Source organism: Pseudanabaena sp. PCC 9330, assembly GCF_055795045.1.
The window spans coordinates 1-57,671 of the sequence record NZ_JAYFES010000116.1; the positions used below are offsets into that span (position 1 = coordinate 1).

At 58.3% G+C, this 57,671-nt stretch carries 48 protein-coding genes, 1 tRNA gene and 1 rRNA gene (1 of these 50 running past the window's edge); 20 read left to right on the forward strand and 30 right to left on the reverse strand.

The features are described 5' to 3' along the window. Positions 1-92: ribosomal RNA gene (gene rrf, locus AC0QKW_RS20805) — 5S ribosomal RNA — on the forward strand; the annotation flags it as partial. Between the two features lie 213 nt (positions 93-305). On the opposite strand, the gene AC0QKW_RS20810 is transcribed toward rrf, so the two are convergent. From AC0QKW_RS20810 to AC0QKW_RS20830, 5 genes are all read right to left on the reverse strand, one after another. Continuing rightward, a complete protein-coding gene (locus AC0QKW_RS20810) occupies positions 306-1,460 on the reverse strand; it encodes a hypothetical protein (RefSeq protein ID WP_473153017.1) in 1,155 nt (384 codons plus the stop codon). 438 nt (positions 1,461-1,898) lie between these two features. Then, positions 1,899-3,086, reverse strand: a complete 1,188-nt coding sequence (locus AC0QKW_RS20815) for an alpha/beta fold hydrolase (RefSeq protein WP_473153018.1) — start codon at positions 3,084-3,086, stop codon at positions 1,899-1,901. Between the two features lie 224 nt (positions 3,087-3,310). After that, positions 3,311-3,460, reverse strand: coding sequence for a hypothetical protein (locus tag AC0QKW_RS20820; RefSeq protein WP_473153019.1), 150 nt, complete (start codon positions 3,458-3,460; stop codon positions 3,311-3,313). 112 nt (positions 3,461-3,572) lie between these two features. Further along, positions 3,573-4,418, reverse strand: a complete 846-nt coding sequence (locus tag AC0QKW_RS20825; RefSeq protein WP_473153020.1) for a hypothetical protein — start codon at positions 4,416-4,418, stop codon at positions 3,573-3,575. Between the two features lie 236 nt (positions 4,419-4,654). Next, positions 4,655-5,716, reverse strand: coding sequence for a mannose-1-phosphate guanylyltransferase (locus tag AC0QKW_RS20830; RefSeq protein ID WP_473153021.1), 1,062 nt, complete (start codon positions 5,714-5,716; stop codon positions 4,655-4,657). Between the two features lie 396 nt (positions 5,717-6,112). Here AC0QKW_RS20830 and AC0QKW_RS20835 point away from each other — a divergent pair, with 396 nt between their 5' ends. Beyond that, positions 6,113-7,552, forward strand: coding sequence for an LCP family protein (locus tag AC0QKW_RS20835; protein ID WP_473153022.1), 1,440 nt, complete (start codon positions 6,113-6,115; stop codon positions 7,550-7,552). A 29-nt stretch (positions 7,553-7,581) separates the two neighbouring features. Here AC0QKW_RS20835 and AC0QKW_RS20840 read toward each other — a convergent pair whose 3' ends face one another. After that, complete coding sequence (locus AC0QKW_RS20840; protein ID WP_473153023.1) at positions 7,582-8,451, reverse strand: aldose epimerase family protein; 870 nt, start codon at positions 8,449-8,451, stop codon at positions 7,582-7,584. A gap of 132 nt (positions 8,452-8,583) precedes the next feature. Then, positions 8,584-10,887: a CapA family protein gene (locus AC0QKW_RS20845; protein WP_473153024.1), complete on the reverse strand. Its 2,304-nt coding sequence runs from the start codon at positions 10,885-10,887 to the stop codon at positions 8,584-8,586. Positions 10,888-11,181: 294 nt separating this feature from the next. On the opposite strand from AC0QKW_RS20845, the gene argF reads away from it, so the two are divergent. Beyond that, on the forward strand, positions 11,182-12,099 hold the full coding sequence (gene argF, locus AC0QKW_RS20850; protein ID WP_473153284.1) for an ornithine carbamoyltransferase: 918 nt from the start codon (positions 11,182-11,184) through the stop codon (positions 12,097-12,099). A 56-nt stretch (positions 12,100-12,155) separates the two neighbouring features. Here argF and hisIE read toward each other — a convergent pair whose 3' ends face one another. The 3 genes from hisIE to AC0QKW_RS20865 form a co-directional block, all read right to left on the reverse strand. Beyond that, on the reverse strand, positions 12,156-12,806 hold the full coding sequence (gene hisIE / locus AC0QKW_RS20855; protein ID WP_473153025.1) for a bifunctional phosphoribosyl-AMP cyclohydrolase/phosphoribosyl-ATP diphosphatase HisIE: 651 nt from the start codon (positions 12,804-12,806) through the stop codon (positions 12,156-12,158). 160 nt (positions 12,807-12,966) lie between these two features. After that, a tRNA-Phe gene (locus tag AC0QKW_RS20860) sits at positions 12,967-13,039 on the reverse strand. Positions 13,040-13,170: 131 nt separating this feature from the next. Next, positions 13,171-13,614, reverse strand: coding sequence for a PPC domain-containing protein (locus tag AC0QKW_RS20865; protein WP_473153026.1), 444 nt, complete (start codon positions 13,612-13,614; stop codon positions 13,171-13,173). Positions 13,615-13,834: 220 nt separating this feature from the next. Here AC0QKW_RS20865 and AC0QKW_RS20870 point away from each other — a divergent pair, with 220 nt between their 5' ends. Continuing rightward, positions 13,835-15,850, forward strand: a complete 2,016-nt coding sequence (locus tag AC0QKW_RS20870) for an FAD-dependent oxidoreductase (protein WP_473153027.1) — start codon at positions 13,835-13,837, stop codon at positions 15,848-15,850. Between the two features lie 187 nt (positions 15,851-16,037). Continuing rightward, positions 16,038-17,201, forward strand: coding sequence for an esterase-like activity of phytase family protein (locus tag AC0QKW_RS20875; protein WP_473153028.1), 1,164 nt, complete (start codon positions 16,038-16,040; stop codon positions 17,199-17,201). Between the two features lie 116 nt (positions 17,202-17,317). Here AC0QKW_RS20875 and AC0QKW_RS20880 read toward each other — a convergent pair whose 3' ends face one another. Continuing rightward, a complete protein-coding gene (locus tag AC0QKW_RS20880) occupies positions 17,318-17,872 on the reverse strand; it encodes a hemerythrin HHE cation-binding protein (protein WP_473153029.1) in 555 nt (184 codons plus the stop codon). A gap of 210 nt (positions 17,873-18,082) precedes the next feature. On the opposite strand from AC0QKW_RS20880, the gene AC0QKW_RS20885 reads away from it, so the two are divergent. Together AC0QKW_RS20885 and AC0QKW_RS20890 are read left to right on the forward strand one after the other, a co-directional pair. Further along, on the forward strand, positions 18,083-18,787 hold the full coding sequence (locus AC0QKW_RS20885) for an SOS response-associated peptidase (protein ID WP_473153030.1): 705 nt from the start codon (positions 18,083-18,085) through the stop codon (positions 18,785-18,787). A 185-nt stretch (positions 18,788-18,972) separates the two neighbouring features. Continuing rightward, complete coding sequence (locus tag AC0QKW_RS20890; RefSeq protein ID WP_473153031.1) at positions 18,973-19,731, forward strand: GDSL-type esterase/lipase family protein; 759 nt, start codon at positions 18,973-18,975, stop codon at positions 19,729-19,731. 56 nt (positions 19,732-19,787) lie between these two features. Here the strand turns inward: AC0QKW_RS20890 and AC0QKW_RS20895 are convergent, their stop codons facing one another. The 4 genes from AC0QKW_RS20895 to AC0QKW_RS20910 all read right to left on the reverse strand — a co-directional run bounded on the left by AC0QKW_RS20895 (position 19,788) and on the right by AC0QKW_RS20910 (position 22,789). After that, on the reverse strand, positions 19,788-20,369 hold the full coding sequence (locus AC0QKW_RS20895; RefSeq protein WP_473153032.1) for an NADPH-dependent FMN reductase: 582 nt from the start codon (positions 20,367-20,369) through the stop codon (positions 19,788-19,790). A gap of 126 nt (positions 20,370-20,495) precedes the next feature. Further along, the gene (locus AC0QKW_RS20900; RefSeq protein ID WP_473153033.1) at positions 20,496-21,332 is read right to left on the reverse strand and encodes an ABC transporter permease; all 837 of its coding nucleotides are present in this window, start codon (positions 21,330-21,332) and stop codon (positions 20,496-20,498) included. Then, on the reverse strand, positions 21,289-22,098 hold the full coding sequence (locus AC0QKW_RS20905; protein WP_473153034.1) for an ABC transporter ATP-binding protein: 810 nt from the start codon (positions 22,096-22,098) through the stop codon (positions 21,289-21,291). The genes AC0QKW_RS20900 and AC0QKW_RS20905 overlap by 44 nt, the downstream gene beginning before the upstream one ends. Before the next feature lie 208 nt (positions 22,099-22,306). Continuing rightward, entirely contained in the window at positions 22,307-22,789 is a 483-nt protein-coding gene (locus AC0QKW_RS20910; RefSeq protein WP_473153035.1) for a MarR family winged helix-turn-helix transcriptional regulator, read from the reverse strand. A 264-nt stretch (positions 22,790-23,053) separates the two neighbouring features. On the opposite strand from AC0QKW_RS20910, the gene AC0QKW_RS20915 reads away from it, so the two are divergent. Both AC0QKW_RS20915 and AC0QKW_RS20920 read left to right on the forward strand, forming a co-directional pair. Continuing rightward, positions 23,054-24,208, forward strand: a complete 1,155-nt coding sequence (locus AC0QKW_RS20915; protein ID WP_473153036.1) for an NAD-dependent epimerase/dehydratase family protein — start codon at positions 23,054-23,056, stop codon at positions 24,206-24,208. A 91-nt stretch (positions 24,209-24,299) separates the two neighbouring features. Further along, complete coding sequence (locus AC0QKW_RS20920) at positions 24,300-25,433, forward strand: glycosyltransferase family 4 protein (RefSeq protein WP_473153037.1); 1,134 nt, start codon at positions 24,300-24,302, stop codon at positions 25,431-25,433. Positions 25,434-25,482: 49 nt separating this feature from the next. Here the strand turns inward: AC0QKW_RS20920 and AC0QKW_RS20925 are convergent, their stop codons facing one another. From AC0QKW_RS20925 to AC0QKW_RS20950, 6 genes are all read right to left on the reverse strand, one after another. Further along, positions 25,483-26,130: an ABC transporter permease gene (locus AC0QKW_RS20925; protein WP_473153038.1), complete on the reverse strand. Its 648-nt coding sequence runs from the start codon at positions 26,128-26,130 to the stop codon at positions 25,483-25,485. A 15-nt stretch (positions 26,131-26,145) separates the two neighbouring features. Beyond that, entirely contained in the window at positions 26,146-26,325 is a 180-nt protein-coding gene (locus AC0QKW_RS20930) for a hypothetical protein (RefSeq protein ID WP_473153039.1), read from the reverse strand. Between the two features lie 17 nt (positions 26,326-26,342). Beyond that, the gene (locus tag AC0QKW_RS20935; RefSeq protein ID WP_473153040.1) at positions 26,343-27,980 is read right to left on the reverse strand and encodes an acetolactate synthase large subunit; all 1,638 of its coding nucleotides are present in this window, start codon (positions 27,978-27,980) and stop codon (positions 26,343-26,345) included. A gap of 87 nt (positions 27,981-28,067) precedes the next feature. After that, positions 28,068-29,459, reverse strand: a complete 1,392-nt coding sequence (locus AC0QKW_RS20940; RefSeq protein ID WP_473153041.1) for an NAD-dependent succinate-semialdehyde dehydrogenase — start codon at positions 29,457-29,459, stop codon at positions 28,068-28,070. Positions 29,460-29,764: 305 nt separating this feature from the next. Further along, positions 29,765-32,332, reverse strand: a complete 2,568-nt coding sequence (locus tag AC0QKW_RS20945; protein ID WP_473153042.1) for an EAL domain-containing protein — start codon at positions 32,330-32,332, stop codon at positions 29,765-29,767. Between the two features lie 165 nt (positions 32,333-32,497). After that, positions 32,498-32,704, reverse strand: coding sequence for a hypothetical protein (locus AC0QKW_RS20950; protein WP_473153043.1), 207 nt, complete (start codon positions 32,702-32,704; stop codon positions 32,498-32,500). A gap of 915 nt (positions 32,705-33,619) precedes the next feature. Between AC0QKW_RS20950 and AC0QKW_RS20955 the strand changes: the two genes are divergently transcribed. After that, positions 33,620-34,645, forward strand: coding sequence for a septal ring lytic transglycosylase RlpA family protein (locus AC0QKW_RS20955; protein WP_473153044.1), 1,026 nt, complete (start codon positions 33,620-33,622; stop codon positions 34,643-34,645). A gap of 31 nt (positions 34,646-34,676) precedes the next feature. Here AC0QKW_RS20955 and AC0QKW_RS20960 read toward each other — a convergent pair whose 3' ends face one another. From AC0QKW_RS20960 to AC0QKW_RS20970, 3 genes are all read right to left on the reverse strand, one after another. Next, complete coding sequence (locus AC0QKW_RS20960) at positions 34,677-36,203, reverse strand: anthranilate synthase component I family protein (RefSeq protein ID WP_473153045.1); 1,527 nt, start codon at positions 36,201-36,203, stop codon at positions 34,677-34,679. A 154-nt stretch (positions 36,204-36,357) separates the two neighbouring features. Continuing rightward, complete coding sequence (gene psaD, locus AC0QKW_RS20965) at positions 36,358-36,786, reverse strand: photosystem I reaction center subunit II (protein ID WP_473153046.1); 429 nt, start codon at positions 36,784-36,786, stop codon at positions 36,358-36,360. 280 nt (positions 36,787-37,066) lie between these two features. After that, a complete protein-coding gene (locus tag AC0QKW_RS20970) occupies positions 37,067-37,876 on the reverse strand; it encodes a glucose 1-dehydrogenase (RefSeq protein WP_473153047.1) in 810 nt (269 codons plus the stop codon). A gap of 364 nt (positions 37,877-38,240) precedes the next feature. Here AC0QKW_RS20970 and AC0QKW_RS20975 point away from each other — a divergent pair, with 364 nt between their 5' ends. Beyond that, complete coding sequence (locus tag AC0QKW_RS20975; protein WP_473153048.1) at positions 38,241-38,918, forward strand: potassium channel family protein; 678 nt, start codon at positions 38,241-38,243, stop codon at positions 38,916-38,918. 205 nt (positions 38,919-39,123) lie between these two features. Here AC0QKW_RS20975 and AC0QKW_RS20980 read toward each other — a convergent pair whose 3' ends face one another. Further along, positions 39,124-40,761 (reverse strand): cation:proton antiporter, encoded by a 1,638-nt coding sequence (locus AC0QKW_RS20980; protein ID WP_473153049.1) that lies wholly within the window; start codon positions 40,759-40,761, stop codon positions 39,124-39,126. 396 nt (positions 40,762-41,157) lie between these two features. Here AC0QKW_RS20980 and AC0QKW_RS20985 point away from each other — a divergent pair, with 396 nt between their 5' ends. After that, positions 41,158-41,766 carry a CPP1-like family protein gene (locus AC0QKW_RS20985; protein WP_473153050.1) on the forward strand — a complete coding sequence of 203 codons (609 nt, stop codon included), beginning with the start codon at positions 41,158-41,160 and terminating at the stop codon, positions 41,764-41,766. Between the two features lie 208 nt (positions 41,767-41,974). On the opposite strand, the gene AC0QKW_RS20990 is transcribed toward AC0QKW_RS20985, so the two are convergent. Further along, on the reverse strand, positions 41,975-42,775 hold the full coding sequence (locus AC0QKW_RS20990; protein WP_473153051.1) for a hypothetical protein: 801 nt from the start codon (positions 42,773-42,775) through the stop codon (positions 41,975-41,977). Positions 42,776-42,962: 187 nt separating this feature from the next. Then, positions 42,963-44,057: a Gfo/Idh/MocA family protein gene (locus AC0QKW_RS20995; protein WP_473153052.1), complete on the reverse strand. Its 1,095-nt coding sequence runs from the start codon at positions 44,055-44,057 to the stop codon at positions 42,963-42,965. Positions 44,058-44,226: 169 nt separating this feature from the next. Between AC0QKW_RS20995 and AC0QKW_RS21000 the strand changes: the two genes are divergently transcribed. From AC0QKW_RS21000 to AC0QKW_RS21015, 4 genes are read left to right on the forward strand one after another with little or no spacing between them, the layout of a single operon-like run. Continuing rightward, positions 44,227-45,567, forward strand: a complete 1,341-nt coding sequence (locus AC0QKW_RS21000; protein WP_473153053.1) for an efflux RND transporter periplasmic adaptor subunit — start codon at positions 44,227-44,229, stop codon at positions 45,565-45,567. A gap of 31 nt (positions 45,568-45,598) precedes the next feature. Further along, complete coding sequence (locus AC0QKW_RS21005) at positions 45,599-46,093, forward strand: DUF29 domain-containing protein (protein WP_473153054.1); 495 nt, start codon at positions 45,599-45,601, stop codon at positions 46,091-46,093. Between the two features lie 7 nt (positions 46,094-46,100). Next, positions 46,101-47,324: an ABC transporter permease gene (locus AC0QKW_RS21010; RefSeq protein WP_473153055.1), complete on the forward strand. Its 1,224-nt coding sequence runs from the start codon at positions 46,101-46,103 to the stop codon at positions 47,322-47,324. A gap of 25 nt (positions 47,325-47,349) precedes the next feature. Then, positions 47,350-47,832, forward strand: coding sequence for a GNAT family N-acetyltransferase (locus tag AC0QKW_RS21015; protein ID WP_473153056.1), 483 nt, complete (start codon positions 47,350-47,352; stop codon positions 47,830-47,832). 69 nt (positions 47,833-47,901) lie between these two features. On the opposite strand, the gene AC0QKW_RS21020 is transcribed toward AC0QKW_RS21015, so the two are convergent. Next, entirely contained in the window at positions 47,902-48,588 is a 687-nt protein-coding gene (locus tag AC0QKW_RS21020; RefSeq protein WP_473153057.1) for a DUF938 domain-containing protein, read from the reverse strand. 358 nt (positions 48,589-48,946) lie between these two features. Between AC0QKW_RS21020 and AC0QKW_RS21025 the strand changes: the two genes are divergently transcribed. The 3 genes from AC0QKW_RS21025 (at position 48,947) to AC0QKW_RS21035 (ending at position 52,024) form a co-directional block, all read left to right on the forward strand. Further along, complete coding sequence (locus tag AC0QKW_RS21025; protein WP_473153058.1) at positions 48,947-50,611, forward strand: ABC transporter permease; 1,665 nt, start codon at positions 48,947-48,949, stop codon at positions 50,609-50,611. A gap of 69 nt (positions 50,612-50,680) precedes the next feature. Then, on the forward strand, positions 50,681-51,316 hold the full coding sequence (locus AC0QKW_RS21030; RefSeq protein ID WP_473153059.1) for a type I restriction endonuclease subunit R: 636 nt from the start codon (positions 50,681-50,683) through the stop codon (positions 51,314-51,316). Between the two features lie 75 nt (positions 51,317-51,391). Continuing rightward, positions 51,392-52,024 carry a type I restriction endonuclease subunit R gene (locus AC0QKW_RS21035; RefSeq protein WP_473153060.1) on the forward strand — a complete coding sequence of 211 codons (633 nt, stop codon included), beginning with the start codon at positions 51,392-51,394 and terminating at the stop codon, positions 52,022-52,024. 53 nt (positions 52,025-52,077) lie between these two features. Here AC0QKW_RS21035 and AC0QKW_RS21040 read toward each other — a convergent pair whose 3' ends face one another. Beyond that, a complete protein-coding gene (locus AC0QKW_RS21040) occupies positions 52,078-55,290 on the reverse strand; it encodes a tetratricopeptide repeat protein (RefSeq protein ID WP_473153061.1) in 3,213 nt (1,070 codons plus the stop codon). A 283-nt stretch (positions 55,291-55,573) separates the two neighbouring features. Then, a complete protein-coding gene (locus AC0QKW_RS21045; protein ID WP_473153062.1) occupies positions 55,574-56,647 on the reverse strand; it encodes a Fe(3+) ABC transporter substrate-binding protein in 1,074 nt (357 codons plus the stop codon). A 308-nt stretch (positions 56,648-56,955) separates the two neighbouring features. Between AC0QKW_RS21045 and AC0QKW_RS21050 the strand changes: the two genes are divergently transcribed. Beyond that, positions 56,956-57,671 carry the 5' portion of a hypothetical protein gene (locus tag AC0QKW_RS21050; protein WP_473153063.1) on the forward strand. 49 nt of this gene lie beyond the right edge of the window, so the window shows 716 of its 765 coding nt (coding positions 1-716); its start codon is at positions 56,956-56,958; the stop codon falls past the right edge of the window.

Here is a 57,671-nt window from a genome sequence, read left to right on the forward strand (position 1 = left end):
CACTCTGACCCATCCCGAACTCAGTCGTGAAACGCAGCTGCGGCGAAGATAGTGAGGGGGTTGCCCCTTGTCAAAATAGCTCGATGCCAGGTCCCTATTCAAACCCCCGTCCTCAAGGTACGGGGGTTTTGTTTTTCACATGAATCATAAGGGCTAGGATGGCTTAACTTTGGGAGTATTTCCTAACTATTCTGGACGTTGCAGGGGGCAGAATCATCACCCAAAACCCCTTTCCCCAGTTCAGGAAAGGGAGTTTGGGCTTTATAGGTTTTCAGGGCAAGGGCAGAGCAGGAGGCTACATAGGCTTAGCGGCAGTTACCCCGCGACCAACCCCACTCTTCTACCCCGATGGAGACCTGGGAGCCTTGGCGGGGATTGCCGCCACTGAGGTCAACCAGCGTCACCTCCGTTGCCGCCCGAAAAGCTCCTTTGTAGACGGGCTGACCCTGGGCATTATTTCGATAAAAACGCAGGGTCGATACGGTCGGTTCTACGCCCGATCGCTCCCAGTTGATTTGCGTGAACCGCTGGTTTCTGACTTCAGCCCGGTACTGCCAGCCATTCTGCATGCGCCCGGTACAAATTACTGTCCCCGCTGCCGGGGTGACGGCGGCGGGTAGGGGAGTGGGCTGTACGGCAGGCTGGGCAGCGCTGGTCTGACCGCTGAATTGGATGAAGAACGGTTGACCGTCTAGAGTGCCGTTAGAGGAGATGCTGACGATTGAGTTGTTGGGGCCGTAGCGGATGTTGGCGGGGCCTTGGGCATCGGCGTTACCCGAAGAGGTGATGTTGAGGACGATATCTTCAGCGGTTCTGCGGGTTTGTTGTCCGGCGAAGGCAATGTTGTTGCCGTTAGCCAAGCGGATTGTAAGTTCAGCGCTGTCATCGGGCTGAACCGTGACTGAGGCAAAGGTGATGGGTTGGTTGGGGCGGCCTTGAAGGCCGAAGGTGCCCTGGCCCGATTGAGCAAAGGTATCCACGGTTGCGACCGGGGGCCGGCTGACGCTGTCGTCGGCAATGGTGAAGCGTAGGGACAGGGCCTGGCCATCTAGAGTGCCGCTGCCGCTGATAGAGATCAGTGTGGAGTCTTGGTAGCGGACGGTGAAGGTGCCGGTGGCGTCGGCCCCACCGGCGCTGGTCAACCGAATCTGGGCTTCCCCGGTGCTGCGGCTGACTACCTGACCATTCCACCGCTGCAGGTTGCCATCCGTCAGGCGCAGGGTGATCTCGGCCTGTTGGTTGGTGGTGGTGACGGTGGCAAAGGTAACGGTTTGGCTGGGACGGGTGCCAATGGTGAGGGTGCCTTCGCCTTCGCCCACCAGGTTCAGGGGGGCTTGTTGGGCAATAACGGTGGCGGTGGAGAGGGGCACATTTGCCTTAACAATCTGAGGAGTGCTGATCACTGGAACGGCAGCGGCACAGACCAAAGCTGAATATGCCAAGATTGAGCGAATTTTCATTGTTGATAACCTTTCGACAACTGCTGAGCTATTTATATAGCGTCTTGCTTTGCGCTGGCTGCTAATTCTTAACGTACTGCAAGCCCTCAATAGTTGGTTGTTGTACTGGTTGCGAACAGCCTAGATGCCAAGCGCTACGGTACCTTAGCAAAACCTTATATGAAACAGATAAATCCGAAACAGATAAGCTGAACCTGGTGGAGGCGTTTGAGGTAGGACGGGGTAGACGAAGTATTGTGCCGCACCCGTGAGCAACTGATGCTGGGGGCCAGCCAGATTAAGGTAGCCGTTGGGGATGGAATCTACTCTAAATAATTGAAGACCCTGTTAATAACGTGACTGTGATTATGAAAGACGGGGTTCTCTTTAAAAAAATTCTGTCCTAGCAATGACGGTCTGATGCCTTTCTTCTGATGTTTAAGAAAGGCGATGTTGAGTCTATTGACTTATCTGGCTTCTCGCGCAGTTTGAAGCGGTGGGTCGCCCGGCAAAGCGATCGACTACCCAGCCCAGGATATGCACCGCTGTATCTTCGCGAGCGTCGTGAGACGAACCGGGATAGCGAGCAAACTGTACATCTTCTCCGGCCTCACAGCGGCGGGCGACCTCCGCTTCGCTCAGCTCTATAGGAATCAACGGGTCGGCAGTGCCGTGGGCAATGAGAATTGGTACGTCAATCGGGGCATGGGGTGTATTTTCCTTAAACAGGGTGCTCCATGGCTCGGTCTTGAGGATGTCTACACTCAGGTATTGCTCGGGTGTCCGCAGACTATCTTTCACTCGCAGAAAGCCCGCCAATGCCGTAAAGCAGGGTTCAATCATGCGGTCAAAGTTTCTTCGTTCCTCAGGTCGGATGATCGCATCGAGCTGGGCATCCGCATAAACCGTATCCCAAGCCGCGAAGACTAGACCCAGAAAGATGCCGCCAGCAGGTTTGTCTAAGTTAAATTCGACAATGCCGCGCAGATCGATGGCGGGTGCCGATGACGCTGTGCCCAATAGTGTTAGCTCAGGGGCGTAGTCTGCTGCTATCTGGGCTGTCCAGAGGGAACTATTGCCGCCTTGAGAGGCACCCCACACCACAAAACTATTCCCTGCGTTGACTTCAGTGATGTGGCGGGCGGCCCGCACTGAGTCGAGCACGCTCTGTGCTGCCACGGTGCCCACCATATAGGGGTGAGTGCCGGGGGTGCCGAGCCCTGGATAATCTGTGATTGTCACCACAAACCCTTCGGCCAGCATGCGGTCAATGATAGGGGTTTGTTGGTAAGGGTCTTTGGTGTGGCTGACGCCACACTCTGGCCGAATGCCGGTTGTACCGTGAGCCCAGGTGATGATATTACGGGGTTTAGTGCTCGTGCCAGCAGGGGCGACAACGGTGCCGGTGACGGCGATCGCATCTCCCTCTAGATCCGTCGATAGGTACATGACCCGCCATGCCTGGGCTCCTTCAGGTAGACGGCTCGGCAACGGTTCTTGGCGAAGGATGGTGCCGGGCTTACCCTGGGGCAGGGGCTCGGGTGGGGTGTAGAAGGCCGATGGCGTTTGGGGTGTTGCGGCGCGGTAGAATTTGAACAGAAATGCGATCGCGGCCCCGATACCCATAATAAAAAGGGTTGCAGCCAAGAGAACAATCCACCGGTTGGGGCTGTTCCAGGTGTTGGTAAGTCTCGTGCGCATGTAAGGGCTTAATGGGGAGCGATCGCAGCCATCTCGGCAATAGAATCGATTGTGTACCTACGCTTATCTCTCGTCAATGGGGCCTGGGTAGAGGAAAGACCCCTGAAAGACAATAAACCCCCGAATGCCTGACAAATCCGAGGGTCTCATCTACTCAATAGATGCATCGATCAGTTAGAGCGCTGACGCTTTTGTAGGGCAGCCAGCATTTGCTGTTTGACGGCCTCTGCCCAAAGGCTAAAGTCTTCACGATTTTTTAGAGCTTCGCGGGCTGATTTAGGCGAATGGGTAGACGATTGTTGTGATGTTAAAGAGGCCATAGCTGTACGCAGAATTGTTATACCTCTGATATAACAAATCCCCGCAGAACTTGGCCTGACCGATATGCAATCGCTGCATCGTCTGGGCTGAGTCCTGCATGAAGCCTCAAGTTTAGTTCGCTTGCTGACGTTTCTCGGCCTCGTTGAGGGCCATGGCCTTGTTGGCAGAGTAGGTCTCTACACGGTCTTGGGCGATAGGATAGCGATCGTCTTCGGGGGGAACTTCAGCCATCAGATCTGAGGCTCGTTGCCAACGTACCGCTAGGTCAAGCCAATCGGAGGCGGTAGTGGCAGACTGGCCGTCTTCTACAGATTGTTGGGCAATGCGCACCGCCAATACGAAGGGGTCTTGCCCCGCTGGCGCGGATGAACTGGGTGCGGCGGGCTCAGGGGCGGTGCCGAGCGATCGCAGACCTAGGTCAACCCCCAGCCAGTCTTTGGTCGCCCAGCCTACCAGCAGCAGCAGCAGTGCCAGACTGGCTCCGCCGATCAGCCCTCGCCAGAAGGCGCTGCGGCTAGAGACTGGTTTTTTCTGATAGACATCGTCGAGAAAGGGGTTGCGCTGGCGGGGTGCCCGCAGCTCTCGCCATAGCCGCACCACTGGGTTGGGGCGCTTAAGCACAATCGGCTCTGACCAGAGCAGACTCTTGCCTGGGTTGCGCTTAATTTCATCGAGCCAGAGCAGCTGATGCTCTTGCACAATACGGCTGTTGATGTTGACCCGACTAATGCCTCGTGGGCTGATCGATTCAAGCACTTGGCGCACCTCGTCGATCACCGATTCTTTGGGTAGGGCATCGGCGGTGGGTGCTTCAACTAGCAGTTGCAGTACCCCATTGTCTTGGATAGCGCGGGTGCGGATGCTCTCTTCGGCAAAGTGCTCATTTAAAAGCTGAATGATGGCAGCTACACTCCCCTGGCGAGCCTGAAAATCGATGTCATCAATGGTTGGAGGCATGACTCAATGTTGCGGAATGCCACGGAATTCCGCAGCACGGTGCATATAAACGTCTGATCATCGCATTATATCAACCGCCGCTGAAGGCAGAACGTTCTATATCAGAGTTGAAGGTATTTGAGCTGAGGATTACCCACTGGTTAAGCCTACCAATGCCTAACGTAGAACCTAATCCAGGTGACTTTGGAGCGTTACCAATAGGCAGCGAATCGGTTTGGGTCGGTTCATGGGCAAAGCTACAGTAGATGCTTAAAGCGTTCTTCTGACCCCAGCTGTTTGACAGCGGCCTTGATATCTTGGGTGCGATCTTTGCGCACAATCAGAGTGGCGTTGCCGTCGCGCACGATCACCACATCCTCTAGGCCAATGGTGACCACCACCTCCTCAGGGTCAGCTGAGTAGACAATGCTACCCTCAGTGTCGAGGGCCACATGGGTGGCCAGGTCTACATTTTTGTCACCGGGCTGCTTGAGCAGACGCTCGACGGCGTTCCAGTCGCCCAGGTCATCCCAGCCAAAGGTGACAGGCATGACGTAGGCGCGATCGGTGTGCTCCATGACGGCATAGTCGATGCTGAGCTTTTCTAGGCTGGGGTAGGCGTCGATGCCCTGACTGATCAGTGCTTGCATTAGCTTTGGGGCATGGTTTTTTAGCTCGTTGACCATGACCCCGGCGGGGAAGATAAACATGCCGCTGTTCCAGCTGAAGCGGCCGCTGTCGATGAAGGTTTGGGCAGTGGAGGCGTCGGGCTTTTCGGTAAAGCGGCTGACGGCGTAGGCGCTGAGAGAGTTGTAGGTGCCAGCGCTGTCACCCTGCTCGATGTAGCCGTAGCCGGTAGCGGGGTAGGTAGGGGTAATGCCGAGGGTGGCGATCGCCCCCTTGGCGGTGGCCGCTGCTGCTGCTGCCGCTAAGGTTTCGCAGAAGGCGTCCTGGTCGGCAATCCAGTGATCGGCGGGGAAGAAGCCCACGATGGCATCATTGCCGTAGCGCTGGACTACTTCTAGGGTGGCCCAGGCCACTGCTGGGGCCGTGTCGCGCCCCACGGGTTCGACCAGCAGGTTGGTGTCGGGTAGCTCGGGTAGCTGCTCGCGCACTCGGTCTGCTAGGTGAGATGCGGTGATCACCCAGAGATTTTCCCAGCCGTCAGCTAGGCTCAGCAGGCGATCGGCAGTGGCCTGGAGCAGGCTGCGATCGCTGCCGTCGAGACATAGAAACTGCTTGGGGTTGGCCAAGCGACTCACGGGCCAGAATCGCTCACCTTTACCCCCCGCCAAAATAATCGGAATCATTGTCGGCATAGTAGGTTTCCTAGGTGTCTTACATAGCACTCTGGGGATAGCGTTTCCCTGGGGCCGGGGCTACTGCTATGTTGGCCTAGGCCATCTCACCAAAGTGGCCCAATCCTACCCCGGGGCAGACCAGATCAGGCTATTGTTCGCTTAATATTGATTAATACATCAACCTGCTGCGAAGTTTTGAGGGAGTCTCGGCCAGGTGCGCTGGTGCTGTTGCCCAGTGACCTGAGCCCTGTGTCTCCATCGGTTTGATCTAGAAGCACACTCTAGGAGCTAGACCGAGAGGGGTTCAATCTAGACGAGCCAGCTCTATAGGAGCCAGAGCTACAACCGTGCTGCTGAGCAAGGTCGTAACAGGAGCTATGGTGGTACAGCGCAGCGGCAAGTTAGCAGGTATCTATGACGACCCCTCTCAAGCAAGTTGACTCTAGTGTGCTCCCGCCATTGCCCTCTGATACTAGCGAGTCATCGGCTGGAGAGCCCTGCGAATCTCAGGTAGATCACGCTGCTGTTCTACCATCTCAAACCCCAGCCAAGGCCACCCGCCGCTGGGTCAACTCGCTGCTGTGGGGTAGCCTGTTTGTGGGCACCGCTGCTGCCTCTGCGGTGCTTGGTGCTGTAGTAGCGCTGACCGTACCACTGCCTTCATCTCTGGGGACGACAGCCAGCCGACCAGCTAGCTTTGGTGACCTGTGGCAGTCGGGGTTTCGTTATCAGGTCACCCGCCCGGTCAATATCTTGGTCATGGGCATCGATGAAGTGCTTGAAGCCCAGCCAAACTCTGAGGAGGTGTTTGCGGGGCGCACTGACACCTTGCTGCTGGTTCGGGTCGATACCGCGACGGGGCGTCTCAATGTGATGTCGATTCCTCGCGATACGCGGGTGCAGATACCGGGCTTTGGCATGGATAAGATCAACCAGGCCAACGTGCTAGGGGGGCCAGAATTGGTGGCCCAAACTATTGGCTATAATCTGGGCAACATTCCTATCGATCGCTATGTGCGGGTCAACACCGCCGCCTTTCGTGAGATTGTCGACCTAGTGGGGGGTGTTGAGGTCAATGTGCCCAAGCGAATGGAGTACACCGATCGCACTCAGGGGCTCTACATTGACCTCTACCCCGGTTGGCAAACCCTCAATGGTGACCAGGCCGAGCAGTTTGCCCGCTTTCGCCAGGAGAATGGCGATATCGGTCGAGTGCAGCGCCAGCAGATGCTGCTGCGGGCACTGCGAGAGCGGTTGACTAGCCCAACGGTGATTCCTAAGCTGCCCCAGGCCATTCGGGTGGCGCTGCGCTATGTCGACACAAACCTGACCCTAGAAGAAATGCTGGCGATCGCCAACTTTGGCCTCGAACTAGAGCCTGACCAGCTGCAAATGGTGATGCTGCCAGGCCGCTTTAGTACCGCGGCTGAGTTTAATGCCAGCTACTGGCTGCCCGATTGGGATGCCTCGGCCAGCGTGGTGCAAGATTTCTTTCAAACCGGCAGTGTTGGTGTCTACGCCGATGGCGTAGGAGGGCGCTATGTGGCAGATCTGGCGATCGCCGTCCAAGACGCCTCGGGCAACCCCGACCAAGCCACAGCAGTAGCTACCTATCTGCGCGACAATGGGTTTAAAAATGTCTATCTGATTGATAACTGGGCTGGCACCCTAGCTCAGACTGAGGTCTTAGCTCAGCAGGGCGATATTAACAGCGCTCGCATGGTGGAGTCACTGCTGGGTGTGGGGCGCGCCCGGGCCGAGTCTACTGGCGCTCTGGGGTCTGATATCACTATTCGCGTGGGCCGAGACTGGGCCGATCAGAGCGATCGAGATACCAATGCCTCGTTCCAATAGTCTATGGCCGAGAGCCGGGTGGGGTCTGCTCAGAGAAATGCCACCGCCATACGTACCGTAGTTTCCCATGTTTGCTGAGGGGCTACAAACAGAAGATTTTCGCCAGTATTAAGGGCATTGCGGGGGGCTGTCCAGGGCTCTAGACAGTAGTAGTCTTTGCCCTTTACAGTCCAAAACACCAGTTTGGTGTAGTCTGCGCTCCACGATACTGTTAGGCGGCGTCTCAGATGGTGGTCAGTGACCGTAGCGGCCGGGGCGGTGAGCTGCTGAAAGGCTAGGTCAATTTCGTCCTGCTCAAAGTCAAAGCTGCCGTCAAAGCCCTCGACTTCACCGGTAAGGTGGTTGCGAAACTCCGTAGCCGGAATCTCAAACTCAAGCTGAGATTTGTCTTCAACCAAAAAGTAGGGGTGCAGCCCCGTGGAAAAGGGCATGGGCGCATCGGCCAGGTTGGTAAATTGCTGCTGCAATTCTAAGATGTGGCCCTTGAGCTTGAAGGTAAAGGCCAGCTTAAACGCAAAGGGATATTGGGCCAGGGTGGTCTCGTCACTGGTCAGCTCCAGGGTTAGGCTGGCGGCCTCAGTGACCCCTTGGTGGGTCACCTGCCAGGGTAGGTCGCGGGCAAAGCCGTGCTGCTTGAGGTGGTAGGTCTGCCCTTCTAGGCTGTACTGGTTGTTGGGCAGGTTGCCGCAGATGGGAAACAGGATGGGGATGCCGCCGCGCACCGAGAGGCTGGGGTCGGCAAAGCGATCGCGGTCAAAGTAAAAGATGTCCTGACCTTCTACTACCCACTGGGTAGCTAGGCCGCCGCGATCGGGCACTAGCTCCAGGCGAGCATCAGCCTCTGTATCCGACAACACATAGGTGGGCGAAGAGTCTGCTTTTAGAGCAACGGCAAACACAGGACAACCTCGGAGCAGTATGCCTAGACGTTACCACAGCGATCGCCTCCTCGCAGCGGCTGCGCCTTCAACCCGGCAAGCTACCCCAGGCAATGCGGGTTGCCTGGGGTTAACGCTGGCCCAAAAATGGCTTCAGTTGGTCGCCATTGCCACCGGGCTGGGAGGTAAAACATCGGCCCAATCGGCCTGGTCGAGGGCATCATTCTGGGACGGGGAGAGAGCGGCGAGTTCTTTTCCTTCCAGATCTTCTTCGCCCCAGAGGTGAGGCAGGGACGAACCGGCGTAGAGAGATTGTGCAGTGCTGTCCGGCACGGCTTCAGAACGCAGATCTGCCTCAGCACCACCCTGGCGCTGGGGCGGCACTGGCTTAAACTCTTGCTGCTGGGGCGACACCTTAGTGCCCCAGTCTGGCAGAGCTTCTTCAAACTCAACCTCTATCTCGGGTAAGACTCCAGGTTCAGACACCTCAGTCAGGGGGGCAGCGCCTTCTGGTACTACCGGCTGATTGTCCGGATTCTCCGTAGCCGGGAGGGGCACAGCCTCTGGACTGGTTTTTAGCTCCACTGGCACGATGTCTGCATCGTCGGGGGAGACAAAGGAACCACCCGGATCGCTAACGGTTTCTGGAGGTACCTCTGGAGCCTTCAGATCGAGGACAATCGGCGACTTGAGAGGCTGGTCAAACTGTGACGACGCCTGCTCAATGCGCTGGAGCACCGCCTGACTGGCTGACCCAGTGAGGGCTTTAGGGCGAGAATCACGCACCTGCACGGGCACCAGCTCGACTCGCATCTGGTCGTCTTTGAGGGCTACTTTGAGCACTGCCGAGTCTTGGTTTTCGATAGGCTCGTCGGGATGAAAGACAAAGTCACCTAGGGAGTAGGCAATGGGCCGGCCCTTATAGATTTCTCCCCCCTGAATGACGGTGGGGTGGTAGCCCACCACCACATCTGCCCCCTGATCGATGGCGAGGCGAGCCAGGTTGGTCTGCATAAAGTTGGGCTGCTCGCTGAGGTGGTCTACCCAGCGAAAGTTCACCACAATCCAGTCAACCTCGGGACGCAGAGCCTGGATGTCGGCCACGATTTCGGGCATGTTTTGGGCGTTGAAGCCAGCTCGCTCTTTAAAGGCGACGGCGGTTTTGAAGGTTTCAAGTTCCTTCGCGATCGCCTGGTCGTTGGCCCCGGCCCGTTCTCTGAGAATGCTACCGTCGTGGGCGGCGTTGTTGCCCCCCATGGCGTAGCTCAGGTAGGCGATGCGCTTACCCTTGACGTCGAGCACCTCGGGTCGGCGCGCTTCTAGGGCGTTGCGTCCAGCCCCAATGCGGTACAGCCCTCGGCTGTCCAGGGTGGTCAGGGTTTCGTCGAGCCCGGCGGTGCCGTAGTCCATCAGCCGGCTGTGGGTGAGGTTGACAATGTCTACCCCGCTGTTGACCAATAGGTCGGCGGCCTCGGTACGGTTTTGGTGGCGCAGTTCTTCTTGCAGGTTGGTGGCGGCGGAGGCTAGGGGGGTGGCCAGATTGACTAAGGCCAGATCGGCTTGGCTGTAATCGGCGACGTCAGCAAAGAAGCCTCCCGGCGCAGTGAGTGTCTCTGGCGCGATATCGTCTAGGGCAATATCGCCCCCAAACAGCAGGGTGACATCGCTAGAGGCGGCTGCCGTTGCCTTTTGATGGGTGAGCACCCCCACCGGCTCTAGGGCGGCATCGACAACGGTGGGGCGGTCAGCTACGGCTTCGGCGGGAGCCGCAGGGGACGTGGCCAAGGCTGGTATGGCTGCGCCTGGATCAGTCTTGCCAGCGGCTGACTCGGCGCTGCGTGGCGACACCTCGCCCTGGGCCTGGATCTGGGGCAGAGTAGGGGTGGCCCCAGACAGGATGGTTTCTAACAGACAACCCATAACAAAGGCTGCTACCGCAGAACCCGATAGCACAAAGGTGCGCAGCGATTGCAGGCGCTCGCGCGTCAGCTGTTTGGCCGCTGGGTTTGACGGAGCAGGACGGTGGAGTCGGGGGGGCAGGGGAGTAGGCGATCGCCTCGATGGGGCCTGGGCGGCTACCCCGGCCCGACGCTGCTTAAGGGCCGGGGTAGAAATCTTGATGCGCTGTTGCCACAGCACCCGGCGGTGACCGAGGGGGCGAGCCACGACGCAGATGCCCTCAATTAATTCTGAGTTGAGGAGCCAGACTCGGTGGCAGAGAAACCGCAACAGGTGGTCTTTGATGGGTGGTTGCTCAAACTCTACCACCAGCCCTAAACAGCCTGGACGATCGGCCAGCACCTGCACAAAAATGCCGTGGGGGGCCAGGGGCTGGTTGAGCCATAGAGCAATGTCGCGAAAGTAGCCCGCCGCTGCCCGCGATCGCACCGCAGAGAGATCAATCTGCGGCACCGACGGCAAAGGCCGAGGCTGGGGAGGAACAACCGCGCTAATCATAGGATGTGCAGACTTGAAAAGACAGCAAGGTCAAGTGTGGCCGTACCCAGTCTGCGGTGACAAAACCAAAGACCGAAACCGCCGCGGCAGATGCGATGCCCCAATCATAGTTCACAGTCAGGAGGGCGACACACTTGCAGCTAGACCATCGCTCTACTCTATCTCCACGACCAGGTGTGCGCAAAGGACGATCGTCCGTTTTGCCCCTCTGGCTACAGACCCGGCAGCGGCTTCCCCATAATGTTGCTCTAAATCTGCTAATCTCTTAGTTTTTATTGACCCTTGCCCATGGCTATGCCCCCCCTCAGCGGTCGCGATCTGCTCAGCCTCAGCGACCTCACCGCCCAGGAATTGCAAGACCTGCTAGCCTTTGCCGCCGAGCTCAAGGCGGGCAAGCAAAATCCTCAGTTTCCCAACAAGGTATTGGGGCTGCTGTTTCGCAAGGCCTCGACCCGCACTCGCGTCAGCTTTTCGGTGGCTATGTACCAGATGGGGGGGCAGGTGCTCGACCTGCACTCGGGGGTGACCCAGGTGGGCCGGGGCGAGCCCAATAGCGATACCGCGCGGGTGCTCGATCGCTACCTCGACGTGGTGGCCATTCGCACCTTCGACCAGGCCGAAGTTCAAGAATTTGCCGACTACGCCTCCATACCGGTGATCAACGCCCTGACCGATCTGGAGCACCCCTGCCAGATCTTGGCCGACCTGCTCACCATCCAAGAAAAATTTGGCGACCTGGCAGGCCTGACCCTCACCTATCTAGGAGACGGCAACAACGTCGCCCATTCTTTGCTGCTGGGCTGCGCCATGGTCGGTATGAATGTACACATTGCTGGGCCAGAGGGGTATGCGCCCGACCCGACGGTCGTCGCCCAGGCCAAAAGCCTGATGCAGGGCGACGGCAAAGTGCTGATCACCACCGACCCAGAGCTGGCGGTCAAAGATGCCCAGGTGCTCTACACCGACGTGTGGGCCAGCATGGGCCAAGAGTCTGAAGCGAATGAGCGCCTGCCGCTGTTTCAGCCCTATCAGGTCAATGACGCCCTGCTGGCCCAGGCCAGTGCCGATGCCATGGTGCTCCACTGTCTGCCCGCCCACCGGGGTGAAGAGATCACCCACGCGGTAATTGAAGGCCCGGCCTCCCGCGTGTGGGATCAGGCAGAGAACCGGATGCATGCGCAGAAAGCCCTGCTGGCGAGCGTTTTGGGATGACGGGGAGGAGTTTTGAATTCAATTGCTAGCGCAATATTCAAAACTGAAAACTCACCTTACCGCCTACGTTCCTGCAATTTACGATAGACAGCTTTTACATCGACGCCGTGGTGGGCCATGGCCACGAGGGTGTGGTAAAAGAGGTCGGCGACTTCTCCTGCGATCGCATCTCCGTCATCATCTTTACAGGCCATCACGACCTCGGCGGCTTCTTCGCCAATTTTTTTGAGAATTTTGTTGTCGCCCCCGGCCAGCAGTTTGCAGGTATAGGAGTCGGGGTTGGGATGGTCTCTGCGATCGCAGATCACCCCAAACACCTGGGATAGGGTATCGGCTGGTGGCGCAATTTTGCCGCCATCCACCTGGTGAAAGCAGCTGCGCTCCCCGGTGTGGCAGGCAATGTCGCCGACCTGCTCAACGGTCACCAGCAGGGCATCACAGTCGCAGTCGTAGCGAATCGACCGCATCCGCTGCACATGGCCCGAGGTCGCCCCCTTGTGCCAAAACTCCTGGCGCGATCGGCTCCAAAACCAGGTTTCGCCGCTGTCTAGGGTTTTTTGCACTGCCTCGGCATTCATCCAGGCCATCATCAGCACGGTGCCGTCGAGGTGGTCTTGCACAATGGCTGGCACCAACCCCTGGTCGTTGTAGCGAATGCGATCGACCGGCACAGCGGTGGCAAAGGGTGAGACCTGAGAAGTAACCATGACATCGAGCAGCGAAACAATCTCCTCTACTCTAGTACTTTGCTGCCCCTGTATATATCTATGGCCATAGCTATGGGTACAGCGATAGCCATTACGCCGAGGACGCCGATGCTCAGCCCTAGCAAGACCTAGGGCAGCACAACGACATAACTGAAACATATGCCAGGAGGCGGGCTTGAACCGCCGACACGAGGATTTTCAGTCCTCTGCTCTACCAACTGAGCTATCCCGGCTTGGGAGCGCAAATTTCAGCGCTCACTTAAGATAGCAAGCCAGTGTCCCCTATGACAAGCGCAGACCAAAAAAAACTGGGGTGGCCGACTGCCCAAGGGATAATTTGCCCTGGGCAAAGCCTCGCCAGCTCCTACTGCACTTCTCTCAGGCGGGCCACCTTTAGATAAAACTGCCCCGTACCCTGGCCGGCATAGGATTGCACGCGCACGGTATAAGAGCCCGCCTCACTGATGCGGGCAAACAGGAGAGAATTGGTGGTGCCATCGGGGCCATCGTCATTTTCGCCGACGGTGACGCCATCGCTATTCATCAAGATCACTAGGGTGTCAAACTCATCAGACACCACATCGATCGCTACCTGGTCACCGGCCTCTAAATTGACCGTATAGTCACGGGCAAAGCCGCCAACCCCGGTAGGGATGTCGCGACTGCTAAGGGCGTCATTTACCTCGCGGGATGTAGGGAGCGGAACAGGCGTATACACCAGAGTCTGCGCATTGACCTTGACTGAGGTAAGTGCCAGGGTCGTCAACGCCAGGGGGAGCAGCAGGCCGCGCCGAAGGTGAAGGTGCATAGAGTCAGAGGTAAGGGGAAACAAATTTGGCCGTTGAATGCGATTTTGAGACCATTATGGCCCAAATCATAGAATTGCTTGGGTAACTAAAAAAGTCTACACATACCCCTTAGGTACTGGTCTCAGCTACTAGATGCTCAGCCCTAAAACTGAAATAGACGCCTCGGTTCGCGGTTTCGTTGCTACACTCACAGACGACCAACCCCCAGGTTTGTAACCCTTGTCTACGTCGGAGCGCCGTTACCATCGTTCACCGCCGTCAAAGCCGTCAAAGACCAAGAAGGGTAAACGGCGGCGAGTCTCCCGTCGCCCTAGACGGTTGATGACCCTGGCGCTGCTGAGCAGTACGCTGCTGTTGCTAGCCTTTCGGAGTGCCAGTGAGTACTGGCGACCGCCGGTAGAGTTTGCTCAGCGACCCGTGGGGCAGATTGTCAACCGGGCCGAGGTGGCCACCGGCATTCGCCAGATTCAGACCGCCAATGGACGCCCTACTCTCTCACCCCTGCCCTTAGCCGAAGAAGTCTGGACCTGCGAGGTGGTAGTGATTGGCGGCACCCTGGGGGGGGTGTCAGCCGCATCTCACGCTATGAAAACTGGCGTTACCACCTGTTTAATTGAGCTGACTCCTTGGCTGGGGGGGCAGATGAGCTCTCAGGGGGTGTCGGCCATTGATGAGTCGCGGGCGATGCGATGGCGACGAAACTTTTCCCCCAGTTGGGAGTCGCTGAAGGCGCTGATTAAACGCCAGCCAGTGTATCTGCCCACCTGGACGGGGCTGCCCGCTGAGAAGACGGTAGAGCAGGTCAATAGCTGCTGGGTGGGCGAGCTGTGCTTTACCCCGCGTGCCGGGGCCACTGCTGCTGAAATGGTGATGCGTGAGGCTGCGATCGCATCACCCGATAGCCGCTGGGCCACCTCCACCGCCTTCAAAGGGGCTGCCTTTGACTTCTCGGGCCGCTACGTGACCGCGATCTACGGCGTCAAGCGCATTCCCTACGATGCTGACTATGTGCCCACCGGGCGGCTCTCCCAGGAGCTAGCGAGCTGGTATGACTGGTCTGACGATGCGACCTACAACAAAATTCCCATTCGCCTACAGCCGCCGCCCAATCGATCGATGATCGTGATCGACGCCACCGACACCGGTGAGCTGGTGGGCTGGGCCAACCTGCCCCACCGTCTAGGGTCTGATGCTCAATCTTTCACGGGGGAGGTCAATGCCCCGCCCAAAGAAAACCCCGACTGCACCCAGGCCTATACCTACCCCTTTGTGCTGGCTACCCTCAACGATAAAAACGAAAGCCTAAAAGCCCTGCAAAAGCTAGAGCCAGCCCTCTCCCGAGCTGACCACCGCAAGGAGTTTGACCTAGAAGGCTTTGCCTTCTTTAACTTTGGCAGCGTGTTTAACTACCGCCGCATTGTCAGCCAGCAGCCTGGGGCAGGAAACATCAACATCACCCGCCCTGGGGAGATGACCCTGATCAACTGGAACAAGGGCAACGATTGGCACTTTATGGATCCACCCTTGGTGTTTGGTGAGGAGGATATTCGCCTCTCGGGGCAGCAGCAAGACTGGATGGGCGGCCTGTCGGTAGAGTCGCTCTATCAGGGCGAGCTGCACGCGCTGATGTTTGCCGAATGGCTAATGGAAACCGAAGCCACCAACAAACTACCGCTGACCCTGCTTAAGGGTGGCGACGCGCCCCTGGGCACCCAGTCGGGCCTCAGCATGGTGCCCTACATTCGGGAGGGGCGGCGCATTTTAGGTCGCCCGGCCTACGGCCAAGATAGCTTTATGGCGGTAGAGGCCGACCTGCGCGAAGACATGACGGGTGGCCGCAACTTTAGCGCTACCGCTGTCGCCCTAGCCCACTACGACATTGACATCCACGGCTGCCGCTACCGGTCGTGGCGGCCCTCCTACGAGGCGGCGGGGGCCAGCATCAAGGAGTTTGTGGTGCGCCCCCTGCAGATTCCCCTAGAGGCGTTGGTGCCCCAGGGGGTCGACAATGTGCTGATTGGCGGCAAGAGCATGGCGGTCAGCCACATCGTCAATGGGGTGACGCGGGTGCACTACGGCGAGTGGAGCGTGGGCGGGGCCGCTGGGGCAACAGCGGGGTGGCTGCTACGTCATGCCCGGCCCTACGACCTGACCCCGGCCCAGGTGGTGGTGACGGGGCAGATGCCTGCGCTGCAAGCGTTTTTAGTGGAGCAGGGGCTACGGTTTACCTGGTGATACCCGTTCAAGGGTGACGGTTCATTGTGATGGCTGGATGCGAAGCCGGCTATCAAGATTCAATTTGACTCCGGAGCAGATGCCTGGTGCCTGCGGAGCTGGGATGGTGAGGTGACCAGTTTGGAGTCTGAAATGGCCTGAAATGACTATGACGCTAAGAATCGGGATCTGTAGGGGAGAACCAAGGATGGATGAGATGGGCTGGCAGCGATGGTTCAAGGGGCTGGGGCGATCGCTATCTCTGCTGCTTTTACTGGGCTTGGTCGGCTGTGCTATCCCCCAGATCAAGGCTGAAGACCGGCTGTTTTTGCCCGTCAGCGCTGACCTGCTCGATGTCTATACCCTGCCGCCCCAAGCGTTTGAGGGCACTACCGTGGGCGGGCTGTCGGCCTTGGCCTACGATCGCCCCCGCGATCTGCTCTACGCCCTGTCTGACGATCGCGGCCAGTTTGGCCAGTCGCGGTTTTATACCCTAGCCCTGCAAATTGCTGGAGCCGCCAGCCCCCGTTTTGACTCGGTAGCTGTCACTGGCGTTACCCTCCTCAGTGACGACGAGGGCAACCCCTATCCCCAGGGCTACCTTGACCCTGAGGCTATGGCTCTGTCGCCCCGCGACACCCTGTTCATCGCCAGCGAGGGAGACGCCCGCCGCGATGTGCCGCCGCTGCTGGGGGAGTTTGACCGCGCTACGGGGCAGCTGATTTCCACTCTGCGGATTCCCGATCGCTATTTGCCCGATGGTGCCGATGCCCAGACCCAGGGTGCACAAAATAACCTGAGCTTTGAGTCGCTGGCGATCAATGCTGCCCCAGGCACAGCGGGCCAGATCGAGCCTTTTCGTCTGTTTACCGCCACCGAGTCGGCTCTGGTGCAAGACTACGACGACAACCCCGCCCAGCCGCTGAACAGCCGGTTTTTGCACTATCTGGTGGGTGAAGACCAGGCGACGCTGATCGCTGAGCATCGCTATTCTCTCGATCTAGAACCCAGCGGCGCGGTGGTCAACGGGTTGACGGCTTTGGTAGTGCTGGATCAGGGAGGCCACTTCTTGGCCCTAGAGCGCAGCTTTGGTCTGCGAGGCTTCACCGCCAAACTCTACCAATTGGCCACAGGTGGTGCGACTGATACCTCCACTATCCCCAGTCTGCGGGGCGATGTCTCCGGCAGCTCGCCTATTCGCAAGCAGCTGGTGCTCGATTTTGCCGATACGCCCTTAGCGATCGATAACCTGGAGGGCATGACGTTGGGGCCGCGCCTGCCCGATGGCAGCCAGAGTTTGCTGATTGTGAGTGATAACAACTTTGAGGGCGTTCGCGCCACCCAGCTGATTTTGCTGCGTTTGCAAATGTAGGGCTGCGATCGCGCCCAAACACGGCACACAAACGTAGGGTCTGTGGGCAATGCCCATGCCCACAGACCCCAAAGATGTTGCGCTATCGCTCCTAGCAGCAATTACAGAGCAGCTGATTAGCTAGCTGCACTGCCGATCGCCCCTTTGAGCGCCGCAATGCCCTGCTCGACGCTGGCCCACAGGCCCATGTCAGGCTCGGTACCGGCTATTTCGCGAGTGCCAACAAAGTAAAGCACGCCTTTGAGCACCTCTTGGTGAGCCCGATTTTCAAAGTTCACTTTGTTGAGCGGCTCCATGGCATCTTGCAGCGTATCGCTCAGGGTTTGACCGACTTTGTGCAGCACCAAACCCGTCATTACCTGCTGGTGCTTCAACAGTTCAAGCTGAAAAAACTTGTCGTAGAGGGACAGGTCTGCACCATTCATCATTTTGTTGACGGACTCAGCATGCTTTTGGGTGATGTCGCGCGGCTGTGCTGTAGAGCCTAGTTTAGTAGCAGCTTCTTCAATGTTGCTAAGGTTGGCGCGATCGCTCTTGAGCATCCCTTCCAGACGCTCACGAATGGTGCTGTCGCTGGTGGTGGCCATGAGCTTTTGCTCGCTGTCAATTAAGACATTTTGAAAAAGTTTTAGGTCAGCAAGCTTGGTGGCTAAGGTGGTCATGTCAGTCATTAGATCTATCTCCTAACTGGGCGTTTGATACTGTTTCATTACTCATGGCTCTCATGATTCCGTAAGAATTAAAGAACACCCTCTCTCTTCGGAAAGGTTCGAGTCGAAAGTAACTTGCCCACCCACCCAAATCCTCCTCGTAGCAGACCAGCCTATCTCCCCCGGTTGCTACGATAGCTGTAGCCTTTTAACTAGAGGAAATCATCGCCCATGTGTGGACGGTTTAGCCTCAATAAAACCGGTGATGATCTGGCTGATGTCTTTGGGCTTCAGCCTACTTCTCCCGTTGTTCCCCGCTACAACATTGCCCCTAGCCAGCCCATTGCCACGGTGGTTGCTACCGCCGAAACCCCAGAGCCCCATTTCGACTTTCGCCTCTGGGGGCTGATTCCTAGCTGGGCCAAAGATCCTTCGATCGGCAGTCGCCTGATCAACGCCCGCGCCGAAACCGTGGCTGAGAAACCCTCCTTTCGCGCTGCCTTTAAGCGCCGCCGCTGTCTGATTTTGGCCGATGGATTTTACGAGTGGGAAACCGTGCCGGGGCAGAAAACCAAGCAGCCCCACTACATTTTTCTCAGAGACCATGCGCCCTTTGCCTTTGCGGGCCTGTGGGAGCACTGGGCCGACCCGGTCAGCGGTGGCGAAATTCAAACCTGCACCATTCTCACCACCGCCCCCAACGAGCTGATGGAGCCGATTCACACCCGCATGCCGGTGATTTTGGCCCCCGACGACTATGCCCCCTGGCTGGACCCCGATTTTTATCAGCCGCCGCTGCTTCAGGCTATGCTGCGCCCCTACGACGCCGACGCGATGGATCGCTACCCGGTCTCAACGGTGGTGAATAAGCCCCAAAATGACACCCCAGACTGCATGGCCCCGTTAGAATCTGCTGAGGGCACACTGGAGCCTTAAGCGATACCAATCGTCCCTGTCAGTTGTCGGTGACAAACCGGGCGATGAAACTCAGGAGTCCTTCTCTGAGCAGGCTTGACGGGACAAAATTCGTCGCTATGCTTTGTAGCCATGGAGGACGCAGCACCGGGTGGTGAGATATGAAGCGCAGGGCACGATCATTAGTTCTGGGTTTATTGGGGGCAATGGCGACGGCTTACCTATCCGCTGGCGCGATCGCACCCATGCCAGCGAATGCAAACTCTACGATGGTGCGCCCCCGCACTGGCGGGCAGCTGTACGTACAGCGAGTCGCCACTCTGCGGGCTGGCTATCTGTACAGCCGCATTCCCCCCAGTACCTTTGCTGACCAGTGGCAGACGGCTGTGCCGCAGCCCACCTACCAAGATTGGCAGAGCCTGCTCGCCTACGAGGCAGCGCTGATGGCCAGCCGCCAGGGCCAAAGCCCGCTGACGGTGCTGGTAGGCGACTCGATCTATCTGTGGCTGCCCCAGGAACAGTTGACTGGCGATCGCCTCTGGCTCAACCAGAGCATCTCTGGCGAAACTACGACCCATGTGGTGCGACGGCTGACCTATTTTGCCTCGGTGCGGCCCCAGACCATCTATGTCATGGCTGGGGTTAACGACCTCAAAAATGGCGCTGACCCCAGAATAGTGGTGTCAAATCTAGAACTCACGGCCCAGCGTCTGAAGATGCAGCACCCCCAGGCTCGCATTGTGGTGCTGTCGATCTTGCCTACTCGGTTGGCCAATATTCCGCCGCCTCAGGTGCGGTGGGTCAATCAGCAGCTGGCGATCGCCCTCCAGCGGCGCCAAGTCGAGTTTCTCGACCTACAGCCCGCGTTTATGGATGGTCAAGGTCTATTGCGCACCGACCTAACCACCGATGGTCTGCATTTAAATTCCCAAGGCTATAGCCTGCTGGCGGGTTATCTGCACTAAGGCACCGGGGCTTCAAAGGTTTTGACTCCGTTCAACCCTCGCAGCCTAGGACACTATTAAAAGGGTTTGCCCTTCTCGTTTCGCTGCCGCTGAAGGGCCTCTTCGTACCACTCCAGTTCGTCCAAAAAAGAGCCCAGCCGTTTGATCAATGATTCATCCTGGGGCTCCCCGTCAGCATTGAGGGCAGCGGTGATTTTTGAGATCGCAAACATTGAAGAAATGGTTGGCATGCCCATCTCGCCTAGCATTACCCGCAGGTGAACAGCAGCCCGCACCCCACCAAAGCCGCCTACCGAGTACGACACAATCCCCGCCGGGCGAAAGTAATACTCTTCCAGGAAGTGATCCATCAGATTGCTCAGCCCCGGCTGAACCGAGTGGTTGTATTCGCCCGTCACCACCACAAAGCCATCGGCGGTGCGAATATGCTCGGCTAGCTCCTCCATTTTGGCCGGAGCCTGGCCGGGTTCGTGCTCTTTATACATGCGATCGAGCTGGCCAAAGTCGTACTCTAGGGCATCGGCAAAAACGGTGCTGTGACCGCGCTGAGCTAGCTGATCTAGCAGAAACTTTGCCGCTCGAATACCGTTGCGATCGCGTCGGTAGGAACCATAGAAAACCACTGTTTTGAATGCCATCTCAATCAACCTCAATCACAACTCGGGTCTGACTAGGATCACCGCCTCATCCTAATTCCCAAACCTTAATGTTCAGTGAGACGATCGCCCTGGGAGTGAGCAGCCGTCCCCGATCTAGCCCTGTCCCTACCGCACCAGACGAGGATACAACCGCCCGCAAAAGGCGATCAGCACCGCCGCCACACCCACCAAAATTGAAAGGCTCAGCCCCAGGCTGTAGCTGCCTGCCGGTTCTACCAGCATCAGCTGGCGCAGGGCATCGACCATGTAGGTCAGCGGGTTGAGGCGCGACACCACCTGCAACCAGGCGGGCATGATCTCAATTGGGTAGATCGCATTGCTGGCAAAAAACAGCGGCATCATCATCAGCTGGCCGACGCCCATCACCCGTTCGTGGGTCTGCGCCCAGCAGGCGACAATCAGCGAAAAAGTGGAAAACAGCGCCGCCCCCAGCATGACTACCAGGGCCACGCCCAGAATCGCCAGGGGGCTCCAGTTAATGCCCACCCCCATGAGTGCCGCCACGATATAGATGATCACCAGCTGCGACAGACAGCGCACCCCGGCTCCGATCGCCTTGCCCAGCACCAGAGCCGACTTGGGCGCAGGGCTGACCATCAGCTTGTGCAAAATCCCTAGATCCTTTTCCCAGATCACCAGCAGCCCGGTGAAAATCGACATGAATAAAACGCTCTGGGCGAGAATGCCCGGTGTCATAAAGTCGATGTAGCTGAGATTGCCGGTGGGAATGCCGCGCACCTGGGTAAACACCTGGCCAAAAATCGTCAGCCACAGCACCGGCTGCACGGCGCGGGTAAACAGCTGAATCGGGTCATGGCGCAGCTTGCGAATTTCGAGTTCGGCAGCGACCAGGGCCTTGGCAATAAATTCTTCCACCGGGGTGGTCACTCGGCTAGGCCTAGCCCAGCCGTTGAGCGGTGCGGCGTGTGGTTGACGTGTCACGGTAGCTTCCTTCGGTTTCAGTACTGAGCGAGTTGCGGGTGTAGTGGATGAACACGTCATCCATCGTGGCTTCAGAGGCGGCTTCAGGCTGGGGTACGGTGGCCTTGAGGGCGGCGGGGGTGCCGATCGCCACCTGCCGACTCTGGTAGAGCATGGCAATGCGATCGCACAGCACATCGGCCTCTTCCATAAAGTGGGTGGTGAGAAACACCGTGGTGCCGTAGTCGTGCCGCAGCTGCAAGATTAGATCCCACATGGTTTTGCGGGCCACCGGGTCGAGCCCCACGGTCGGCTCGTCGAGAAACAAAACCGGGGGGCGGTGCAGGGTGGCCTGGGCCATCTCCAGCCGCCGAATCATGCCGCCGGAGTAAGTATTCACCAGGTGATGGGCTACCGAGTCGAGCCCCACATAGTGCAGGGCGGCGTGGATGCGATCGAGCCGCTGCCGCCGGGGCACCCCGTAGAGCTTGGCCAAAATCAGCAGGTTTTCGTAGCCGGTCAGGGTGCCATCTACCGAGAGCGCCTGGGGCACGTAGCCAATGCTGCGCTGCACCCCGGCGGCCTGGCGGCCAAGATCAAACCCGGCGATCGCGGCCCGGCCACTGCTAGCGGGCAGCAGGGTGGTGAGCATTTTGATCAGCGTGCTTTTGCCCGCCCCGTTTGGCCCCAGCAGGCCAAAGACTTCACCGGGGGCCACGGTCAGGGAAAAGCCATCGACCGCTGGTTTGGTGCCGAAGCGTTTGGTGAGTTCTTGAATGTCAATCATCTAGGTTAGGGGTGGGTGGTGGATGGGTGGATGAGTTGGGAGTGGATGAGTGGGGCTTGAAGGCAATTGGGTGAGTGAGGTTCTGTCTTGACCAGATCCGATCTCCCCAAACACTCGCGGTCAAAAACTTACTCATCACCCCCCTTTTTAGGGGGCAGGGGGGATCTCCAGAGAGCATTTTTCTCGCATAAAAGTTTTTGGGTAAGACTTACTCCCTCAAATCTTCTTGCCCCAAGGCCAGGTCGTTACCCAACCTCTCATCAAACAGACCGCCCAAGATCGCCAGCCCGGCCTGCACCTGTTGCAGGTCGGCGGCGGACAAGCCCATCAGGCGATCGGCCACTGTTTGCAAGGTCGCGTCGTAAACCCGCGCCGTCTCTGCGGCCCCCTCAGGGGTGAGGGTGAGAATGATGCGCCGTCGCTCAACGGGATCGCCAATGCGGTTTACCAACCCCCGCTGCACCAGGCGCTCGACCATGGCCGACATGGTGGGGCGGGTGACATCTAAATAGTCAGCCACTTCAGAGAGGGAAGACTGCGATCGCCGCCGCAAAAAATACAGCACCCGCAACTGCGACAGCGACAGATGGGGCTTGCCGTGGCTGCGAATGCCCGCCCGTAGAAACCTGGTCACCGCAGGCACCACGGCCATGACGTCGATCGCACACTGGCTGGGGGTAAGGGTAATCAACGGCAGCGTGACCTGGCGACACAATAGTTAGTTCAGCTAATTGTTAGTTTAGCTTAGTAATTTCAAATTGTGGGCAGGGGAGTAGGGCGTCAACCCAATCATTTAAGGCCCGCAGGAGTGGCTTTAATAGGGCTTTAACCATGGATTCTCAATTTGTTGTCAGCAGAAAAACCTGCCGATCCCTCGATCTTTTGGTCGGTGGTTTATAGATCCTCCAAACCTGGTAGATTGTCTTGGTATCGGCAAAACGAATGAAGCATTGCTATGAAAGTCCTGGTAATTGGCGGCGACGGCTATTGTGGCTGGGCAACTGCCCTGCATCTTTCCAACCGTGGCTACGAAGTCGGGATTCTTGATAGTTTGGTGCGTCGCCACTGGGATGCTCAGCTTCAGATCGATACGTTGACCCCCATTGCCCCCATTCAAGCCCGCCTGCAGCGGTGGAAAGATCTCACCGGCAAGCATATTGATCTCTACGTGGGCGACATCAATAATTACTCCTTTTTAGAGGAGACCATGCGGTCATTTGAGCCGAGCGCTGTCGTACACTTCGGCGAACAGCGATCGGCCCCCTTCTCGATGATCGACCGCGAGCACGCCGTGCTCACCCAGGCCAACAACGTGCTGGGCAACCTGAATTTGCTCTACGTACTGCGCGACCACTTCCCCGAGTGCCACCTGGTCAAGCTGGGCACCATGGGCGAGTACGGCACCCCCAATATCGACATCGAAGAGGGCTACATCACCATTGAGCACAATGGTCGCAAAGACACCCTGCCCTACCCCAAGCAGCCCGGCTCGTTTTACCACCTCAGCAAGGTGCACGACTCCCACAACATTCACTTTGCCTGTAAGGTGTGGGGCCTGCGGGCTACCGACCTCAACCAGGGCGTGGTCTACGGCGTGCTCACCGAAGAGACTGGCATGGATGAGCTGCTGATCAATCGCCTCGACTACGACGGCATTTTTGGTACGGCCCTCAACCGCTTCTGTGTGCAGGCGGCGGTAGATCACCCCCTGACGGTCTACGGCAACGGCAGCCAGACCCGCGCCTTTCTCGATATTCGCGACACCGTGCGCTGTGTGGAGATTGCGATCGCCAATCCCGGTGACCCCGGCATCTTCCGCGTCTTCAACCAGTTCACCGAGATGTTTAGCGTTGGCGAACTGGCCCTGATGGTGAAGAAGGCTGGCAACACCATGGGTTTCGATGTGGAGATCAATCACATTGACAACCCCCGAGTTGAGGCCGAAGAGCACTACTTCAACGCCAAAAACACCAATCTGCTAGAGCTGGGTCTACAGCCTCACCTGCTGTCTGACTCGCTGCTTGACAGCCTGCTCAACTTTGCCGTTAAGTACAGAGATCGCGTCGACAAGACCCAGATTTTGCCCACGGTTAAGTGGCGGCGCGACTAGCTAGAAGCGGGGTAAAATCGCACTGTGATTTTGCCCCGCCATCGGGTGATTTTTTACTTTCAATTATCTTCTTTAGCCCCCTACGATTGTTATGCGGATTGCTCTCTTTACCGAGACCTTTTTGCCGAAAGTTGACGGCATTGTTACCCGTCTTAAGCATACGGTCGATCACTTGCAGCGCCAGGGTAACCAGGTATTGGTCTTTTCTCCTGATGGGGGGCTGCGAGAGCACAAGGGGGCTAAGATTCATGGGGTTTCTGGGTTTCCTCTGCCGCTGTACCCAGAGCTTAAGCTGGCGCTGCCGCGACCTTCCATTGGTGAAGCACTAGAAGCGTTTCAGCCTGATCTCGTCCATGTCGTCAACCCGGCAGTCCTCGGGCTGGCGGGCATTTACTACAGCAAGACGATGGACTTGCCGCTGGTGGCGTCGTACCACACCCACCTGCCCAAGTACCTAGAGCACTACGGTCTGGGCATGCTCGAAGGGGTGATGTGGGAGTTGATCAAGGCGATGCACAACCAGGCGCAAATCAACCTGGTCACCTCTACCGCTATGCAGGCTGAGCTGTCAGAACACGGCGTAGAGAATATCGAAGTGTGGCAGCGGGGCGTCGATAACGAGCTGTTTAGGCCAGAGTTGGCCAGTGCTGAAATGCGCGATCGCCTCTCCCAGGGCCACCCCGAAGCGCCGCTACTGCTCTATATCGGTCGCCTCTCTGCCGAAAAAGAAATTGACCGCATCAAACCCGTGCTCCAGGCGATTCCCGGTGCGCGGCTGGCGCTGGTGGGCGACGGCCCCTACCGCGCCGAGCTAGAGGCCCACTTTGAAGGGACCTTCACCAACTTTGTTGGCTACCTGGGGGGTGAAGACCTCGCCTCTGCCTACGCCTCCGCCGACGCCTTCGTGTTTCCCTCCCGCACCGAGACCCTGGGCCTAGTGCTGCTAGAGGCCATGGCCGCAGGCTGTCCGGTGGTGGCCGCCAACTCCGGTGGCATTCCCGACATTGTCACCGATGGCGTCAACGGCTTTCTCTTTGACCCGCTAGATGCCTCAGGGGCGATCGATGCCACCCGTCGGTTGATTGAGGCCAAAGCCGAGCGCGAACTCATGCGCCGCAATGCTGTGGCCGAAGCAGAGCAGTGGGGCTGGGCAGCGGCCACTCGGCAACTACAGCAGTTCTACCGGCAGGTGCTGGCCCAGCGATCGCTGCCCATGGCGGCCTAACCAGGCGCTCTCTAGTAGGTGGCGGCTTTACTAGACCCAATACCGAATCCTATCCCTGTCTTGGCGGTTGTACCGATCGCTGCACAGCACTCAAGCCCACCTCAGCCCCCAGGGCCAGCAGCGCCACCGGCACTGCCCCTACCAGCAAAATCGCTGGGTCATAGACGGCAAACCCCAGCACAATAAAGGCCCCCAGACCCCCTGCTCCGACAAAGGCGGCTAGGGTAGCGCTGGCGATCACTTCCACGGTGGCGGTCTTGATGCCCGCAATCACCACCGGCAGCGCCAGAGGAATCTCCACCTGCTTGAGAATGGCGGCGGGGGGCATGCCCATGCCCGTGGCCGCTTCTCGAATGGCGGGGCTAATGGTGCGAAAGGCCACGTCAGTGCTGATCAAAATCGGCGGCATCACCAGCAGCGTCAGGGCTAGCACCGCTGACCAAAAGCTTAAGCCTAGAAATGGTACCGCCAAAAACAGCACCGCCAGGCTAGGAATCACCCGCAGGGCGTTGAAGGTATTTAGCATGACCGTGGAGACTAGGGGCGATCGCGCACTCCACCAGCCCAGGGGTAGCCCCGCCACGAGCCCAATGGCCAAGGGCACTGCCACCAGCAAGAGATGCTGCTGTAGGGCCGTCAAAACGCGATCGCTGTTGTCTAACGTGTACTGATAGGCGGTTTGCAGAGTTGGCAGCATAGGACGGCGAGCAGATCAGTACCTCATCTTCGCATCCATCCTCAGCCGCATGGCTGAGAATATTCCATTGAGGGCCATGCTGGGGCCAGGTGCAGTAGGCTGACGCAGGTAGTCAAAGCAGAGCGATCGCCCCTGACCTGGAGCATTGGCGGGGTAGGGAGCATTGCAGTGCAATGCCCCTAGGAACCGGGGCATGTAGATAGGATTTGATATCAGATCGAACAGCTCAGATCGCCCGCCTTTTGGCTAAACAGCAGGTTTTCGCGGTAGTCCACGGGGCAGTCGATCACCGCTGGCACATCATCCTCCAAGGCCTGCTTCAATGTCGGAATAAAGTCTTCCGCCGACTCAATTCGGTAGCCCTTGAGGCCCATGGCCTCCGCCAGCTTGACAAAGTCGGGGTTGGTGAAGTGAATGTAAGTCGACTCGCCGTAGTAGTTCATCTGCTTCCACTCGATCAGCCCGTAGCCGCCGTCATTAAAGATGATGGTGACAAAAGGCGTGCCCACCCGCAGGGCCGTCTCCAGCTCCTGGCAGTTCATCATAAAGCCGCCGTCGCCGGTCACGGCTACCACCTTGCGGTTGGGGTGCACCAGCTTTGCTGCCAGTGCCCCCGGCAGGGCAATGCCCATGGCCGCAAAGCCATTGGAAATCAGGCAGGTGTTGGGGCGCAGGCAGTGATAGTTGCGGGCCATCCACATTTTGTGAGCCCCCACGTCCGAGATCACAATGTCTTCGGCGTCGAGCACCTGGCGCAGGTCGTAGATCAGCTTTTGGGGCTTGATCGGAAAGCCGAAGTCGTCGGCATACTGCTCGTAGTCGGCCCGAATTTCGTCGCGAATTTTGAGGCTGGCTGGCTCAGGGCGACCCTGGCGCTTCACCCGCTTGAGAATTTCTTCGAGAGAGTCTGAAATGTCGCCAATGACTTCTACTTTAGGAATGTAGCTGCTGTCGATCTCGGCGTGGGTGAGGTTGATGTGCAAAATCGGCAGATTGCCGTCGGGGTTCCACTTCTTGGGCGAGTACTCAATCAGGTCGTAGCCCACCGCAATGATGAGGTCAGTCTGCTCCATGGCGCAGGTGATGTAGTCGCGCTGCTGCAACCCCAGCGACCACAGCGCCAGAGGGTGAGTGTAAGGAATCACCCCCTTGCCCATGAAGGTGTTGGCCACGGGAATGTTGAGCTGGGTGGCAAACTCGGTGAGAGCTTCGCTGGCGCTGGCGCGAATGGCCCCATTGCCCACCAAGATCATCGGGTTGCTGGCCTGAGAAATCGCCACCGCCGCCTGCTGAATGCTCTGCAGCGAGGCGTAGGTTTTCTCTTGGCTATCCTTCCGTAGAGCAGCGCCTACCACCTCCATCTCGGCGATGTTCTCCGGCAGGTCGATGTGTACCGCGCCGGGTTTTTCGGCCTGGGCCAGCTTAAAGGCTTTGCGCACAATCTCGGGGGTAATGCTGGGCCGCACGATCTGAGCATTCCACTTGGTGACCGGGGCAAACATGGCCACCAGGTCGAGGTACTGGTGCGACTCAATGTGCATGCGATCGGTGCCCACCTGGCCGGTGATCGCCACCAGCGGGGCGCGATCGAGGGTCGCGTCGGCCACCCCAGTCATCAGGTTTGTCGCCCCTGGCCCCAGGGTCGAAAGGCACACCCCCGCTTTGCCCGTCAGCCGCCCGTAGACATCGGCCATAAAAGCCGCTCCCTGTTCGTGGCGGGTAGTGATGAACTGAATGGACGAGCGCTTGAGCGCCTGGAGTAACTGGAGGTTTTCTTCGCCGGGTAGGCCAAAGATATATTCGACGCCTTCGTTCTCAAGGCACTGGACGAGTAATTCAGCGGTATTCATAGGATCGTGTCGGGGGATAGAGGGTGGGGAAAGGTTGGCAGGGGTGAAGGTGTGAACGTTAAAGCGTGCGAACGTTCACACCTGGAACTATTTGACCCAGACAGTTTTGATGTTGACGAACTCGTGGATGCCCTGGCGACCAAGCTCGCGCCCGTAGCCCGATCGCTTGATGCCGCCAAAGGGCAGGCGGGGGTCAGACTTGACCAGGCCATTAATAAAGACTGCCCCAGCCTCGAGTTCGTTCATCAGGCGCTCTTGCTCGGCGGGGTCTTGGCTCCAGCCGCTGGCCCCCAGGCCAAAAGGAATGTCGTTGGCCCGGGCGATCGCCTCATCCAGGCTACTCACCCGAAACACCAGGGCCACTGGGCCAAAGAACTCCTCCTGGTCGGCGGGGGTGCCGGGGGGCAGCGCCGCCAAAATGGTGGGCGGAAACCAGTTGCCGCCCTGCCATTCCACCGGCAGCTGAGCCTTAAAGGCTGCGACATTGCCGCCAATCAGCGCCTGGCCGCCCAGGTTTAAACAGGTGCTGACCTGCTGCTCTAGCTCAGCGGCAATGCTGGGGGTGGCCAGGGGGCCAACGGTGACCCCCTCGTCGAGGGGGTTGCCAATCTTGAGGGCGGCAAATTTTTCGGTGAGGCCCTGTTCAAAGCGATCGGCGATCGCCTCGTGGACAATAAACCGCTTGGCCGCAATGCAGGTTTGGCCGTTATTGAGCATCCGTGAGGTGGCGGCGGTGGCGATCGCCGCTTCAATATCTGCGCTGGGCATAACGATAAACGGGTCGCTGCCACCCAGCTCTAGCACGGTTTTTTTCAGGTTTTGGCCGCAGGCGGTGGCCAGGCTGATGCCCGCTGGCTCGCTGCCGGTGAGGGTGGCAGCTTTGATGCGATCGTCGGCAACGAGTTTGGCAATGCGATCGCCCCCGATCAGCAGAGTTTGAAACGCCCCCTCCGGCAGCCCGGCTTTCTGAAACACCTCCTCAATCGCCAGGGCACACTGGGGCACGTTTGAGGCGTGCTTGAGCAGACCCACATTGCCCGCCATCAGCGCCGGAGCCGCAAAGCGAAACACCTGCCAAAACGGAAAGTTCCACGGCATCACCGCCAGCACTGGGCCGAGGGGCTGATAGCGCACAAAGCTGCGGCTGGCGTCGGTCGTGGCGGGCTCATCGGCCAAAAACTCGGCCCCGTGGTCGGCATAGTAGCGGCAGACCAGGGCGCTTTTTTCGACTTCGGCCACAGCAGCGGCCAGGGGCTTGCCCATTTCTAAGGTCATGATTTTGGCGTAGGCAGCCTTGTTGTCGTCGAGCACCTGGGCCGCCTGTCGCAGCCAGGTAGCGCGCTGGTCAAAGCTGGTCTGGCGATAGGTGGCAAAGGTCTGGGTGGCTTGGGCTAGCTTTTGGTCTAGATCAGCATCTCCCAGAGAGGCAAATTCTTTTAGCACCGCTCCGGTGGCGGGGTTAATACTGGCAATGGGCATAATTTGACCTCCTGTTGGTCAACTGAGGTCGGCGATCTAAGCTCCGATTGCCCTAGTAGCAATCAACCGTGATCGCGGTTGATTGCCGCGTTCACTGGACAAGGTTGAACCTGGATCAAAAGGTCGACAATCCAGACTCATCAGCATGGGGATAGAGTACCCCTCCGAGCAAGCGCAGCTTTGGCAGTCAACCTCTAAACTGAGTCTTTCTTAACTGTGCCTTGAGACACAAAAGACTACGCCCTCATCCTATTACTTCTGCACAAAACATAGTGTTACGTAACGATGACGAAAAACAGGCCTCTTTAGGTGTTTGCCGCCTGTTCTGCAGGGCTGCTGGCAGCGCCGAAGTTAGCCCAGGGCCAGGGGTTAGACAGCAGGGCCGTAGCCGCCTCGCGGCCCAGGGGCTTAGAAAACAAAAAGCCCTGGCCTCGGTGACAGCCCATCGATCGCAGGCGGTGCAGCTGCTTTTCGGTCTCAATGCCTTCGGCCACGAGATTCATACTGAGCTTTTGCCCCAGGGCAATAATGGTGTGTACAATCTCGCGATCGTCGTCGCTTTGATCCATCCGTCCCACAAAGGACTGGTCGACCTTTAGGGTGTCGGTGGGAAAGCGGTGCAGGTAGCTGAGGGAAGAGTAGCCCGTGCCAAAGTCGTCAATGGCCAGCTTCAGCCCCAGGTGCTTGAGGCGGTGCATGATCTCGGTGGCCCCATCGACATCGCGCATGATCATGCTTTCGGTAATCTCAAGCTGCACGTGGGTGCCGCTGAGATCGAGACCTTGCAGGGTGTTGCCAAACTGTTCGACCAGGTCGACCTGGTGAAACTGCCGCCCCGATAGGTTGATGCTCATGGTCAAAGTCTGTTCAGGAAACTGCTGCTCCCAGGCTTTGAGCTGGGCACAGGCGGCCCGAAAAATCCACTGGCCCAGATGCACGATCAGCCCGGTCTCTTCGGTCACCTGAATGAACTGCCCCGGCGATACAAAACCCTCCTCGGGGCGATACCACCGTACTAGGGCCTCAAAGCCGGTAATGCGGCCTGTTTTCAGACATACGATGGGTTGATAGTGCAGCAAAAACTCATTGTTCTCAAAGGCGCTGAGCAGGTGGCTCTCCAGATCTAGCCGCCGCACCGCCTCTTCGTGCATGGTGCTGGCAAACACCTCGTAGCGGTACTCATTCAGCGCCTTGGCCCGGTACATGGCCGTGTGGGCATCGCGCAGCAGGTCTTGGGGGGTAGGGGGGCGATCGCCATGGGCCATAGCTACCCCCATAGAACTGGTCACCGACAGTCGCCGCCGCGCCATAGAAAAGGGCTCTGACAGCTCGGTTTGCAGGCGGTTAAGCCACTGGTCAACGGTGGGCTGGTCGTGCACCGGCAGCAAAAAGGCAAACTCGTCGCCCCCTACCCGAGCCAGCTGGGCCGAGGGGGGCAAAAACTGGCGCAGCCGTTGGCCGATGGTGCGCAGCACACGATCGCCCATCAGGTGCCCGTAGGACTGGTTGATCAGCTTAAAGCGATCGATGTCGAGAAACACTACCGTCACTGCCGTCGCTGGTCGGGCCTGCAACGCCCGCTGCACCTGAAGCAAAAACATATCGCGCCCCGGCAGCAGAGTGAGCTGATCGTAGCTGCTGCGGTAGAGCGCCTTTTGCACCACCACCAGACCCAGGGCCAGTAAATAGGCCGCCACTGGCTCTACCGTGGGCACCCAAAGCAGCTGGCTCAGGGCCAGGCCGCTCAGCCCCCAAATCCCCAGCACCATGGCTCCGCTGACTGCCAGCAGCACCGTGGGTCGCCGCACTTGCCAGCCCACTACTCCGGCCACCAGCGTCCAGCCCACCAGCCAAAGAAACTCACCCCACTGGGGCAAAAAACGGTACAGGGCCGGCTCACCAGCGATCGCATCGAGCAGCTGACTGACGCTCTGAGCGTGCACCTCCACCCCAGCCATCACAAACTGCGACGACTGATCGTGGCTAAAGGGGGTATAAAACTCATCTTTTAGACTAGAGGCGGTGGAGCCAATCAGCACGATCTTGCCCTGCACCCAGTCCGGCGGCACCGCCCCGGCCAGCACCTGGGTAATAGTCAGGGTCCGGGCTGGTTCGTAGGGAGTGCTGTACCTCATCAGCACCTGGTAGCCCCGGTTATCGATATCGGCATACCCCCCATCTTCTGCCAGCAGGGCCGGGAACTCAGCGGGGCCAATGCGCAGCCGGTCATAGTCGCGATCGACCTGAAAGGCCAGGTCGGGATGGTAGGCCAGTACCACCCGCAGCGGAAACGAATAGAACGGATTGTCAGGAGCCGCCACGTACAACAGGTTGCGACGGAGCACCCCGTCAGGGTCAATGACAAAATCGTTAAACCCCACCTGATCGGTGGGCCAGGTATCTGGGGCGGGCACCTCAACGCCGTTGCCCTGCTGACCAACATTAAAAATGCCAATCAGGTTGGGGGCCTCAAAGGCCTGGGCCAAGGCGGCTTTGCCTGGCTCGCTCTGGGGAGTATTGCGGTACAGGTCGAGACCTACCACTGCCGGGTCATGCTGCTGAATCTCGGCAATAATGTCGGCGACTACTCGGTCGCTCAGGGGCCAGCCATAGGCTTCAATATCGGCTTCGGTTATCTCTACGATCAGCAACCGGCGATCAAAAGACTGCCGTACCTGCATGCGAGTGAGCCGGTCAAAGCTCGACATCTCAAGAGCCTCAAACAGCTTGAACTGTTTGCCCGTAGATGCGATCGCTAAAGCCAGCAGGCCAGACACCAGCACTGCTCGACTACCAAAGTTAATCGGTTCAGCAAAACGCGAGAACCAGTCTCGAATGTGTGGCCCCAAAGGCCCAGCCCGGAATTGCACCATGAAATAAACCGACGACGGTAGACGTAGCCATGACAGACATCGACCTGCATCCCTGAATGCACTAGATATTACAGAGTCTAACGACCCCAATCCGGACATGTTGCCCCAGAGCCAACATCTGCGGCCCCCCGCCTAGAGCACCGCAGGCCTGTCAGTGCCGCGACCTTAAGCCATGGTGTCACTGTGTGGAGTATTGACCCAGTGGGTGCCGCCCCCCCGCCGCTGTCCCGGAAACTCTTCGCGAGGGCCCTGGGCCTGAGGATTGGCAACTAGGTCAGGTAAGTGCAGCACCAACAACGTTAATATGCTCACCCCCACCAGCATGGCTGCGCCGCTAGGCCAAATAAAAACTCGAATGAGCAGCTTTTTCATGACTAAAACAGACCCCAGGCTAGTGACAGAACTCCTGCCCCGCGCGGTAAAGGCTGATTTCCTTCACTTCTATACCGCTACAGGCATGGTGTAATTTTTCACCGCCTAAGCCTCACTCAATACTGAGAATCTAGGTATTTACTTAAGCTTTATGGTCGAGTAAAGCTCCCTTGCCATCGCTGAGGACCGGTTAAAATTAACCTGCTCCCAGCGGTGACCGGTGCCCGCACCGGGTTGAGCATCGCACTGGGGGCATTAAATGGGGGCATTAAAAACTTGTTAAGGGAATGCTCCGCAGCTCAATTCCCCAGATATGCTAAGACGCAAGATACCTCCTAACTGCGTCTCCAGCCCCATCTGACTCCTTTTGTTGGTGTCATTTAGATGGGGCTGCTACTTTGGCAGATGTTAATTAGAGAGATGCTTGTTCTAACCCAATGGTTGATGGCTAATCTTTGATCACCGATTTTTGATCGCCGAGATGGGCGTCGGGCGCACCTCGCGATCGAGTGACTATCGGCCAAAACTAAAAATACCCCAACTGCTGCATGCGCCCATAGGCACATGCAGCAGTTGTTTGGCTTGATACTTTGCCACCGTCAGCCTGGGCTGACCAGTGGGGCTTCGCCGGGGCTGCTGTAAGATCAGGGCCACCAGTGCTAAGAACGCTGCTTGACTAGCAAAGTGGCCTTGAAAATTGTGATTGCGGATACAAAATTAAGGTGTTAGGCTGAAAAGCTGTTCGCGCCATAGTGAACTGGATTGTAAAACTAGTAGCTTTTGTACCCCAGTTGCTAAGCAAGCGTCGCTGCTGGGGTTGCTGCTGGCCATGGCCCACCGCCTGAGCTTGTGGTCGAGACTGCCCTTGGGCAGCTTTGGCCAGGGCCGTGGGTGTTGATTTCAGCACACGCTCAAATGACGTTATTTGCCTTTTTCTGGGCTGCATTTCTACCCCATCATTCGGTTTTTCCTCCTCTGTTTAAGTTTCCGGTGCTGCTAGCGACTCGTTCCTACGCAGCGGGGCTTTTCCTTGAACAGGACGCGGTAGCAGCGCGTCTCTATTCACCGCTACATTTACAGGCCTCAGCCTACCGGCCACCGCCGCTGGAGCCTCAGCTAGTTTGGTCAGGTGCGGCTGAATTTGACTGGCAACGATGGCATGCGGCGGCGGCGGTGGCCATTGTGCCTCGGCTTGGCCACCTGTCGAGTGACAGTGTCAGTCTTGACCGTGGGGCAGGCCGCTGTGGCAGCTACGTCAGCCCAAGCCACCCGGCTGATGGCTTTATCGTTGAGGTCAAAAATATAGTTATTGGTCGTCTGCCCTCTCGGCAGGCGGCAGAGGCCATTGCCAGTCAAATCCGTGAGGCAGTGCCTGCACTGGAGGCTAACCCCGATGCCCTCACCCCCAGGCTGGGAGCCGGGGTGTCGGGCGGACAAATAGATGGGCAAACGGTATTTGTGCTGCCGGATCTAGAGGCCGACCCAGAGCATGCCCCCCTGCAAGCCACCCAGTGGGTAAATAATTTGCGCCTGGCTTTTGGAGCGCCCCCGCTTGACCCCAGTCAGGTACAGATGGTGTCCTATGGTTTGGGAGAAACCCATCAGACCTTTGGTGGTACGGCCTCGTGGTACGGGCCTTATTTTCACGGTCGGCAGACCGCTACGGGCGAGACGTTTAACCAGCATGAGCTGACAGCGGCCCATAAGACGCTGCCCTTTGACACCTACCTCCAGGTGCGTAACCAGCTCAACGGCAAAACGGTAGTGGTGCGCATCAACGATCGCGGCCCTTACATAGGAGAGCGATCGCTCGATCTCTCCTACGCAGCGGCCCAGTGTCTCGGTGCCGATCAGCCAGGGGTGATTCCCTACCAGGCGACGATTTTGGCCCCTGGGCTGCCCAGCGCCTGGCGAGAAGAGGTGGTGGCTGCCCGGCCTTAGGCTGAGCCAAACCAACCCACCATAGCTCGGGTCAGCCCAAGCACCGAATGGCTTCTAGCATGCCTCGGGCTTTGTTGAGGGTCTCTTGGTACTCGAGCTCGGGTACCGAGTCGGCCACTACCCCGGCTCCGGCCTGGACGCTGACGCTGTGGCCCCCCTCAGGTCGCGATCGCACCACCATGGTGCGAATGGTAATGGCGGTGTTGAGCTGGCCCTCAAAGTCGTAGTGGCCGTAGACCCCGGAGTAAGGCCCCCGGCGGCAGGGCTCTAGGTCGTGGATGATCTGCATAGCGCGAATTTTGGGCGCGCCGCTGACGGTGCCCGCCGGAAAGCAGGCCTTGAGCAGATCCCAGGCGGTCTTGCTGGGGGCCAGACGACCCACCACATTGCTGACGATGTGCATGACGTGGGAGTAGCGCTCGACAATCATCAGCTCATCGACCTGGACGGTGCCGCTGAGGCAGACCCGACCGAGGTCGTTGCGGCCTAGATCCACCAGCATGACGTGTTCGGCTCGCTCTTTAGGGTCGGCCAGCAGGTCGTGCTCGTAGGCGGTGTCTTCGGCGGCGGTTTTGCCCCGGGGGCGAGTGCCAGCGATGGGGCGCACCGTGGCCACCTGGGGCTGACTGGGGTCGTCGTCTAGGGTGGCCTTGACCATGACTTCAGGACTAGAGCCAATCAGCTGCCAGTTGTAGAAGTTGAAGTAGGCCATGTAGGGTGAAGGGTTGATCTGCCGCAGGGAGCGGTACAGGTCAAAGGGGTCACCGCTGTAGGTGGTGTTTAAGCGTTGGGAGATCACTACTTGGAAGATATCGCCCGCCTGGATGTGAGCCTTGGCCCGCTCAACGCTGGCGCAAAACTCGTCAGGGGTGCGGTTGCTGGTGTAGGCCACTGGCGGTGCGGCGCTGCTCGCGTGCCAGGGCAGGGTAGCCGGAGCAGCGGCCAGAGGAAGGGTGAGTTTGTGGAGCAGTTGGGAGACGCGATCGCAGGCTTGCTGGTAAGCCGTCTGTACATTCGTCGATGGATCTCGCAGGTCGGCATAGGCGATCGCCCAGATTTTGCGCTGCACCTGGTCAAAAATCAGCAGGCTATCGACCTGCATCCAGAGACCGTCGGGTAGATCGTCTGCATTGGCGGGGTGCACTGGCACTGTGGGCTCAATCCAGCGGATCAGCTCGTAGCCCCAAAAGCCAAACAGGCCGCCAATGCCGGGGGGCATAGCGGGCAGCTTGACCGGCTGGTAGGGGGCTAGGCAGTCGGCCAGGGTGTCGAAGGGGTTGCCCCGGTGCTCGATCACGGTGCCGTCGCGGTGGGTCTGGGTAGAGCGATCGCCCCGATTTTCCAGTACCCACAGCGGGTTGCAGCCCAAAAAGCTGTAGCGGCCCAGGTTTTCGCCCCCTTCTACCGACTCCAACAAAAAGCTGTAGGGCTGGCCCGCGCATACCTTGTACCAGGCCGACACGGGGGTATCGAGATCGGCCAGCCACTCCTGGTAGACGGGCACAAAGTTGCCCTGGGTGGCGTAAGTTTGAAACTGCTCAAAAGCTGGAAAAATCATGGCACCTATTCTACAGCGCTGGGGCGGCTCCCGCGATCGAAAAAAGGGGCCTAGCCGTAGCTAAGCCCCTTACAACACAACAGTCACAGTCAACAGAGAAAGCTTTAGCTCCAAAAGTTCGATAAAACCGCACCCCGGAGCCTATGCCAATGGCCTATACCTCGTAGGTAGCCTTGCCGCTGAACTTGATGGTGGCCGGGTCGGGGTTGGCACCAATGTTACGGGCAACGCTATTGACTGCGCCACGACCTTCGTTCACCTTCTCAGGGAAGACGCCGTCGGCGGGGTGCAGGTACTGGGTTTCGCCACTGGGGAAGATGCGATAGATTTTGTAGTCTTCGATCTTGGGCTTAAACTTGTTGCGCAGCTGTCGGCCAAGGGCCAGGGCTTGCTCTTTGCGGGCTAGATATAGCAGATTCTCGCCTTCGTTCATAAAGGCCGCGCCACCGGTGGGCATTTCAAAGACCTGCTTTTTGGGGCTGGTCCAGGTGATGGCGTACTTTTCTTCAACTGAGGCCTTGGTGAGGAGACCGCCGGTGCTGCCTCCAAAAATAGGTGTTTGACCTGTCAACGTTTCAGTCATGAAATCCTATCTCTCAACCACTTGAATGGGCGTTTGATGGGCATCGTATCATCGCGTGAGCGGGGGGTAATACTGATTGTTGAGGAAGTGTAACAGTTCTTCAGGTAAGGGCAGAAGACTTGATACATGTGTGGATCCTGAGCCTGAGGGTGAGCAGGTAAAACGTTAGTGGTTAGAACATTTGAAAGTAGTTAGAACGGTTAAACCTGCCACCGTCTAATCGTCTAACTTTCCAGCCTGCCAACCCACCACCCTTTCGCCTATTGCTAACCCCAACGTTCTAGGCCGACCACGCTTCTCTAAAGTCGGCGTAGAGAGTCAGCCCGCCATCGATATAGAGAGTTTGACCTGTGATGTAGGCCGCTTCATCGGAGGCGAGAAAGGCGACGGCGGCGGCCATTTCTTCACTGGTGCCCGCCCGGCCCATAGGAATATGGCTTTCGACCTCGGCTTTTTTCTCAGGATCCTCAGTCCACTCATCGTTGATGGGGGTAATGGTGGCACCGGGGCCAATGCCGTTGACCCGAATGCCTCTGGCGGCATATTCGAGGGCGAGGGTGCGGGTCATGTTGCCCATGCCGCCCTTGCTGATGGAGTAGCTGAGGTACTGGGGCCGAGGAATGATTTCGTGAACGCTGGAAACGTTGATAATGCTGCCGGGGCGGCCCGTCGTCAGCAGATGTTTGATGGTCTCGCGGGCGCACAGGTAGGCACCGCGCAGGTTGACTCCCAGCACCCAGTCAAAGTCGTCGGCGGCGATCGCATCGGAGGGGCTATCGGTCTGCACACCGGCATTGTTGACCAAGATATCGAGCTGGCCAAAGCGATCGAGGGTCTGCTGCACCATGGCGATGACATCGTCTTCCTTAGAGACATCGCCCTGTACCAGCAGCGACTGAACGCCGCAGAGCTCAATGTCTGGGCAGGCTTTTTCCATGGCCTGGCGGCGGGTGTCTTCGGCGGCGGCGGGATTGCTGCGGTAGTTGATCACAATGTTGCAGCCCTCTTCGGCCAGACGAATGGCGATCGCCTGACCAATACCAGAGGAGGCGCCAGTGATCAGCGCAGTTTTGCCGGTGAGTCCTTTCATGGTGGAAATGGGGTAAGGGGGATGGGTCGCGAGTAAGCAGCCGAGTCATCACAGGGATGTTGTGAGCATACTCAGGTCGCACGCTCTGGTATATCTCTCTGGGGAACTATTTTCTGTCTACAGTGGGATTGTTGAGCGTTAAGGTGGGTTCTACCCAGGAAAATCCCCGATTGGCAAACCGTTTTACCGTAGGGGCAAATAGCTGTTGGCCCGATGTCAGGATGTTCTTTTTGAGCGATCGCCTAGGGTGAGTTCTATGTCAGCAAAGCCTCCATTAACGAGCTGTTCTACCGGAGGGGCAAACGGTTGTTGGCCCGATGTCAGGACATTACTTTTTGAGCAATCGCCTAAGGAGTGGTTAACAATGTACGTTTTGATCGGCGGGGCTGGCATGCTGGGCCTAGATCTGGCGAAAACGCTGCTAGAGGAGGGGCACACGGTGGCGGTGGTAGACACCGATCCCCTGGCCTGCCAGTATGCCCGCGAAAAGATTGGCGTGATGGCCTTTGAGGGCAGCGCGGTGAACACGACCACCCTGCTAGAGGCGGGCATTCGCAAGGCCGATGCGGTGATTGCGGCGCTGCCCGAGGATGCGTTTAACCTGGCCTTGGTGACGCTGTCGAAGCACTATGGGGTGCCCCAGACGGTGGTGCGAATGAGCGATCGCGACTTTGCCGAGCCCTATCAACTGGCGGGGGCCACCCACACCATCAGCACCACCGAGCTGACTATCAGCCGCATGGTCAGCGCCATTGAGTACCCCCAGGTGGAGGCAATGATGCACTTTGAGCAGGGGCAGGTGGAGGTGCTGAAGCTGCCCATTCCCCAGCAGTGCACGATTGTGGGGCGCACGGTGGCCGAGATAGCCCAAGACCCGCGCTTCCCGGCGGGTACGCTGATCATTGGCTACCAGGCCCACCCCCACGAAGATTTGACCATTCCCAACGGCAGCACGGTGCTGGAGAGTGGTTCGACGATTTTGGCGGTGACCAAGCCTAATCTAGTGCGAAAAATGCTCGACTACATGGGGCTCTGTGCCTAGCGTCGCGATAGATCTGCGGGCCGACCCATAAGGCGGCGACCTTCGGCCACGGCGGCGTTGCTGCGATCGATCGCGTCTTTTACGGCCTTTAAGCTGTTGTTAATGAATGCGCCCATAGGGAACCTCCTAGAAGTAAATGCAAACTCGTAATGACTACGTATAAGGTAGCGAATAGAGCGGGTGCTTGTCAATCTTGACTCCCTACTCACTCATCCCGCAGCGCCAGCAGTCGCTCATTTAGCTCGCGAATGTAGCTCTGGCTGACCTCCTCAGATAACAGGCCCTTGCGGAGAGCGTCGTTGACGGCCCCTTTTTCGGCTAGGTAGAGGCGGCGGCGCAGGCCGTCGAGGCTGCTGTGGTCTTCGAGTCGGGCGGTGTCGTTGAGGCTGCGCTGGTTGTAGAGGTCGCGCAGGTCGCGATCGGCGGTGGCGACCTGGGCCTGGTAGGTTGCAAACAGCTCTTCGTAGAGGTTTTTGGGCAGGCTGCCCGCCTGGAGCAGGGTGGCGAGCTCTTGCTGGGCGGCTTTGGCCGCGATCATATTCATTTGTAAGATTTCCATGCGCTGCTTGGTGGGGGAGGGCGCGGTTAGCCGCAGCCGCTTGACCAGCACTGGCAGGCTCAGCCCTTGGCCCACCAGCGACACCAGCACCGTGCTAAACACTAGAGCCACCACCTGCTGCCGCCCCGGCAGGTCTGGGGGCAGGCTCAGCGCCAGGGCCATCGACAGCGACCCTTTAACGTTGCCTAAAATCAGCACGTGCTGCCAGCGCAGAGGCAGGGGGCGATCGCAAAAACCCAGCAGGTACAGCAGGGGATAGGTGGTTAAAATACGGCCTGTCTGGTAGGCCAGCACCGCAAACAGCGCTGCCGGAATGGTGCGCAGCAGCACCTCCGGATCGACCTCAATGCCCACCAGCAAGAAAATAAACGTGTTGACTCCAAACCCGGCATATTCCCAAAAGTTGAGCAGGGTGACCTTGGCCGAGGCCGAGGTGTGGCGAAAGCCCAGTTCGCCGATGACCAGCCCGGCAATGACGACGGCGATCGCGCTCGACACCCCCAGAGCCTGGCCGATCTGAAAGGTGCCCAGCGACACCGCCACCGTCAGCAAAATATTGCTCAGGGCATCGTCGAGCTGCTGAAATAGCCCCACACACAGGTAGCCTAGTCCCAGCCCTAGCACCCCACCGCCGGCAAAGGCAATGACCACCTGCTGAAGCCCCTGCCAGACCGTAAATGACCCCTGGAGGTGAATGGTGGTGATAATGCCTAGCAGCACTAGGGCCGTACCGTCGTTAAACAGGCTTTCGCCCTCCACAATGGTGGCCAGGCGGGGGGGCACGGGCACGGTTCTAAAGGCAGCGATCACCGAAACCGTATCGGTAATGGTCAAAATCACGCCAATGGCGGCGGCGGTAATTGTCGCCAGACCTAGCCCCCACTGAAGGAGGGTAGCGGTAATCACTGCTGCCAGCAGTACCCCCGGCCCTGCGATCAGGGCAATGGGCTTGATGGTGCTGCGTAACCGGCTAATGTCGGTATTGATGGCCGCCTCAAAGATTAAGATCGGCAAAAATAGATTCAAAATCACCTCAGGATTGAGGCCCACCGTCCCCGGCAGCAGCGATTTGGTAATGGTTAGTCCCGCCAGCACCAGCCCCACCACGTAAGGAATACGCAGCCGCCGAGTGATTAAGGCGACCACCGTAGCCACCAGCAGCAGCACAATTAGTGTGTTGACCAAGCTGGTGACATTGCCGTTGGTCGATGCTAAGGGGGACGATGTTAGAGGGGTGGCGGCATCTACCCCGTCGGGCAACTGGGCCAGACACCAAACGAGCATTGGCGTGATCTCCATTGAGCCAGACACTGCAAACTCTAAATTATCCTAAGGGGGAAAATCCTCAGGGGGGAAGCCGAGCTTTGGCCCGACTCTGATGAAAGGTACGAGATGAAAGGTACGAGATGAAAGCAAGGTGCCCAGAGGCGGTACCCATCTGTAGGGGCTGACCACCGCTGGTGACGGCAGGCTACAGAATTGCATTGGGCTAGCTTTCGGGGGAGAGCTAAGATTAGGTGTTCCCTATTTGTAGGGTGGCTGGTTACACTGGGTCTAAGCAATTGATGTTGAATCGATCTTGGGCTGCGGGCAAGCTGGTTATGTGTCTGGGGGGATGGGTTTGGCGTTTATGTGGCTGGCTGTTGTTGTCAAGTCGTCTGGGGGCTTAGAGTTTTGCAGATGAGCGACCAAAATTCCTACGAACTGCTTGGGCTAGATGAGGCCTCCACCTTTGAAGAGATTCAAGAGGCGCGCGATCGCCTAGTCGGTCAGTATGCCGAAGAGCCCAAGCAGAAAGCCGCTGTCGAAGCTGCCTACGACGCCATTTTGATGGAACGGCTGCGGCTGCGCCAGGAGGGCAAGATCAAGGTGCCCGATCGCATTCGCTTTGCCGAAAACGTGCCTGAGCCCGCTGTCTCGACCAAAGCGACTCCCTCTCTCCCTCGCCCTGACTGGCTCAACGCCTTTGTCGACACCCCTAGCCGCGACGACATCATCTGGCCAGCGGTGACCTACGGCGGGCTAGCGCTGCTGGGCTTTGCCGCCCCCTCCCTAGCTCTGGCGGTGGCCATTGGGGCGGCCATCTACTTTCTCAACCGCAAAGAAAATAAGTTTTGGCGATCGGTGTTGCTCACCATTGGCGGTCTGGCCGTTGGCCTAGCCCTGGGCCTGACCGTAGGTCAGTTGCTGATTCCCCAGGGGGCTCAGTTTGCTTGGGCCAGCCCCGACGCGGTGGCGGCAGCGGTCACCTGTCTATCGCTGTGGACGGTAAGCAGCTTTATGCGCTAGGTCAAAACGATGGGGGCGACTGGCGCTCTCCTTGACCTCGAAATAGGGGGTAAATAATCTGTAGCGGTTGCGTTCTCTGCGAGGGCACGCAGTCGTTTGCCCTCACCCAAGCATTTCACTTTAATCAACCCACATTTCCCTGGGGCAAACCGCTGCTCTGCTCAGGTGTCATCAAGCGGCCTAGACCCAGCGATCTTGTATCCACTCCTTACCCACTCGCCGTCCCCGCTACGGCTACCACCTGATCTTGATTTTCAGCGGTGTAGCTATTGGGGGGGTACCGATCTAAATGGCGAAATAGAGCAATGGGTTTTTGTACCCGGCAGGAGTAAAACTCCACAATCACCTCGTTGTCTTGGCGTAGCACCACCTTGGGCGAAAAGTCTTCGGGGGGCTTGGTGCGCCACTGCCAGGCGATCTGCTGGGGTGGGGCGGCGACAAAGCGGTGGTGCACCCAGCGGGCATAGCGGCCAAAGCGGCCAAACTCCCGCACCTCGCGGGTAAAGATCGAGGCCGATAAAAATGAGGCTAGAGAGCCGTCGCCATCGACCCCCGCCATTAGGCTGGGCAGCGCACCCATGGGGCTAGGAGCCTGGTCGGGTTGGGTGACCTGGGCGATCGCCTCCTCCAGAAATTCGGTGGTGCTCAGCAACCCTGGCAGAGCTACGGTAATCCCTATGCCGCCGTTGGTATCTTGTCGCAGGTAGGTGACCATGCGAATGCCGGGCCGCATCCACAAACCGGGCAGCTTAGCTAGGGCCTCGGAGGGGTCAATGGTGCTGACAAACCAGCGCCCCTCGGTATTGGGGGCGGGCACATTGTCTTCGGGCATGTCTCCTACCCGAAACAGATCTCCTAGGGCGTTGAGAGAGTCGGGTATGGGGCCATCTTCTGAGGCGTCGGGGTCGGCACTGCCCGGCTGCTGCTCGTGGGGGGGCAACACCAGAGTCTCGCGAACAAACTGGCTAACTTTTTGAACCGTAGATAGTGGATATCTTTGAAACGACATGAATTACCGGAGCAGCAGTTAGCGGAGAAATAGTCGTAATAGCTGGTGAATTTGAGCTGAGTGGGTGAACTTAGGGCGAGTAGGTGAACTGGCAGGTACCGCCAATCATATGTAAGCTTGCCCATGAGGATACCTGTTTGACCCACGAAGGGTGCACCAGGGGATCAAAATTAGACAAATTTCGTATCTATAACAGCGTGGGGGGTACCTTGACCCAGGTATTTTGGCGGTGAGACTGGTGGGCCAGATCCATCAGGTGCTGCGATCGCACCCCATCTGCGATCGACGGCGCTGTCGCCTGGCCCCGGTCGATGTCGCTGACCCAGTGGTTGACCACCCGCACAAAGGGGGCAATGCGGCCATCGGGGTAGGTACTGGGAAACTGGAGGCGATCGGGGATCGCCAGCTCGTCTAACGCTGCGCCGCCCTGGCTGCCCCAGAGCCTAAAGCCGTGGACGTAGTCGGTGAGGTTGTCGCTGCCCAGCACCAGGGTGCCGCGATCGCCGTAGACCTCGACCCAGTGGCCCCGCCCGGCGTAGGTGACAGAGCTAATCGCCACCTGGCAGGGGGCACCGTTGGCCAGGTCTAGAATCAGGCTACAGGTGTCGTCGGCATCTACGGGCTGGAGTTGCCCAGAGGCATCAGGCCGCTGGGGAATGGCCGTGCTGAGTCGGGCGCAGAGGCTGTGAATGGGGCCAAACAGCCAGGTAATGTAGTCAAAACTGTGGGAGGCAAAGGCCCCCAGGGCACCGCCCCCCTGGTCGCGCTGCGAGTACCAGTTCCAGGCGCGGCTGGGGTCGGCCCGGCCCGGCACCGTCCAGGTGATATTCACAAAGCGCAGATTGCCGACGTAGCCCTCAGCCAGCAGTTCGGCCAGGCGCTGCCAGGCGGGCACAAAGCGAAATTCAAAGTCCATGGTGGCGATGAGCCCCTGGTGCTGGGCCAGAGTGGCGATCGCCTCGGCCTCGGCCCCCGACAGGGCGGTGGGTTTCTCTAGCAGCAGATGCTTGCCCGCTGTGAGCACGGTCTTGGCCTGAGCGTGGTGCAGAAACGGTGGCGTGGCCACGGTGACGGCATCGACCTCGGGCAGGGCGACTAGGCTCTCGACGCTGTCGCAGGCGTGGGCAATGCCGTGGGCGGCGGCGATCGCCTGAGCCTGGGCCAGATCGCGGTGGTACACCGCCACCACCTCAGTACGGTGGTGGGCCTGCAACCCAGGAATGTGAACCTTTTGCCCAAACCCAGTGCCCACCACCCCAACGCGAATGGGTGTTTCTGCCATGGCGACCTCCTCAATAGCGGGGCCAATGCCCTATCTCAGAGTAAGGGGGCAGGTGCGATCGCTACAATTAAACTGAGCAGTTTAGTTCTAGCCTCGATCTAAAATTCTCACAGACCCACCCCTACCCCTCCGAGGGGGGAAGCTTCAAACCCCAAAACCCCAAATCCCCATGCAGGTTCCTTTGATTGGTAAAGTGCGTCGCCCCTTAGTGTGGCTGTTGGCTGGGCTAGCTACCGCCGCTGTGGTAGCTGGAGCCGCCGGATTCGGCCTCTGGCGCAGTCGTCAGAGCGCCTACGTGGTAGACGACTTCACCACCCTGGCGGCAATCGAGCCGCTGACGGTGCGAGTGGCCGCCAGCGGCACGGTGCGCCCCGTGCAGACCGTAAACCTCAGCCCTGAGAATGCCGGTATTTTAGAAGAACTCTACGTGGAGCAGGGCGATCGCGTCGAAGCTGGCCAGGTGATCGCCCGCATGCGCAGCCGCGACACCGTCGCCCAGGTACAGCAAAACCAGGCCGCCGTGGCCGAAGCCGAGGCGGCCCTGGCTGATCTGCGCCAGGGCAGCCGCCCCGACGAGATCGCCCAGGCCGAGGCCACGGTCGCCGCCAACCGCGCCCAGGTGCGCGACGTTCAGACTCGGCTAGACCTGGCTACCAGTGAGCTGGCTCGCCGCCAGCAGCTGTTTGACCGGGGGGCCGTAGCCGCCACCGATCTCGATGCCGCTGCCCGCGAGCAGCGCAGTGCCCAGGCCGCCCTAGAGCAGGCCCAGGCCCGTGTCACCGAGTCGCAGCGGCGGGTCGATGACCTGCGCAGTGGGCCGCGCCAAGAGGCGATCGCCCAGGCTGAGGCTCGATTGGCCCAGGCCCGCGCCCAGCTCGATGGCGCTCAAATCCGTCAGGATGAAAGCCTGATTCGCGCCCCCTTTGGCGGCATTGTCACCCAAAAGTTTGCTACTGAGGGGGCCTTTGTCACCCCCACCACCTCCGCCTCTGAGCTGTCTTCGGCTACCTCCACCGCGATCGTGGCCCTGGCCGAAGATCTGGAGGTGCTGGCGGAGGTGCCTGAAGCCGACATCGCCCTGCTAGAGTCGGGTCAGGCGGTAGAAGTAGTGGCCGATGCCTTTCCGGATCAGACCTTTAGGGGCCGGGTGAAGCTGGTGGCCCCTGAGGCGATCGAGCGGCAAAATGTGACGCTGTTTCAGGTGCGCATCGAGCTGCTCGACGGTAAAGAGATTCTACGGTCTAACATGAATGTCAACGTGGCCTTTATCGGCGACCAGCTGGCCAATGCGCTAGTGGTGCCCAGCGTCGCCGTGGTCACCCAGGCGGGCCAAACCGGGGTGCTGGTGCCGGGTGCCAACCGCGATGTTGTCTTTCAGGCTGTCACCCTAGGGCCGCAGGTGGGCAACCAAATTCAAATCGTAGATGGCCTTGAGGAGGGCGATCGCGTCTTTATCGACCTGCCCCCAGGCCGATCGCTCGAAAACATTACCATCCGCCAAGATCGCTAAAATTGTTGTACCCGCCGACCCTAGGCTCGCCATGACGATTGAGATCAGTGATGCTAAAACTCAGGTAGACGGGTTGTCTCTGTACGATACAGATTTTTTGCTGTGGATAGAGACCACCGCTGCCCTGCTCAAAAACCGCAAGTTTGCCAGTCTTGATCTAGACAATCTAATTGAGGAAATTGAGAGTTTGGGCAGGAGTGATAGACGGGCAATTTTGAGCTATCTGGCTCGCCTCTGCGAACATCTGATCAAAATCAAGTACTGGGAGGCAGAACGCCAGCAGTGCCTGCGAGGCTGGAGCATAGAGGTCAATAACTTCCGTAGAGAAATCCATCGGCTGTTAAAAGATAGCCCTAGCCTGAAAACTCACCTACTAGAAAATTTTCAGTCTGAATACCAGGATGCCCGAGACAATGTCTTAATTGCCAGCGATATTGCTCCAGATCTCATCCCTGAAGAGCCGTTTTTTCATCTAGATCAGGCCTTAGAAAAAGGTTGGCTACCACTCCTTACTTTTCTGGAGTAACTTGACTATGAATCTGCAAGAAAGCCTGTCGATGGCGACCAAAACCCTGGCGGCCAACCGCCTGCGCAGCGCCCTGACCATGCTGGGCATTATCATCGGCAATGCTTCGGTGATCACTATGGTAGGTCTGGGCGAGGGGGCGCAGCGCTTCGTCAACGCCCAGCTCGAAACCCTGGGGCCAAATGTGCTGTTTGTGGTGCCGGGCAGTCGCGAAACTCGTCAGTTAGGCTCTTTAGAGGTGCCGCGTACGCTGGTACTGGCCGATGCCGAGGCGATCGCCCAGCAAGTGCCCTCGGTCAGCGCCGTAGCCGCTGAGTCGAGCGGGCGGCAGTTGGTCACCTTTCGTAACCGCAATGCCAATGTCAACGTAGTGGGTGTGACCCCCGACTTTCTCACTGTGCGCAGCTTTGAGGTAGCCAACGGGCGCTTTTTGAGCGATCTCGATGTCACTCGCCGAGGTCAGGTGGCCGTCGTGGGCGGCACCCTGAAAGAACGACTGTTTGACGATGAACCCGCCCTGGGGCAGCAGCTGCGGGTGGGGGGCATCACCTTTGACGTAGTGGGGGTGCTAGAGAAAAAAGGCTCTAACCTGGGGCTCGACTACGACGATGCGGTGATGGTGCCGCTGACCACTAAAGACAGCCGCCTGGCCGGGGGAGCGCGATCGCCCTACGGCATCGAGGTGTCATTTATCACGGTGTCGGCCCGCGATCGCGCCAGCATGGCTACCGCCGAGTTTCAAATCACCAACCTGCTGCGCCTGCGCCACAACATTCGTGAGGAGGATGACTTCTACATCAGCAGCCAAGACTCGTTGCTCACCATTGCCAACACCATTACCGGGGCGCTGACTCTGATGCTGGCGGCGATCGCCGGAATTTCGCTATTTGTGGGCGGCATTGGCATTATGAATATCATGCTGGTGTCGGTGCGTGAGCGTACCCAAGAGATCGGGCTGCGTAAGGCGATCGGCGCGTCCCAGGGCGATATTTTGGGTCAGTTTCTCATTGAGGCGATCATTCTGTCGGTGGCGGGGGGCGTGATCGGCACTGCCGTCGGCGTCAGCGGCATTCTGCTGATTGGGGTGCTGACCCCATTTGAAGCCGGCATTTCGGGCGGGGCGATTTTGCTGACGGTGAGCATTTCTGGCGCTATTGGCCTGTTCTTTGGCGTGTTTCCCGCCCGCCAGGCCGCCAAGCTCGACCCGATTGTGGCGCTGCGTACCGCCTAGATCCCAGCTTACTGAGAATACCTCCATGCAACTACGCCTAGCTACCGAAGCTGACTTGTCAAATCTGGCCGCACTGTATCGAGACACGGTGTTGGTCAACGCACCCCAGCACTACACAGCGGCCCAAACCGCAGCCTGGGCTGCGGTAGACGGCGACAGTCCCCGCTTTCGCCAGTTCATTCTCGATGTCACCACCTACATCGCTGAAGACAGCACGGGCATTCTCGGGTTTGCTGGCATTGGTGACGATGGCCATGTGGCCTCGGCCTACGTGCGCCACGACTGTCTGCACCAGGGCATTGGTTCTACCTTAATGCAGGCGGTGCTGGCCCACGCCCGGTCAAAACAGATATCGCGGCTCTACGCTGAGGCTAGCGAGTTTAGCCTGGGGCTATTTAAAAAATTTGGCTTCTGCCAATACGACACCGAAGTGGTAGAGCATAACGGCGTGCAATTTACCCGACTTTTGGTAGAGCACCTGGGAGACACCCATGGCCTGAAACAGTGACCGTTGAGCAATCTAGACCGAGGCCTAACGGGGACAATCGAACCGGTGGTCTTGGCTACAGAGGCCTAGCTACAGAGCCTTAAACACCACCGAGAGATTGTTGGCCGGCATGGCGACGGTTGTGACCAGCGCCAGCCCCTGGGCCTCGGCGGCGGCGACGACCGCTTCCAAGTCGCGCACTCCCCAGTCTCTGTTTTGGGCCTTGAGCTGCTGATCAAAGGCGGCGTTGCTGGGGGCATTGTGCTGACCGCTCTGCTTAAATGGCCCATAGAGGTAGAGAATGCCATGCCGGGGCAACAGGCGACTGGCCCCAGCCATTAACCCCAGGCAGGCAGACCAGGGCGCGATATGAATCATGTTGATATTGACTAGGGCGGTGATGGGATGACGCCGCAGGTCGAGGGTGGGCAGAGCCTCTGCAAGGGGTTTCGCGGCATGGGCAGACTCGTCTGGCAGATCTTCAACGGGCCATGGCTGGGTCGAGGCGTCGAGGGCAATTGGCCCATGGAGATGGTCAGATGGGGCGACGTTGCGCCAGGCGACAATGCTTTGGCGGGCACCAGGGTCAGGGTCTGAGGTCAGCCACTGGCGCGGGGCCAGGTGGGGGGCAAAAAAAACGGCATGCTCCCCGGTACCGCTAGAAATTTCGAGCACGGTGCCGGTGGGGGGCAGCAGCTGCTGGAGCACGGCTAAAATGGGCGATCGGTTGCGCTCAGTCGCGGGGGCAAAGCGGCGGCTGTCGGGAGTTGATGACATAGCAAGGCCACGGAGTGAGGAGGGGGTGTCGGTCGGGGCTGCTGCCTCGACCGACACTAGGCTACTGCCAACCGGTGCGATCGGCTACGTGCTGGGTTTTAGGATGACTGCGATCAACCCTGACGGTGCTGCAAAATCGCCAAGTATACCAATGCCGGCAGTGTGGTGACCGATAACAGCACTCCCTACAGCCTCCAGCGGGCACCGTCCGGTTCTAGAGTTTTAGCCATGTGGTTTTCCTCTCCTAGATAGCCCCGCTGTGCCAAGGCTGGGCTATTTTTGCTTTTTGATCGAGCGGCGATCGCGGGGCAGGGTTTCGTTCTGTGTTAAAAGGAATGGGTAGCAATAAGTACCGTCTATGAACGTTTTGGGTGCCCCCCGCAAAGCCCTGCTACCGAGGCTGGACGCCTGGACGGTGGGGGTTGGGCTGATTGCCCTGGTGATGTTGTTGCCAGTGGCAATCATTCTCACGGGGCTCTTGACCAACTCCAGCGAAACCTGGGGCCATTTGGTGGCGACAGTGCTGCCCGAGTACATCCGCAACTCCCTGGTGCTGATGGTGGGGGTGGGTTTGGGGGTGTTGGCCATTGGCGTCAGCACGGCCTGGCTGGTGAGCACCTGCCAGTTTTGGGGCAGGCGTTGGTTTGAGTGGCTGCTGCTGCTGCCCCTGGCAGCTCCCACCTACATTCTGGCCTACGTTTACACCGATACGCTGGAGTACTTTGGCCCGGTGCAGACGGCGCTGCGGGGCCTGTTTGGCTGGCAGCGGGCGACCGACTACTGGTTCCCCAACATTCGCTCCATTGAGGGGGCGATTTTGCTGTTTAGCCTGACCCTCTACCCCTATGTGTATCTGCTGGCGCGGGTGGCGTTTTTAGAGCAATCTACCGCCACGCTGGAGGCGAGTCGATCGCTGGGCTGTGGCCCCTGGCGCAGCTTTCGCTCGGTGGCGCTGCCCATGGCGCGACCGGCGATCGCCGCTGGTACCGCCCTAGCCCTGATGGAAACGCTGAATGACTTTGGCACCGTGGCCTACTTTAGTGTGGCTACCTTTACCACGGGCATCTACCGCACCTGGTTTGGCATGGGCGATCGCCCGGCGGCGGTGCAACTCTCAGCGCTGCTGCTGCTGTTTATTTTTGCCCTAGTGGTGCTAGAGCAGCGATCGCGGCGGCGGGCGCGCTATTACCAGGGTATGGGGCGATCGGTGTCGCAGTCGCGCTATGGGTTGGGAGGCCTGCGGGCGGTGGGTGCCTGGGTGACCTGCTTTGTGCCGGTGCTGCTGGGGCTGATTGTGCCCACCGGGCTGCTGCTAGCCATGACCCTACGCAATGCTGAGGCTACCCTCAACCGCAGCTTTTGGGCGCTGAGTCGCAATAGTCTGGTGCTGGCGGTGTTGGCGGCGGCGCTGGCGGTCGTTTTGTCGCTGGTGATGGCCTACGGTCTGCGGCTCAACTCCACGCCGTTCTTGAAAATGGCGGTGCAGGGGGCCAATCTGGGCTACGCCGTCCCCGGTGCGGTGATTGCGGTGGGTACGCTGATTCCTCTGGCGCGGTTTGACAATGCGATCGATGCCTGGATGCGGCAGACCTTTGGCTTTTCTACCGGGCTGCTGCTGAGCGGCACCATTATTGCGCTGTTGTTTGCCTACCTGGTGCGGTTTTTGGCGGTCAGCTTTGGGGCCGTCGAGGCGGGCCTGGGCAAAATCAAGCCGTCGCTAGATGACGCTGCCCGCAGCCTGGGCCAAAGCCCGCGCCAAACTCTGCTCAAAATTCACCGTCCGCTGCTGGGCAGCAGTCTGCTCACCGCTACCATGATGGTGTTTGTGGATGTGATGAAGGAGCTGCCCGCTACGCTGATCATTCGCCCGTTTAATTTTGACACTCTGGCGGTGCGGGTCTACCAGTATGCCGCCGACGAGCGGCTGATCGAGGCCTCGGCCCCGGCGCTGGCGATCATTTTGGTGGGGCTGCTGCCGGTGCTGTGGCTGAGCAAACAGATCGCCAACGAGGGCAAGGTCTGAAATTGGCCGCTGAGTGGCATAGGTCGCTATGCTCTAGTCAGAATCTAGATCTCCCTGGGGAACCGCAGCATGGCCCAAACCCTTGGCATTACCAAAGCGATTACTAGCCTCACTGAGGCCCATGCTCGACTCAATCTCAGCCGGGCGGCTGACCCCAGCTTTTTTGCCGAGTGGCAGACCAATTTACCAACCCTGACCAAGACCGAACAGAGCACCCTAGATAGGCTAAAAGCCCGCTATCAGTATTATCAGGCCGATGGAGCCATTACAGAAAGCACGGTGGATATTATTTTGGTATCGCCTCTGCTGGATTTGCTGGGGCTATGCGACCCGCCCTACAAAATTCAGGGTGAAAAGTTTGTTCGGTTTGAAATTGAAGATGGCGACACGCTGCTGGAAGGTTTGATTGATGTTTTGGTGATTCAGGATAACTTTTGGCTGGTGCTGCTGGAGAGCAAGCGCTATGGGTTTAGCGTGATGCAGGCTCTTCCCCAAACGCTGACTTATATGGTGAGCAATGACACCCAGAAAACTCCTGTGTTTGGAATGATTACCACGGGTGAGGACTATCTGTTTGTGAAGCTAGACCCCCAACGGCAGCAGTATGACGTTTCTGATAAATTTACTCTCTCGACCCGTCAGGGAAACCAGCTCTACGCTGTGACGGCTATTTTGAGACGGTTGATCGTACGGGATGAGGCGTAGCAGATTTCAGCAGACTCTAATCTATCTGTTTAAGGCCTAGACTAGAAGCTACAGCGGCTTTAGGGTATCCCAACTATGGTGAGCAGCGCAGGCGTTAGGGAAGCCATTACGACGATAAACGATCTGCAACAGCGCCTAGGACTGGTGCAAACCCAAAACATCAATTTTTTCTCTGAATGGGTGGATGACCTGCCAACTTTGACGCCTCAGCAGCTAGCGGGTATTGAGCGCCTTAAACAGCGCTACGACTATCATCGCGCCGATGGGCTACTGCTAGAGGGCACCATTAACCTGGTGGTTGTCGCACCCTTGCTTGAACTGTTAGATTTTATTGACCCTCCTTTTCGCCTTAAGTCACCCCACGGAATTGCGATCGACCTGCAAGATCCAGAGGAGACCGTGCGAGGTTTTATTGATGTACTGGTTTTGCAAGAGCGACTTTGGATTTTGACGGTGGAGTCTAAGCGCACCAGTATTTCTGTGCCTGCGGCGTTGCCCCAGCTGCTGGCCTATATGGCGGCAAACCCTGACCTGCAACAGCCTAGCTATGGCATGGCCACCAATGGGGATGAATTTGTCTTTTTGAAACTGGATACTGGGCTAGAATACGATGCCTCTCGCTCGTTCTCGCTATTTCCTCAGCGCCATGAACTGGGGCAGGTAGCTCAGATTCTTAAGGTTTTGGGTCAGAAGGTATTGGAACAATAATCGTGGATTATCCCCAAGGTCAGGTAAAGGACTGAATTAGATAACAAAGTTCGTCAGGGCAGAGAGCTTTCAAGCATGGCGGCAGCCTGTTGGGCTGTTTCTACAAATTCTGGGCATCGCTGCATGACTTGTGCCACTAATAGTAACTTTCGTTTCAACTCCAAGGGAATGATGTCTTGATCGAGAAGGGCTTTTAAGTTGGCCAGCCCTTTTTCGGCATCATTGAGAGCAATGAGGTAAAAAGCCTTAACAGCTTCAAGGCTGTCATCCTGTTGACAAAGCTGATAGCCTTGCTGCCAGTTGTCCTGGGCTGTCTCCCATTTCCCCTGTAGAGCCCGGAGTAATCCGTAATTAAACAAATTAGCCCAGTCAGCTTCTTCAAGCGATCTTTCTAGGGCTTCTTGGGCATTTTTGTAGTCTTCGACTACCACATAGATCCAACCAAGAGAATTAAAGCTACCTCTATTTGGATCAATGGCGATCGCCTGCTGGAAGGCAGCGATCGCCTCGTCGTAGCGACCCTGAGCCCAGTACACATTGCCGAGATTGTTGTGGGGATAGGCGAATTTGGGGTCGAGGGCAGCTGCTTGGTAGTAGGCGGCGATCGCCTCATCATAGCGACCCTGATCTCGATACACATTACCGAGGCCGTTGTAGGGATAAGCGAATTTGGGGTCGAGGGCAGCTGCTTGGTGGTAGGCGACGATCGCCTCATCATAGCGACCCTGACCTCGATACACATTGCCGAGGTTATTGTGGGGGCCGGCGAATTTGGGGTCGAGGGCAGCTGCTTGGTTGTAGGCGGCGATCGCCTCACCGTAGTGGCCCTGGTTGCTGTATACATTACCGAGGCCGTTGTGGGGAACCGCCTCTTTGGGGTCGAGGGCGATCGCCTGGTTGTAGGCGGCGATCGCCTCGTCGTAGCGGCCCTGATCGTTGTACACATTGCCGAGGCCGTTATGGGGAGCGGCATCTTTGGGGTCGAGGGCGATCGCCTGTTGGTAGGTGGCGATCGCCTCGTCGTAGCGGCCCTGATCGTTGTACACATTGCCGAGGCCGTTATGGGGAGCGGCATCTTTGGGGTCGAGGGCGATCGCCTGGTTGTAGGCAGCAATCGCCTCCTCTACCTTATTTGAGAGATTACAAATAACGGCAAAACGGTAATGACAATCACTTCGTGATGCCTCTAAAGCCAAAGCACGTGCAATGGCCTGTTCTCCTTCTGTTGAATAGACGGCATCATTCGGGTCATCTGGCCAGATAAACTTGCCGCTGATGCGATAAAATCCCTGGGCCAAATCTTTTCGGAGTTGATTAAAGCCAGCGGGTAGATGCTTTTCAGCAGTTAGGCAGCAGGTCAATGCGTCAGCAAAGCTTCCTTGGCGAAAGGCTAGCTGCCCCTTCTTTATCCACAAAAGAGTGTCTTGTTCGGCCTGATTGCCGTCTGCTAGCCAACCTCGTTGGCTTAGCTTCTCCAGGTCCTTCAGCACTGCATCCACCGTATCCAAATCAGCATCAAAATCCAGCGCATTCTCGAAGCGCAAAAGACGTTTTGAACTGTCTGTCCCCAGGCAGGGTCGAAACGCTTCGGCAATTTCCAGCAAACTGCGCGTCCAGTCTCGGTCATACTGCCAGCCTTCCACAAAGCGAGGCACCAAATACCGCATGCCCGCATCTTCGCTGCGCCAAAACTGGTGGTGGGCCAGATCTAGCAGGGTTTCGGCCAGGGCGTCTTCAGCCAGTTTTTCGGCGGTGTCGGTAATGCCGCGCCCTTTTTCTTCAATCTGCAACTCCAGCCAGGCAATGGCGCGGTCATTCAGGGTTTGCACTCGTGGGCTGGTGCGTCGCAGGTCGGCCTGCAAATAAGCCCGCAAAAACTGGGTCAGCTTTTCATCCAGCCGCAGTTGCTCTACCCAAATAAAGCCGTAGCGTTCTTTTAATCCTTGTAGCCGAGCTTCTAGATCCGTTTCATCCAGCATTTGCCGCAGCAGGTCGGCATCGGGGCGGCGCATGAGGGCCAGCGCATAGATCGCCTCCAGGTCGGCCTCCTGCTCTGGTGCACCAAAGCAGTGCACCAAAAACCGTTCGCTGGTTTCGGTAACCACCTGGTCATAGGCTGAGACTCCACTTCCCAAAGTGGGGATGGGGATGGGGGCCACAATTTCCTCAATCGGTTTGCCTTCGCGCCACATCACCGCCGCTTGGCGAATCACAAAGGGAATGCCCAGGCTAAACCGGGCTACTGCATCGGCTTGGTCTTCGGTAATGGGCTGACTAGGGGCTACCTGGGCAAAGTACTGCTGAATTAAATCAGGCCCAAACTCGCTCAGGGCTTTGGCGTAGATTTGGTTTTCGGTAAAGTCGCGCTTGTAGCCGCGAAAATAGTCCTTGCCTCGCTGGCCACTATCGGCCAGGTTGCTGCGGCCAGCGATGACCCATAGGGCTTGGTCGCCGCTGGTCTGCATCACCCGCCGCAGGGTATAGTCGCAGGCCGGGCGATCGACAATTTCGTAGGTGTCAAACAGCAGCACCAGAGGCCGCCGCTGGCTCAATCGGGCAATACCTTTGCCTAAGGCTTCTGCCAATCGTTCGTGGGGCTGTTCGTACAGCTCATATTCCTGAGGTGTGAGCGCCTTTTGCACAAACTGCCGGGTCTGGTACAGCCCTTCAGCCGTAACCTTAAACGTCGTATCCAACGTCGATTCCAGCGGCTCTTGAGGGACAGTGGCCATGCCCACATGCAAGCGAATCAGGTAAGCCACGCCCTTTGCCCCCAGCTTGCTCACCTGGTCAGGCAGAGAGTTGTCCGGTTGTCCCTGCATGGCTTTGTTGACCTTTTCCTCAGCCTGGTTCAACTCCTTCAAGGCTTTTTCGTAGTCACCAAAACCATTGCCCCCGTAAGCTTTAGCCAGAGCTTTGTGCAATACCCGCAGCACCGTTTCGGGCGAAATATTGTCGTGGCCTACCTGCAAATCGACGGTTAGCTTTTGCTCCTGCTCCCAATCGAGAAACAGAGTATTGACTTGGCCCTTAAAGGGCGATTCGCTTTGGGCAATGGTGTGAAGCCGCCGGGTGAGGGTGGTTTTGCCCATGCCCCCCGGCCCATAGAACAAAAGTACCGAGGGCTCTGGGGTGGAGTCGCGCTGGGGCAACAGTTTACCCAGGGTGGGCAGGTGTCGCTGGGGCCAGTTGGGGATCAGGGGCATCAGCGATCGCCGAAACTGTCGCTGTTCCTCGGTTCTGGCTAGAAAGATGTCTTGTCCCATAACCCCAGCCGCCCAAATTTCGTTCTATCCTAGCCCAGGCAACTGAACCATACAACGCGAATAGACCTTCATCATCAGCGGTTATGCCTCAAGCGCATGCCCACCTACATGGGCGACTACCTCTGGCTCTGCGACACCCACTATCAAGCCGCTTAGCCCAAAATTCCCGATCGCATCGAATAGCCACTCAAAAAAGTCGGGTGCCTGCTGGCTTAGAAGCAAAGCCTCTAAACCCCAGCTAGGCACCCGACCCCTAAAGCGAGAGATCGCTAAAGTGAAAACCCTACTTCCAGCCAGCGCGATCGGTGATGCGCAGGGCTTCGGGGTTGTTGCGGCCAAACACATCGGCGTTGAGAGGGTCGGCCTTAAATTCGCCAAAGCTGGCTACCACCGAGTCGATCGCAACGCCTTCTACCACAGGGTATTCGTTGTTGCTTTCAGCAAAAATGCGCTGGGCCTCGGGGCTGGCCAGATATTCCAAAAACTTCACCGCTGCTTCGGCATTGGGCGCGGTCTTGACCACCCCAGCGCCGCTGATGTTGACATGGGTACCGCGCCCGTTGGGGCCATCGCCCTGGTTGGGGAAAAACACCCCCAGCGCGTTGGCGACGGCCTGGTCTTCAGCGCTGTCAGACTTGACCAGGCGGGCAAAGTAATAGGTATTGGCGATCGCAATATCGCCCAGCCCAGCGGCAGCGGCCTTGATCTGGTCGGTGTCGCCCCCCTCAGGGTCGCGGGCCAGGTTGGCCACCAGACCCCGCGCCCATTCCTCAGTCTCTTCGGCCCCGTGGGCGGCAATCATCGAGCCCACCATCGACTGGTTGTAAATATTGGTCGAGCTGCGAATCAAAATGCGGCCGCGCCACTTGGGGTCGGCCAGGTCTTCGTAGGTCGATAGCTCGGCGGGGTTAACGGTGTCTTTGTTGTAAAAAATCACCCGCGCCCGCTGGGTGAGGCCAAACCACAGCCCGTCGGGGTGGCGCAGGTTTGCGGGAATGGCGGCATCCAAAATCGATGACGTCACCGGTTGGAACATGTCTTCTTGCTCGGCCCGCCATAGGCGACCGGCATCGACCGTCATGAGAATGTCGGCAGGGCTGTTTTGCCCTTCGTTCTTGATGCGCTCGATCAGCTGATCGGCCTCGGCCTCAACCACGTTGACGCGAATGCCCGTCGCTTCGCGAAAGCCGGTGTAGAGCTGGTCGTCGGTGTCGTAGTGGCGAGACGAATAGAGATTGACCACCGGGCCACGGCCAAAGCCAAACTGGGCGGTGGCAGGGCGCTGACGCCCATAGCCTATGGCTACGGCGGTGGCGGCGGCACTGGCACCCAAAAATGCGCGTCTTCCTAGTTTCATCAGGGTTTTACCTCCAAAAAATATAAATCTCAACCAAACCGCTGGCAGCACCTAGCTAGATCGCTCCAGGCCGTTGAGATGTCAGATTGCATTGTATCGCTTATTGCGACCGTTTCTTGATAATGCCGCGTTTGTATCCCACCCTGTGGCGGATAGTCTCAATATCTTTAAGCTAGATCGGCATCTCTGACAATGCTATGATTCCCTAAAAATAGGGGCTTGAGACTACAGAAGAATGGCTTTAGAATAAAGCTAAGAAGAATAAGTCCTGTTAGCTTAACCGCATCTGCGATCGCAACCTTTCGACAATGACTCCCAGACTTACGACCCCGCCTTTTGCCCTGAGCCGCCCTGCATCAAAGCCCAAGGGGCGATCGCGGTCTTGGTTGGGGATGGTGTGTGCGATCGCCTCTCTCGCCGCCCACGGGGCTCTGCTGGCCATGGTTGTTCCCCACTCAGACCCAGCGCCGCCACCGGTCGAAGATCTGGCTGAAACGCCCCCGCCCCTAGACGATGTGTCCGTCACGGTGATCCCTAAATCTGCGGTAGCTCCTCCTCCAGACGTAGTTCTAGCCGCACCGGTAGCGGCGGCCCCGGTTGCTCAGGTCGCCCCCCAGGCTCCGACAGCGCCGATTCCTACTGTTGCGCCAGCAGCATCGCCTCAGCCCCAGCCCGTAGCGGCAGCCCCAGCAGCCCTTCCCTTTACGCCCCCGCCTGCCCCTGCTGACCCAGAACCGCCTGCCCCGCCAGCGCTCTACGCCAACTTTCCTCACTTAGAGGGTGCCCAGGCCGCCTGCGAAGGGGTGGCCGACTGCTGGCGCAGCCCCGTCAGCGGCACCTGGCGCAGTGCCGCAGGCGATCTGCAAGCCCGGCTAAAGGCCCAGGGCTACACCGTGCGCGACATTACCGGCGAAGTCTTGGCCATCGACACGGGGGTGCGGGTCTATGCCGTCAGCAAGCCCGGCGAGGCCGAATATTATCTCAATCTGGTTTCTGTGCAGGAGGGCGTGCTCTACACCATGAC

Coding starts and splice junctions, on each gene's coding strand:
- AC0QKW_RS20810 (WP_473153017.1), bottom strand. CDS start 1,460: ATGAAAATTCGCTCAATCTTGGCATATTCAGCTTTGGTCTGTGCCGCT.
- AC0QKW_RS20820 (WP_473153019.1), bottom strand. CDS start 3,460: ATGGCCTCTTTAACATCACAACAATCGTCTACCCATTCGCCTAAATCA.
- AC0QKW_RS20825 (WP_473153020.1), bottom strand. CDS start 4,418: ATGCCTCCAACCATTGATGACATCGATTTTCAGGCTCGCCAGGGGAGT.
- AC0QKW_RS20830 (WP_473153021.1), bottom strand. CDS start 5,716: ATGCCGACAATGATTCCGATTATTTTGGCGGGGGGTAAAGGTGAGCGA.
- AC0QKW_RS20835 (WP_473153022.1), top strand. CDS start 6,113: ATGACGACCCCTCTCAAGCAAGTTGACTCTAGTGTGCTCCCGCCATTG.
- AC0QKW_RS20845 (WP_473153024.1), bottom strand. CDS start 10,887: ATGATTAGCGCGGTTGTTCCTCCCCAGCCTCGGCCTTTGCCGTCGGTG.
- argF (WP_473153284.1), top strand. CDS start 11,182: ATGCCCCCCCTCAGCGGTCGCGATCTGCTCAGCCTCAGCGACCTCACC.
- hisIE (WP_473153025.1), bottom strand. CDS start 12,806: ATGGTTACTTCTCAGGTCTCACCCTTTGCCACCGCTGTGCCGGTCGAT.
- AC0QKW_RS20865 (WP_473153026.1), bottom strand. CDS start 13,614: ATGCACCTTCACCTTCGGCGCGGCCTGCTGCTCCCCCTGGCGTTGACG.
- AC0QKW_RS20875 (WP_473153028.1), top strand. CDS start 16,038: ATGGATGAGATGGGCTGGCAGCGATGGTTCAAGGGGCTGGGGCGATCG.
- AC0QKW_RS20880 (WP_473153029.1), bottom strand. CDS start 17,872: ATGACTGACATGACCACCTTAGCCACCAAGCTTGCTGACCTAAAACTT.
- AC0QKW_RS20885 (WP_473153030.1), top strand. CDS start 18,083: ATGTGTGGACGGTTTAGCCTCAATAAAACCGGTGATGATCTGGCTGAT.
- AC0QKW_RS20890 (WP_473153031.1), top strand. CDS start 18,973: ATGGCGACGGCTTACCTATCCGCTGGCGCGATCGCACCCATGCCAGCG.
- AC0QKW_RS20895 (WP_473153032.1), bottom strand. CDS start 20,369: ATGGCATTCAAAACAGTGGTTTTCTATGGTTCCTACCGACGCGATCGC.
- AC0QKW_RS20905 (WP_473153034.1), bottom strand. CDS start 22,098: ATGATTGACATTCAAGAACTCACCAAACGCTTCGGCACCAAACCAGCG.
- AC0QKW_RS20915 (WP_473153036.1), top strand. CDS start 23,054: ATGAAAGTCCTGGTAATTGGCGGCGACGGCTATTGTGGCTGGGCAACT.
- AC0QKW_RS20920 (WP_473153037.1), top strand. CDS start 24,300: ATGCGGATTGCTCTCTTTACCGAGACCTTTTTGCCGAAAGTTGACGGC.
- AC0QKW_RS20925 (WP_473153038.1), bottom strand. CDS start 26,130: ATGCTGCCAACTCTGCAAACCGCCTATCAGTACACGTTAGACAACAGC.
- AC0QKW_RS20930 (WP_473153039.1), bottom strand. CDS start 26,325: ATGCCCCGGTTCCTAGGGGCATTGCACTGCAATGCTCCCTACCCCGCC.
- AC0QKW_RS20935 (WP_473153040.1), bottom strand. CDS start 27,980: ATGAATACCGCTGAATTACTCGTCCAGTGCCTTGAGAACGAAGGCGTC.
- AC0QKW_RS20940 (WP_473153041.1), bottom strand. CDS start 29,459: ATGCCCATTGCCAGTATTAACCCCGCCACCGGAGCGGTGCTAAAAGAA.
- AC0QKW_RS20945 (WP_473153042.1), bottom strand. CDS start 32,332: ATGGTGCAATTCCGGGCTGGGCCTTTGGGGCCACACATTCGAGACTGG.
- AC0QKW_RS20950 (WP_473153043.1), bottom strand. CDS start 32,704: ATGAAAAAGCTGCTCATTCGAGTTTTTATTTGGCCTAGCGGCGCAGCC.
- AC0QKW_RS20955 (WP_473153044.1), top strand. CDS start 33,620: ATGACGTTATTTGCCTTTTTCTGGGCTGCATTTCTACCCCATCATTCG.
- AC0QKW_RS20960 (WP_473153045.1), bottom strand. CDS start 36,203: ATGATTTTTCCAGCTTTTGAGCAGTTTCAAACTTACGCCACCCAGGGC.
- psaD (WP_473153046.1), bottom strand. CDS start 36,786: ATGACTGAAACGTTGACAGGTCAAACACCTATTTTTGGAGGCAGCACC.
- AC0QKW_RS20970 (WP_473153047.1), bottom strand. CDS start 37,876: ATGAAAGGACTCACCGGCAAAACTGCGCTGATCACTGGCGCCTCCTCT.
- AC0QKW_RS20975 (WP_473153048.1), top strand. CDS start 38,241: ATGTACGTTTTGATCGGCGGGGCTGGCATGCTGGGCCTAGATCTGGCG.
- AC0QKW_RS20980 (WP_473153049.1), bottom strand. CDS start 40,761: ATGCTCGTTTGGTGTCTGGCCCAGTTGCCCGACGGGGTAGATGCCGCC.
- AC0QKW_RS20985 (WP_473153050.1), top strand. CDS start 41,158: ATGAGCGACCAAAATTCCTACGAACTGCTTGGGCTAGATGAGGCCTCC.
- AC0QKW_RS20990 (WP_473153051.1), bottom strand. CDS start 42,775: ATGTCGTTTCAAAGATATCCACTATCTACGGTTCAAAAAGTTAGCCAG.
- AC0QKW_RS20995 (WP_473153052.1), bottom strand. CDS start 44,057: ATGGCAGAAACACCCATTCGCGTTGGGGTGGTGGGCACTGGGTTTGGG.
- AC0QKW_RS21000 (WP_473153053.1), top strand. CDS start 44,227: ATGCAGGTTCCTTTGATTGGTAAAGTGCGTCGCCCCTTAGTGTGGCTG.
- AC0QKW_RS21005 (WP_473153054.1), top strand. CDS start 45,599: ATGACGATTGAGATCAGTGATGCTAAAACTCAGGTAGACGGGTTGTCT.
- AC0QKW_RS21010 (WP_473153055.1), top strand. CDS start 46,101: ATGAATCTGCAAGAAAGCCTGTCGATGGCGACCAAAACCCTGGCGGCC.
- AC0QKW_RS21015 (WP_473153056.1), top strand. CDS start 47,350: ATGCAACTACGCCTAGCTACCGAAGCTGACTTGTCAAATCTGGCCGCA.
- AC0QKW_RS21020 (WP_473153057.1), bottom strand. CDS start 48,588: ATGTCATCAACTCCCGACAGCCGCCGCTTTGCCCCCGCGACTGAGCGC.
- AC0QKW_RS21025 (WP_473153058.1), top strand. CDS start 48,947: ATGAACGTTTTGGGTGCCCCCCGCAAAGCCCTGCTACCGAGGCTGGAC.
- AC0QKW_RS21030 (WP_473153059.1), top strand. CDS start 50,681: ATGGCCCAAACCCTTGGCATTACCAAAGCGATTACTAGCCTCACTGAG.
- AC0QKW_RS21035 (WP_473153060.1), top strand. CDS start 51,392: ATGGTGAGCAGCGCAGGCGTTAGGGAAGCCATTACGACGATAAACGAT.
- AC0QKW_RS21040 (WP_473153061.1), bottom strand. CDS start 55,290: ATGGGACAAGACATCTTTCTAGCCAGAACCGAGGAACAGCGACAGTTT.
- AC0QKW_RS21045 (WP_473153062.1), bottom strand. CDS start 56,647: ATGAAACTAGGAAGACGCGCATTTTTGGGTGCCAGTGCCGCCGCCACC.